We start from the raw sequence: 57,671 nt of genomic DNA on the forward strand, positions 1-57,671 counted from the left end.
GGCAAATCAATTTTATTTAATACAGGCAATACTTCTAAACCTTGCTCAATCGCGGTATAACAGTTGGCTACCGACTGTGCTTCTACGCCTTGCGCAGCATCAACGACCAACAAAGCCCCTTCACACGCGGCCAAAGAGCGGCTGACCTCGTAAGAAAAGTCAACATGACCTGGTGTGTCAATAAAGTTCAGTTGGTAACGATGGCCATCTTTAGCGGTGTGATACAAGGTCACAGAATGCGCTTTAATAGTGATACCACGCTCGCGTTCTAAATCCATCGAATCCAACACTTGTGCTTGCATTTCACGGTCTTCTAAACCACCACATAATTGAATAAAGCGGTCTGCTAAGGTGGATTTACCGTGGTCAATATGGGCGATAATAGAAAAATTGCGAATATGCTTAATGTCTGTCACAGGGAGTTACCAATAGGGCGAAAAAAAGTTGCGGCATTGTAGCAAAAAAGTACAGGCTTTTTTATCCATAAAACACGAAATCGTATGACTGATGAGGAGACGTCGCTTTTTATCGGTCAAATACGGGAGGGGTTTGGCAGTATCTAGGTGCTTGCTAGGTCAGCAAGCACCCCATTCCTTATTGTGCTTTAGACTTTTCCTTTTTATCGGTCTTTTCAGAGGCTTCTAAACGAATGGCCATGATGCGCGGTTGTCCATTGCGATTGATAACAATCGGCACAGGTTTGTTGGCAACTATTTTTTTTGCAATCTTTAAGAACTCTTGCGTATCTTTAACCACTTGACCGTTCAAACGCACAATCACGTCATTGGGTAAAATGCCTGCATCTGCGGCAGCACCATCATCGGCCAAACGTAATACTAAAACGCCTGACTCCAACTTTAACTGTACTTTTTCTTGTTCTGTTAAGTTACGAATACCAATCCCCAAACTATTCAGGTCGGGTTCAGCGGCTTTTTCAGGGGTATCAGCTTCGTCATCAGGTAAGGTAGCCACGGCAAACGGTACATCGAGCTTTTTACCTTCACGCAGTACGGTTAAGGGGTAAGTTTTGCCGACTTTGGCTCGGCCAATCATTTGTGGCAACTCCGAAGACAATCCAATATCTTGGCCATTAAAAGCAATAATAACATCCCCTTCTTTTAAGCCTGCTTTATCGGCGGGAGTGTCTGGTAAAACTTTAGCCACCAATGCGCCCGCAGGTTTAGCAAGGCCATAGGCCTCTGCTAAGTCACGGTCAATATCTTGAATAACAACGCCTAAATAGCCGCGAGATACTTTGCCTTTTTCTTTGAGCTGGTCAACCACATCCATCGCAACATCAATAGGAATAGCAAACGCCAAGCCCATATACCCGCCCGAACGGCTATAAATCTGTGAATTAATACCCACCACATCGCCGTCGGCATTAAAGAGTGGCCCGCCCGAATTACCTGGATTAATCGCGACATCCGTTTGAATAAAAGGGACATACGATTCGTTAGGTAGCGCGCGTGACTTTGCACTTACAATCCCTGCGGTGGCGGAATAATCAAAACCAAAAGGCGAACCAATGGCAAGTACAGGCTGCCCTACCTTTAACTTATCGGGATTACCAATTTGTACCACAGGTAAATTGTCGGCTTTAATTTTGAGCAAGGCAACATCGGTACGTTCGTCAGTTCCAATCACTTCGGCTTCTAATTCCCGACGGTCATTTAACTTAACGACCACCTTATCGGCATGGTCAACCACATGATTATTGGTTAATACATAACCGTCTTTGGAAATAATAAAGCCCGAACCAAAAGACTGACGGTCACGCGGTTGTGGCGCATAGCCAAAATCGTCACCAAAAAAACGTCTAAAAATTTCAGGGACTTGTTGCTGTTGTTGTAGGCTTCTTTTTTTAGCTTTGGTTGATGCACTGATATTAACCACTGCTTTAGCATTTTTATCGACTAACTCAGAAAAATCGACAACGGCTGTTGCTGCCCATGTTGCTTGTATGCCTGTTACACACACTAACGCTAAAACCCAACGTCGCGTTGTCAAAGATGGTGATGACATAATGTTATTTGCTCCAGCATTAAATCGTTAATTGACTGAACCAAAGCAATATAAAGCACTGTTTTATATTACTTTTATAATTTGAAATGCACACTCTTGAACGCCGAATATGCTTACTATAACCCGAGATGGTGTCTGGCCTAAAAATTAAAAGGATTGTTGGCTGGGTGCTATGAGGCTTTTGTAACTAAGTGCAGTATTTTGTCAAACTGCGTACCCAATAGAATGGGCTTTGTAACAATTATGGACTCAGTTTTTCTTTTTTATAGGTGACGATAGGTAATTGTGGATGGCCTTGTAGATAATGACTCATCATACAACCCGTTGCAAAGCCCAGTACTGCCCCCAAAATAGCGGCGCCTTCACCAGCCCAATATTGCCCAATCAGTGCCAATAATACACAGATGCTTAATGGCAACACATACAACCATCCGACGGCTTGCCATAATTGATGTTCAGGAATAGCGACAATTACGTCGTCACCAGAAGCCAAACTCAGCGTCGTGCTGGCTTCTAAGTAATGCACCGACGCGTTGTTCATGAATGCCAGTTTATTTGCACCACAACCCTGCTGACACGACTGACAACTCGTTTGCCTAAACACTTCAAGTTGAACTGTGGTGGCTGATAATACAGACACCACACGCGCATTTTGCTCAATCACAGTTGGCTCACTTATTATCCAGACTCCGCTAAGATTAGGGCTAACGCCTAAGCATCCGACACGCAGCGGCTATAAGCTGCATTAGTAGACAAGATAATATTACGCTCAGTGCGTCATCTGACTCAAGATATTCATAATGACAGATAAAGTTTAGGATTTTGATATGAATAAATAGAAACACCAACTTACTGTACGATTGTACAACATATAGCGTATACTGATAAAAATAAGGCCAGCATCGTATTCTTGTATAAGACAAGATAGCTAAATGTACTGTTGTACCTAAATCCTATATTCTATACTTTCAAATGCTTAGAGTTTGTCGAGATGTTTGCGTCGCTTGGACAGAAGCAAACAAAGGCTAAAACAGGTAAAAACACCTGTTACTCGCTGAAATGAGTTCTATTTTTAAGAGCTGTTCCGCCCTGTTTTTGATACAGAGAGATGCGCAGCTTATTTTTGCCCATAATGATGATGGTTTAATGACACCATGAAAGATTTTGACTATGACGTGCTGATTATTGGCAGTGGCGCTGCGGGTTTAACCTTAGCACTCAATTTGCCCACCTCCTTAAAAATAGCCGTTCTCTCAAAAGCCGAACTGACCGAAGCCAGCACCTATTATGCGCAAGGTGGTGTTGCCGCCGTCATTGATGAGACAGATACCATTGATAGCCATATTCAAGATACCTTAGTGGCGGGAGCAGGCTTGTGCCATGCTGATGCGGTCAGTTTTACCGTAGAACACGGAGCAAAAGCGATTCAGTGGTTGGTTGACCAAGGCGTACGTTTTACACTCGATGAAACCGACCATTTACATTTGACGCGTGAAGGCGGCCACTCACACCGTCGTATTATTCATGCGGCAGATACCACAGGTATGGCTATTTCTACGACCTTAGTGAATCGTGTCAAAAGTTGTGCGCATATCGACTTGTTAGTGAATCGTGTCGCGGTTGATTTAATTACCAGTAAAAAACTCGGCTTAGACGAAGACAATCGGGTCTTGGGTGCCTATGTACTCAATCAACATTCGGGACAAGTGGAATTATTTAAGTCACGTTTTGTTGCTTTAGCCACAGGCGGTGCCAGTAAAGCCTATTTTTATACCTGTAATCCTGATATTGCCACAGGTGATGGTATTGCGATGGCGTGGCGTGCAGGCTGTCGGGTGGCCAATATGGAGTTTAATCAATTTCATCCGACGAGTTTGTATCATCCACAATCTAAAGCCTTTTTGGTTACAGAGGCTATGCGTGGCGAAGGGGCAATTTTACGCCTGCCTGATGGCGAACGTTTTATGCCCCGTTTTGATTCGCGTGCCGAACTAGCTCCCCGCGATATTGTTGCGCGCGCCATTGACTTTGAAATGAAACGCTTGGGTATTCGTTGTGTCTATTTAGACATTACCCACAAAGACCCCGAATTTATTATTAGTCACTTTCCAAATATCCATAAAACTTGTCTAAGCTACGGTATTGATATCACCAAAGATTGGATTCCCGTTGTCCCTACCGCCCACTTTACCTGCGGCGGCGTGATGGTCAATTTACAAAGTGAAACGGATATCAAAAATCTCTATGCGATTGGCGAAACCTCATTTACAGGTTTACACGGGGCTAACCGTATGGCGAGCAACTCCTTATTAGAATGTTTTGTCTTTGCGATGGCAGCCGCGCGGGATATTGAACAGCGTTTAAGTCACACTGCCCCGCCTCCTGCTTGCCCGTTATGGGATGAGTCGCAAGTGCGCAACTCCGATGAAGATGTCGTCATTTTGCATAATTGGGACGAGTTGCGTCGTTTTATGTGGGACTATGTAGGTATTGTGCGTACCGATAAACGTCTACAACGGGCATTACGCCGCATAGAATTACTGAAAAGTGAAATTAGCGAGTATTACAGCAATTACAAAGTGTCGTCCAATTTACTGGAGCTGCGTAATTTAGTGTTGGTGAGTGAGTTAATTGTGCGTTCTGCCCTCGCACGTAAAGAGTCGCGTGGCCTACATTACACGTTAGATTATCCGCAAATGAATAGCGGTCTAGTGGATACTGTGTTAGTACCACCTGAGTTTTTAGTGGAGACATAGAATATTATGGCGCTATTTGCTAATGCGTTACTTACTGTGCTTATTATTGGTTTAATCATAGCATTCTTTATTATACGGTATTCCATCACAACCGAGCTTGAGAGCCGATTACAAAAAGCTAGTCTGATTGCGCCATTTATTCATGGGAGCGTTGTTAAGAGCTATTTTAAGTATCCAGCAGGGAGTCCTTTAGTTGAGACTGTTGTTATTCAAGGTAAATGGCGACAATATGACACCAATATTATCTTATATCCCTCTTATTTTAAAATCAGTATTCTTTTTTCAAAATTAAGTAATCGTGGCTTTTGGTTTGTTAGCTTCCCAAAAACGGTTGATAACAACATTATCTGGGCTCATAAATGCTTATTACGTTTTTGTAAGTATGACGACTTCTTAAATACTGACGATATCTTTACACCTAGCAAACTTTTTCCTGTATTCACCAAACTAGAGCAAGAAGCAAATAAATTAATAATCACCCACTCACCTAAACCTAGTCTCTAAACGCCGATAGTTATTCTTATCCCTGTTGTCAAGCAAGATAGCCATCATATAAGGGAAACTATTTTTTGAGTGTTGATAGCTTAACACCGACTTACCAGTCAAATAGCCTTAAAGGGTGCAGCGCACTCAAACGTAATCGTGCTTGTAAACGCCTGTAGTGATTAGCAGAAACACTGTCAGGAAAAATAACGACGCTATAATGCGTGCCTAAATTGGGCTCTTGATAATGCAATACGATTAAATAACGCCATACCGTCTGCGCGTGTAAGTTGACTTTGATACGTTGTCCCTGCCTTAAAATAATCCACCAGTCTTTGTCATCTGCTTGCACAGCGTGAATCTGGTAGGGCGAGACTCTAAAGCCTAAGCCAGTGATACAAACCAACAATACCCATGCCCCACCCGCAATAACCTGACACCACGTTGGCAAGTGCGCACAATAAATAGCAATGGCCGCTAGAATAAACGCTCCAACGACTATCGCTCGATGCCAATATGACGGTTTAAGCGTCGTGTCCAGTGCCCAAACGCTCATGAAACACCTGAATAATATGCACTAGGTCGGGGTCTTCGGGGTGTTCATAGCCCATAAACCACGCTAATAAATCGGGGTCTTCACATTTAATTAACTTGGCTACCATCGCTTGTTCATTAGCTGGTAATGATAAATAATGGTCACGCATAAATGGCTCAAAAAATACATCTAACTCTTTTAAGCCGCGTCGTGCGCGCCAAAACATGGCACGTTCAGCATCGGTCAATTCACGCATTTTTTATCTCGCTGATTTTATTTATCTATTATATCATGACTCTATATCCACTTTGTCAAAAACCATCGCCACACTGACGCTGTCCTCTGTGTTGCATGATGCTGTGTCTTACCGAGATAAATCCTATGTCCGCATTACAAATTATTCGGCTCGATAATGAGCATATTTTTACGATTCATGGCGTTGATGCGCATAAATTTTTGCAAGGGCAAACCACAACCGATATCCAGACATTAACCCCGCAACATGCGTGCTTAGGGGGCTATGCTAACTTAAAGGGGCGTTTGGTGTTCAGTTTTAACGCTGTCGAATGGCCAGCACAACATATTCAGTTGTTGGTTGACCGCGAACTATCGACCACAGCGCAAAACACCTTAAAAAAATATATGGTTTTTTCTAAAGCCCAACTGACTGAAGCCCCCTTAGTCGCTTTTGGCGTAATGGGAACAGCGGCCTATGAGCATTTACATGCTATCTGTGGTGATTGCCCGACCGACACTCGACACACCTATAGCACAGCCGAATGGAGTATTACCCGACTACACGGTGAACATCGTTGGCTGATTTTAGTCACCGCTGATGCAGCAGAAAGTTTATGGTCTCAACTGAACGTAGCCGCGACGGTTGCAACACTCAATGACTGGCGGCTGGCACAAATTCGGGCAGGAGAAACCCCTGTCTTGGCACAAACGAGTGAGCTTTATCAGCCGCAAGAACTGAACTATCTGAATTTAGACGCGATTAGCTACAACAAAGGCTGTTATACAGGCCAAGAAATTATTGCTCGTTTATATTTTAGGGGCAAACTCAAACAATGGGCACACCGCTTTAGCGTACAAACAGCGCACTTACCTGCGCTCAATACCCCCTTGTATGATAGAGAAGGTCAGAGTCAGGGACATGTTGTGCTTGCGGCACAAGCGAGTCCAGATACGGTAGAGCTTTTAGCGATTGCTCGTCACGACAAAGTCAGCCATCTGTTTTTGGGTGAAGAGAAAAAATCCTTGGATGTGCTTGATTTGCCTTATGTGGTCGCCATGAAAGATTGAACTGAGCACCATCAGGATTTCATTTTTTGTGCTAACCAACGCCACATTAAGCCATCAGGGCGGTCAATATTATCAATCACATAGGATAAGACTTGTTCGTCCCGCAGGCTAATTTCAAAACGGTATTGCATGCTGGGCGCCCCCGCTAACAGTAAGCGGTCATTAGGCAGAATCATGATGTCCTCTTCGACAGGTGCGGGTATAAAGCGTCCACCACGCATGATGGCCACGATATAAACAGGTAAGCGTTGGTCACGGTCGCGGTTATCACGCACCAAATCTAAAAAGCGAATTTGACGCTTTTGGCACAACCAAGAAAAAATGGCAGGGGCTTCGTCAAAATTGATACAAACTTCCCAAATACGGGTATTGTCGTCGGGCAAGGCGTGTAACAAACGTTGAATATCTAGAGCGGGAATTTGCGGGATATGGTCATAAAAAACAGGCAATAGGTTGGACGTCATCGCCGCCAAACATTGGCGCGCCACCATCACACTGGGCACCATGAGCATGTCTGGCTTTAGGGCTTGAAACAGCAAGGCACTATGGTCATCGTTTTGCCGAAGAATCACATAAATATCAGGGTTTACCTGCCGAGCTAAAGCGACTAGTGCCAAATTACGGGTATCATCGCCAGTCGCCACCACGATACCTGCGGCATAAGGCAAATGGGCATCGCGTAACTCATCTAATTCATCTTGCCAAATACCCTCGATATCCTTAGGCGACAGATTGAGCAATGTCGGGTCAATGGGCGTGCAAGGGCGGCCTGTTTCGCTCAACGCATCGACCACTAATTTGCCAAAACGACCATAACCACAAATAATCCATTGCCCTTCTGGACAATCGCGCGTGGTCAACCGACTCGTGCTATGTGTCGGTGTGAGATGGGTAAATAATTGGTGAGCTTGTGGATTTAATAATAATAAACGCAGCTCGTCGGTAAAAACCTTAAAAGGGTTAATTAACATATCTGTGCCAAAGGCAAGCGCACTTTCGGCAATACTGGGTGTTTCTGAACGACAATACACAGGGACATACGGATTTAACACCCGTGTGGCCGCCGCAATCCCTAAATTTGTCGCGTCATCAGAGGTTAAGGCCAATACTCCTGCTAATTCAGGATGGGATAAGCCTGCTGCCATGAGGACTTCAGCATCTCTGGCATCCGCTAATAAAGCAGGAATACTCAATCCGTGGTCATGTAACTCCAACTCAAACATTTCTTGTTCGCGTTTTTCTAAGACCACCACACGCTGGCCAGCGTGCCCCAAACGGTCACACAACATTGCGCCCGTTTGCCCATAACCACACATCAACCAAAATGGCTCACGAATCCGTTTGACACTGCGGCTAAAACTCCCTCGCTTCATGGCTTCCAAAAACGTTCTATCTTGCGCCAAAGACATAATAGCTGCCAATAACCAAGCCCAATTTACTACCGACAAATAAATACAAAACGTTACCCACATCCGTTGTAAATTATTGAAGGCATAAGGAATTTCACCAAAACCGATGGTTGTCGCGGTATAACTCATAAAATAAAAAGCATGAAACCAACTCATTGGCACAGGATTCCCCTGCCCATCTGTTCCTTCAATCAATACTAAGCCCGTGACACTGATGGTATAGGTCATAATCAGCGCAATAATCGGGAAACGCAGGCGGCGTAGCGCAATAAAAAATGCCGTGTTCATTAGCGACGAAACATCACAGTTTCAGCAATCAACAAAATCAGCGATACAAAGTTAGCCAACATCGCGCCCCCTGCCAATGATACGATACTGGCCATCGCGCTGGGCGTCATTTGCCCCACCACTTGTGTCTGATATCCCCAAAAAATGGCAGCAGCGACTAGTTGTAATACGGCCACTAAACTGGTCGCTAATTGGGTAGCCCCCATGTGCGAACGGTCGCCAAACTTGAGCGATGTTGCAATCAAATTGACCACTAATGCAGCGACAAACTCCCCAATATGATGTAAATCGGGATTACTGATATCGCCAATAAAAAAACCGAAGTTGAGCGTGGCAGCAAGCACAATAAAAAAGGCAAATACGACTTTTTCTAGATTCATTTTATTTCTCGTAATAGTATATTGTCATTTCAAGATAGGCTTCGACTCCGCTTAGCCACCACGATTTGACTCAACCAGCGTTTAGAAGCTCCCTGAGCGTAGTCGAAGGGATAATTTAGGTACACTTCAAGACTTAATCGCCACACCTTGAATAATACAGCCACCCACCGAGACTAATTTAGGATGCTGAAAACGCTCAATTTTCTCAAAGCTAAAACCTGCTTGTTTAATGGTGGCTTCTGTATCCCGATTTAACTGACAACCACACGCTACATGTTTCCATGCAGGATTAATGGCATCTTGGCAACGTGCTAACCAAGGTTTTGGTGCACGCACGTGTTCCAAAAACAATAACTGGCCATTGGGTTTTAAGACTCGATAGGCTTCTTGCAAAGCTAATAAAGGATTAGGAATGGTGCATAACACCAAACACATAATCACCGTATCAAAACTGTTATCAGCGAAATCTAACTGATGAGCATCACCCACTGCCAACTTAACCACTGCTTGTGAAGGTGCTTTTTTGACCATCAGCTCGGCTTTTTTTAGCATGGGCAACTCAGGTTCAATGCCAATAATTTCGCTCGCATCACTGCCATAAAACGGTAAATTTGCACCTGTACCAATGCCAATTTCTAAAACTCGCCCCTTAGCTAAGGCAATGGTTTGCTGACGTTGTGGTTTTAAGGGTTTGGTTGCCACATCTAAGACCACAGGAAAAATATAATCTGCATAAAAAGACATTTTTATTCTCTATCAATCATGTAACAACAGACCAACAAGCGGAGTTGACGTATCAATTGCTAGTTTCGACTCCGCTCAACTAACACTGCTCCCTGAGCTTGGCCAGCCCTGACAGTCGAAGGGTCGAAGGGCATTCTACAAATCTGCCAAAGGATGTTCAGGCCACAAACTTTGATAATGGCCATCTAACCATGCTTCGGTCACTTGCTCAATGGTTGCAGGTTGCCATTGTGGATGTTGGTCTTTATCCACCAATAAGGCACGTACACCTTCAATAAAATCTGGATGACGCGCACATTGCACCGATAAAGTTAACTCTTGTCGAAAACAATCGGCTAAACTTTGTGTGCTGCCCTGCTGCCACTGACGATAAATTAACGCAGCACTGGTTGGTGAACCACGCTTTAAGGTGTTTGCTGCTTTATCAAGCCAAGCATTGTTACTCGGCTGAATAAGCTGTTGATACAGCTCCAGCAAATTATTAGTTTGGGTGCGTTGCTCAATATCCGCTTGCGCTAAAGCTAATTGACCTTGAGGCAGTTCTTTAAGAGCCAATTGGTCTAAGAGTTGACTGATTTGTTGTGGATGTTGTTGTCTATCTTTCGCCCACTCAATCAAGGCTAATTGTTCAAGCACTTGTTGACGTGCCGAGCTTGGCAAGGCATGGCTAGCAAACCCAGTTTGTAGGGCATCCGACGCGTTAATTTGCGCGCCTGTCATACCCAAAAACAAACCCACTTGGCCTAAACGTGCCAAAAACCACGAGCCACCGACATCAGGATACAAACCAATGGTTATTTCGGGCATCGCCAAACGGGATGTTTCAGTAACAATACGGTGTGATGCCCCTGCCAACAAGCCGATGCCACCACCCATAACAAAACCTGTCGCCCAAACAATAAACGGTTTTGGGAATTGATGAATCAAGTAATCTAAACGATATTCGGCACTAAAAAAATCAACTGCCGTTTTATCATCAATGCCATGTTCACGCACTGCGACACAAATCTTTTTAACATCACCACCTGCACAAAAGGCTTTTTCACCTGCCCCCTGTAAAACGACCGCCACCACATTGTCATCTTTTGCCCATTGTTGCAGTTGTGGATACAACAACTCAATCATAGGTAAATTTAATGAGTTTAAGGTTTTTTCACTATTTAGTTGCGCAATGGCAATTTTTTTACCCTTGGTGGAGGTTAATTCACTAAATAAAACAGGTGCTAAAGAACTCATACAGGTAATGCCCAATTAATTGGCTCTAAACCATGTTCTGCTAAATACGCATTGGTCTGAGAAAAATGTTTGCAACCAAAAAAACCACCACGATTGGCAGCCATTGGCGATGGATGGGTCGCTTTTAGCACTAAATGCTTATGGGTATCAATGTGCTGCCCCTTCTTTTGGGCATAACTTCCCCAAAGCAAGAAGACTAAATTTTCACATTGCTCATTTAATACTTTAATAATTTCATCCGTAAATAACTCCCAACCACGACCTTGATGTGAGGCAGGTTGGCCAGCTTCTACAGTCAGTACACTGTTAAGTAATAACACCCCTTGTGTCGCCCATGAGCTTAAGTCGCCATGACGAACAGGCTGCGCGCCCACATCATTAAACAACTCACGATAAATATTTTGCAAAGACGGTGGTACTGCCACCCCACGACGCACAGAAAAACACAAACCATGGGCTTGACCCACGCCATGATAAGGGTCTTGCCCTAAAATCACGACTTTGACTTGTGACAAGGGCGTGGTATTTAAGGCATTAAAATATTCGCCTGCGGGGGGATAAATGGTTTTACCTAATTTTTTTTGCTCGGCTAAAAATTGACGCAAATTACTCATATACGGCTGTAAAAAAGCAGGTGCAAGTACCGTTTTCCATGAATCATGGAGTTGTATCCGCGCGAGTGCTTCTTGCTGCTCTGCCGTTAATTCCATCGGCAAGGAAAGAGGAGTCATTCGTTCTAATATCCTAAAAATAGAGTGACACTATGATGATGTTTTTAGTAGACCCACAGCACCTTCATCGTCTGTTTATTCATACAATCGGCAAATTGCTCGCACTTGATGCATTAGCAATTGCTTCATGGCTTGACGGTCATAATTACCTACTGGACGCAAAAAGCCATCTATTTCTAAATGGCGAATCGTCATTAAAATCAAACGCCCAGATTCGGCTGGTTTATCAACCCCAATCAGTTCTAACATTTTGGTGACATCTCGCAAAACGCTATTACTATAATCTAAGGCTAAACCGTGCAAACGCTCATCTTGTAACACGGCATACCAAAAGGCTTGTTCAATCATCAGCTTATCACGATGATTTTTAAGCCTATCTATTAAATCATCTATCGCCACATCCACAATATAGTCAATCACTTGCGGCAACACTTGCTGTAAATTTGTACCCGAATATAATGGAAAATTGACGAGCAACCACTCGTGTACTTTTAGCCAAAACGGATTGACGAAGTTTTCCATGACATCTTTTGCATAAAGCGTTAAAGCATCTGCCAATAAGTCATGAATATCCTTAAAATAGTAAGTAGTTGCTGATAACGGGACATCCGCTTCTAATGCGACAGCACGGTGACGTACCCCACGTACACCATCACGCACCATGACCCGTAATGCGGCTTGTAATATCGCCAATCGCCGTTGCTCACTACTTTGACGAGCAGGCTTACGACCATGATAAGAAGACTTAGAAACTTTCGTGACAGGAGTTGCAGACATGAATGTAAAACGCTAAAAAACAACTTAAAAAAATGGCTTTTGTCTTGGCCGTTGAATTGAGTTATGCAGTCCTTGAATAAACGCCGCTAACTCTCTAATATGGCTGAAAATATAACATATTCGCCGAGGCGCGACATGAAAAACTGGCTTTTAATCCCTGTAACTTTAATTTCGTTTAATATTGCCCAAGCTGCTGACATGCCACCCCAAGGCATGAGCATGGCTAAAGTAGAAAAACAGTTTGGCACACCGAGCAAAAAACTGAGCGCAGTGGGCAAACCACCCATCACACGTTGGGTATATCCCAGCTATACTGTTGTCTTTGAGTATAAGCATGTCGTACAAAGCGTAAAAATGGTACAAGACACTCCTATTAGCGTACCAAGTTCACCTACACCCGCCCCCAGTACCGCCCCTAACGAAGCCACGATTAGCGTAGAAGTACAAACGAAATAACATGGATATTATTGGTCATCGCGGTGCACGTGGCGAAGCCCCCGAAAATACACTGAGCGGCTTTTATTACTTACGCGATTTAGGTATCTCGCGGGTTGAATTTGATATTCAAGTCGCAGGTGATGGCCAATTGATTGTGATTCACGACGACATACTTGAGCGCACGACAAATCATCATGGCAGCATTAAAGACGTTGACAGTGATGCTCTCTTCAATGTAGACGCGACTCGCCATTTATTTCCTGATTGGCCAATCCGTGAGGGGGTGCCAACCCTGCGTCAAGTATTGGCAGTTTTAGCCGATTTTGAACATTTACAACTGGAAGTCAAAGCCAAAACCCTAGCGGATTGCCAAGCTGTTGTTCAGCAACTTCCTGAACTGTGGCAACCTTTTGGCAAACGAGCAGTCACTACTTCTTTTAATGTAGACTATTTACGCATGATGCAAGCGCATCACCCACATATTCCACGGGGTTTACTGGTCGAGCGCCATTTTGTCGGTGATATGATAGGCTTAGCTAAACAGTTAGAATGTTCTCTAATTGCCCCACATCATAGTTTATTAACCAACATATTGATTGACAGTGCCCATCAACAAGGCTTAGTGGTTTCGACATGGACAGTTAATGATACCCAACGGATGCAAGATTTAGCAGCAATGGGATTGGATAGTTTAATTACCGATTATCCGAGTATGGCCTTAAAACATTTATACCCTACCCCCTGAGTCAATAAGTTGCTGCTGAAGCAGACATAAGGGTTCACTCTCTTTTACAAAAAGTTTCTCATCTTGATTAACTCAAAAGTGGACAGTCACAGAGGGATACATGGAGTTTAGTCATGCAAAAAACCTTCATTCTTATTATGTTAAGCAGTCTGTTCACAGGATGTCATACCACTATTCGCCCTTATAATAGGGTCATTGGTTATCAAATATTATCAAGCAGTCCAGATAAAATATAAATTGCCTATACGATAGAACAATTAACCTCGTGGGAAAGGCTTGTTAAAAGCATCACGTCTGTTTGCGCCAAGGCATATTCAGTACCCAGTAGCCGCGTCTCTATTACAGAGATAGAGCGAAAGTTATTTAGCCAAGATGTTTATACACGTATCGCTATCCCAACCGTCACATCTATTGCAGGTGCTATAGATAAAAGTATGCCAGCCTACCAATCAAACACCGTGTATGAAGAAGTGATGGAGCCAACACCTCTCAGAAAGATGACGGTACTATGTACACTCCGTCCTTAAATCAACGTGTACAAAACGATACCTACACGCTTAACTTTCAGATATATTGAGAGTATCCCTACGATAGATGCCCAATCTCTCGGCAGGAAATCTATATCACATGATGCAGTAGAGCGTGTTTGATGATTAAACAAGAACGTCTAAGTACAACGCTAGAAGGGGATTTTGTTGTTTTTCTGATTGGCATGCGGATTAATAACCCCCTGTTAATTCATAAATGGTTACCTGTTGCGCGCGCGATGCCACGTATGTTAGAGGAACTACGTCGCCAACCCGAACTTGGTTTGCTCCATGCAGACATGTGGTTTGCACGAAATATTCTGGTCGTACAATACTGGCGCTCCATCGAACAATTATTGGCCTATGCCAAAAATAAAGAAGCAGAACATTTACCTGCGTGGCGTCTGTTTAACAAAACAATTGGTACCGACGGTACGGTGGGCATTTGGCACGAAACTTATAAAGTATCTGCTGGCAACTACGAAAATGTGTATGTCAATATGCCGCCTTTTGGTTTGGGTAAAGTAGGCATATTGCAACCCGCTACGCATGGCCGAGAATCTGCGGCGGGACGTTTGAAGCGTAGCGAAGCTCAATCCTAAGTCCAACACATAATATGTAGTGCTGCGAAATTTAGGTCACGGTTAATGCCCACTGGTAAACTTTAGGCCTAAAATCCCTGCCACAATCACTAAAATACACAAAATACGGGCAATATCGCGTGGTTCATTAAACAAAATCATACCGCAAATGGCGGCACCTACTGCACCAATACCTGTCCAAATAGCATAACTTGTACCTAAGGGTAAGGTTTTTTGGGCTAAGGCTAAAAAATAAACCGATGCTGCCATACCCAAGACACAAAAAACGGATGGCCATAATTTGGTAAAGCCTTCGGTGTACTTCATCGTCACTGCCCATTGCACTTCTAATACCCCTGCAATGAGCAAATAAATCCACGCCATGATGTTAGTCCTTATGCTGCATTGCATCTTTAATTACGGGGTTTGCTGCTGTCTGGTTGGTAGATTTATTGGTTTCACATTTTTGCGTATCACCACCGCACACAGGACAGTCTCTGTCGCCCATCACTCTATTTAAGCCGCCACATGTGCCTTTTAATGGCTCTTTCCCCATCAAGACACCGACGGCCATCAATAACATCATGGCAACAATGGCAATTAAACAGACAAAAAATAAGCTCATTTAGGCGCTACTCCGATATAAGGCTTAAAGGCGGTGCTATAGACTTCCTTAAAGCCCGTTTCAGTTTTTACTAAAAAATAGACTGCGATGTGCAGTTGCTCAGCCAGAGGCAGGCCTTCTTCTGCACCTAAGGCATTTAATGCCGTTGCCCATGCATCTGCATAAGCAGCCTTTTGATGATTAAATACAACCGTCGTTGATACAGTTTTGTGCTGAATGGGTTTAGCCGTACGGGGGTCAATGGTATGCGAATAACGCACACCGTCTATTTCATGATAATTACGATACGACCCTGAGGTCGAAACTACCGTCTGTTGTTGTCCTAAAGCCAATATACGCTCGGGTAAACCACTGCCATCCGGCTTTTCGACAGCAATTTGCCATGTTTGACCATTAGGTTTTAAGCCCTGTGTTTTTAATGTCCCCGCTACCGAGAGCATATAGCTGTTAACCTGATACTTAGCCAAGACCTTTTCTAACTCATCAACACCCACCCCTTCACCCAAGGAGGATAAATTCAAAAACACCTCTTTTTGGCGTTGCGCTTGATGAGTTTGTAGATTTAATAATACCGATTGCCAACCTACTTTTTGTCGAGCCTGATTGATTTCTGCTTGGCTTGGGGTATGTGTGGGTACCGCTTGTTTACCGAATCCCCATAAATCAACCAATGCGCCAACAGTCACGTCATAAACCCCTTGGGTTGCGGCACTGACGGTTAAAGAAGTTTGAATACTATTCAATAACATCGGGCTCAGTTGTTGCCATTGCCCAATAGGGCTACGGTTGAACTTCATCAATTCAGTATCGTTTTGATACGTAGACAAGACCTTATTAGCCTTATCTAAACTCACTTGCAGCTCTTGTTGTAATTGTTGTGCATTGACTTGTGAGGGCAAAGTATCAATTTTGGCTGCCCACGGCATACTATAATAAGCCACCCCTGAAAAGCTGACAGGTTCTTTGGGAGCGGTCGAACAGCTCACTACACTCAAACTTAATAAAGCAATCAACAAACTACGCATAAGCCATCTAATACCCTATAACTTGGGCAGCAGTATCAAAGGATGTTTTGCGAAACTCAAGACTAAATTTGTTGTCAAAAATAAAGGCGCATTTCTGCGCCTTTATTTTGAGAAACTCAGTTTAACCACCAAAATCGTCTAACATGATATTTTCGCGGTCAACACCCAAGTCTAATAACATTTTAATCACCGCTGCGTTCATCATTGGTGGGCCACACATATAAAACTCACAATCTTCGGGAGCTTGGTGATTTTTGAGGTAATTTTCAAACAATACGTTATGAATAAAACCTGTATAACCTGTCCAATTATCTTCGGGTTGTGGTTCGGATAAGGCTAAATGCCATTCAAAATTCGGGTTATCTTTGGCTAATTGGTCGTATTCATCAGCATAAAACGTTTCGCGTAATGAACGTGCACCATACCAAAAACTGATTTTACGGTCAGTTTTGATGCGTTTTAATTGGTCAAAAATATGTGAACGCATCGGTGCCATCCCTGCACCACCACCAATAAAGACCATCTCAGCTTTGGTTTCACGGGCAAAAAACTCACCAAATGGCCCAAATACAGTCACTTTGTCGCCTTTCTTTAAGTTAAATACCCAAGACGACATTTTACCTGCAGGCACATCATGTAACTGACGTAAAGGCGGTGTAGCAATACGAATATTGAACTTTAACAAGCCTTTTTCTTCTGGATAATTAGCCATCGAATAGGCACGAATGGTTTGTTCAGTTGTTTTTGACTTGACATCAAACAACTTAAACTTTTCCCAATCTTCACGGTATTCAGGTTGAATATCAAAGTCCCTATAGGTATTTTCGTAGGCAGGGGCTTCGAGCTGCATATAACCGCCTGCACGGAAATGTACATCTTCACCCTCAGGTAATTTTAATACCAATTCTTTAATAAACGTGGCGACATTATCGTTAGAAATAACTTCACATTCCCAGCGCTTAACGCCAAAAAACTCTTCATCTAATTCAATTTTAAGGTCTTGCTTGACGGCCAACTGACAGCCTAAACGCCAACCTTCGCGAATTTCACGTTTGGTAAAGTGCGGCTCTTCGGTGGGAAGAATATCTCCCCCCCCTGCTTTTACTTTGACTTTACATTGGCCACACGTACCGCCACCACCACAGGCTGAGGACAGAAATAGCTTTTCTTCGGCCAGTGTTTGTAATAATTTGCCACCAGATGCTACTTCGATGCGTTTTTCGGGGTCATCATTGATATCAATACTGACTGTCCCTGCAGACACTAATTTTGAGCGCGCTGCTAAGATGAAGGCCACCAGAACTAATACCGTTCCTGTAAACATCACCATACTTAAAATAATAATGAGCTGTTCAGACACAAGACTGCTCCTTATAACTTAATGCCAGAAAAGGACATGAAGCCTAACGCCATCAAGCCAGCCGAAATAAAGGTGATGCCTAAACCTTGTAACCCTGCGGGGACATCACTGTATTTTAATTTTTCGCGCACAGCGGCAATTAATACAATCGCTAACGCCCAACCGCCACCAGAACCTAAGCCATACACCACACTTTCGCTAAAGTTATAGTCACGTTGCTGCATAAATAATGCACCACCTAACACTGCACAGTTCACGGTAATCAGCGGCAAATAAATGCCCAACGCATTGTAGAGCGATGGCAAATATTTATCACAGGCCATTTCAATCACTTGTACAAGCGCGGCAACCGTACAGATGTAACTCATTAAACTTAAAAAAGATAAGTCTATGGCCGATGCGCCAGACATACCTGTCCACTCTAATGCGCCTTCTTTTAGCAGATATTGCCACAACAAATTATTGGCAGGTACGGTCAAGGTTTGAACAAAAACGACAGCAATGCCCAAAGAAATCGCCGTTTGGATTTTTTTGGAAATCGCTAAAAAAGTACACATCCCCAAAAAGAACGATAAAGCCATGTTTTCAATAAACACCGCTTTAGTAAATAAACTTAAATAATGTTCCATCTACTGGCTCCTCAATGATGCGCTTGCGCTTTACTTTGTGGGGCTATTTTGAACTCGGTACTTTCTTGCTGGTCGGTTTTCCATGAGCGTAACGCCCAAATGACTAAACCAATTAAGAAGAAAGCCGAAGGTGGCAACAGCAACAAACCATTAGGAACATACCATCCGCCATTATTCACAGTTTGTAGGATAGTTACCCCAAAAATAGTGCCCGACCCAAACAACTCACGGAAAAAGGCCAGTAACATTAATAACGCTGAATATCCCAAGCCATTACCAAAACCATCGACAAAACTAATGACAGGTGGATTTTTCATGGCAAAGGCTTCTAAACGTCCCATCACAATACAGTTGGTGATAATCAGCCCCACAAATACCGACATTTGTTTGGCAATTTCAGGTACAAAGGCTTGCAATAACTGGTCAACAATAATCACAAGGGTTGCCACAATCACCATTTGCACAATAATACGAATGGAGTTGGGAATAATGTTACGGATAATACTGATAAAAAAATTAGAAAAAGCCGTGACTAGGGTCAAGCCTATCGACATGGCTAACGCATTTTTCATGCTACTGGTCACCGCCAATGCGGAGCAAATACCAAGTACCTGAAAAATCACAGGATTGGTATTCAAAATTGGCCCTAAGAGTATCTCTTTGGTACTATGTTGTTCGGCCATGTTAAATACCCCCTTCGCGTACTTTGCTCAAGAATTTTTTATAGCCCATGTCACCCATCCAAAATTGGACGAGATTGGTCACGCCATTACTGGTTAACGTTGCGCCCGATAAACCGTCTACCTGATGAATAGCATCAGGTTTAGCTGGGTCAACATTTCCTTTAATAACTCTGAAATGGGCTTGACCATCGGCAGTGTAAACTTGCTTGTTTACCCATAAGGCTTTCCACTTAGGATTATCGACTTCGCCACCCAAACCCGGCGTTTCGGCATGTTCAACAAAGGTCACACCAATGATGGTATTGCCATCACTTTTTAGGACTAAATAACCATATAAGGTTGACCATAATCCATAACCCGAAATGGGCAGTACCATTTTTTCGACTTTACCTGCGGCGTCGCGCACCACATAAATGTCCGCTTCATTAGCACGGCGACGCAGAGCTGCAATGTCTTGCTCTGGTGTCAATGCAATAGAGCTAGTTGTACTTTTGAGCGCTTTCCGTTGGTCATAAGGGTCGGTCAAATCCACCTGCCGAAATGCACCTGTCTCTAAATTGACGAGATAACGTTGGAACTTACTGAACTCTTGGGCGACACGCGCCTTATCACCCTCACCTTCTGGCAAAACTTGGGCAGCAGCTAAAATGCGACGCTGCTTTTCGAGGGCTTTATTTTCGTCTTGAATTGGTTTTAACAGAGTCACTGCGGCTGCTAAGGCAATAGAGCAAACCACAGAGAGTACGCCCGCAACAACTAGGGTTTTTCCTGTAGATTCTTTAGACATTGCGTAATGCCCTCCGTTTGATATTGGCTTGCATAACAAAGTAGTCAATCAATGGCGCACATAAATTCGCAAAGAGAATGGCTAACATCATGCCTTCGGGATAGGCAGGATTGACGACACGAATCAACACCACCATCACACCAATGACCATACCAAACACCAAACGCCCTGTATTGGTCATCGCTGCCGAAACAGGGTCAGTCGCCATAAACACCATACCAAAGGCAAAGCCACCCAACACTAAATGCCAATGCCACGGCACAGCAAACATGGGATTAGTATCTGAGCCGACTTGATTAAAGATAAATGACATACTTGCCATGCCAATCATCACCCCTGCCATAATGCGCCAAGATGCTACGCGTGTGACTAATAAAACAATCGCGCCTAATAAGATGGCAGCCGTTGAGGTTTCACCAATACAACCCGCTTCAAAACCTAAAAATGCGTCCCACCATGACAGCGGCTGTAAGCCTGTTGCCGTCATATGTTGCACGCCTGTATAAGCAGCTAATTTGGCTTGACCTAAGGCCGTTGCACCCGAAAAGCCGTCTACGCCCAATTTCCACACTTCAGGATTAATCGCCGTCCAAACGGTGTCACCCGACATATAAGCAGGATAGGCAAAAAACAAAAAGGCGCGCCCAGCTAGTGCAGGATTAATGAAGTTTTTACCTGTACCACCAAACACTTCTTTGCCAATGACGACACCAAAACTAATCCCTAATGCGACTTGCCATAATGGCACACTGGGAGGACAAACAAGGGCAAACAGTACCGAGGTGACAAAAAAGCCTTCGTTAACTTCGTGTCCTCGTTTAATGGCAAATAAGACTTCCCAAAAACCACCGACAATAAAGGTGACGGCATAAATGGGGACAAACCACGTTGCGCCATAAATGAGGCAGTCCCACCACGAGTTGGCATCAAAGCCAGCCAATAAACTAATGACAAAATAACGCCAGCCATCAATCGCTAATTCAGGGGTGACAGCCGCATTTTGTTGCATGGCATAGGCTAATGTTCCCAAGGCTTGATTACCGACATTCCACATACCAAAAAACATAGCGGGAAAGGTCGCCATCCATACCAAAATCATAATGCGCTTTAAGTCTACGGAATCACGCACATGTGAGCTGGTATGTGTCACCGAAGGAGGACTATATAAAAAGGTGTCTATCGCTTCATAAAGCGGATACCATTTTTGATAACGCCCCCCCTTTTCAAAATGGGGAGCCATTGCATCTAATTTGTTTCGCATCCATTTCATAATCGTTTAGCCCTCTTTCTCAATGCGGTCTAAGACATCACGGAGGATGGGACCATATTCATATTTTCCCGGACAAACAAAGGTACATAGTGCCAAATCTTCTTCGTCCAACTCTAAACAGCCTAAGGCTTGCGCCATGTCTGTATCACTGACCAGCAAATAACGTAATAACTGCGTGGGTAAAATATCTAAGGGCATAATTTGCTCATATGCGCCTACAGGTACCATCGCCCGTGGACTCCCATTGGTGCTGGTGGTCATATTGAATTTTTTACCCAACCAATGCCCCAAATACACACCCAAGGCAGAAAAGCGGTGTGACCCCAGTTTGATGTAGTGCAGCATCTCACGTTCTGTACCTTCTTCAAGCACGGAGACCTGTAAATGATAACGTCCCAAGTAAATATCGGTATCTTGGGCACGCCGTCCCGATAACACAGACCCCGAAATAATTCGGCTATTATTGCCAAATAATTCACCTGTGGTGAGGTCTAATAACGATGCTCCTAATAATGTACGGACTAATCGAGGTTGACGTACAGAAGGGCCTGCTAAAGCAATCACACGACTACTGTCTAATTGACCTGTCGCAAATAACTTACCTATTGCAATCACGTCTTGATAATTCAAATGCCATACGGTGCGACTGGCAGAGGCAGGATGCAAAAAGTGAATATGTGTGCCTACTAAACCTGCTGGATGTACACCACTAAACTCATGGGCATTAAATTTGCCTGTAGAGAAAGTCGCATTCGCTGCTTTACTGACATAGAGTTTATCCGCCAGTTTAGATACTAATGCCAAACCATCTTCAAAGGCGTGCTGCTCTTGTTGAATCACTACGGCGGGGTCGGCTGCCAAGGGGTTAGTATCCATGGCATTCACAAAAATGGCACTGGCTTGGCTATCGGGGTTAGGGACTTTGCTAAAAGGTCGGGTACGTAAAGCAGTCCATAAACCAGAGGCGACTAATTGCTCAATGACGCCCTCTCGATTCAAATGCTGGAGTTGCTCACGGTTGTAAGCCTTAAAGGAAACAGCATCGGGACTGTTAGCCTCAATGTCAATCACTAAGGATTGAAACACACGTTTAGCGCCACGATTAATAGCACGCACACGGCCTGTCACTGGCGCAGTATAAATAACCAAGGGATTTTTTTTGTCGGCAAATAGCGGCTGTCCTTTGATGACTCGCTCACCTTCCACGACTTTCATCGTGGGCATCATACCGTGATAGTCTGAGCCCAATATTGCTACTGACCGTATTGATGACACATGACTGATTTGTTGTGTGGGTGCACCTGTAATGGGCACCTCCAAACCTCGTTTTATTTTAACCATCATTCCACTCTCGAAACTTAAGAAAATGCTGGTGCAAGCAACGATAAGGGACAAATAACCCCGTTCACAATCGTACAAATAAAGACAGTTTTACACTGAGCAAGGTTAAATAAGTTGTCCTAATATTATCGTTTTATCTCGACACACCGACGCTGGACGCAGGTGTAGGGTCTGTTGACATTTTGATTGTGGTTGCGAAAGAAGCTATTTTTTAGAGAATACGCGGCGTGAATCGCGTAGTTTGGTTACTCCAAATAAGCGATGAGCAACAACGTAGCCTCAAAAAATAGTTCTTTCCCTGTGGGTTGCGTTAAAAATTAACTCACTCTACCTTACAAAACTGGCCAACAGCCCCTAGTACATCACCATGAATTGCTTAGTCGTACAATTTTTTTGCTGGTATCACAGGATGTTGTAGAGCTTAGCACGTTAATCGCCTGATTATAGAGTAATTCTACGCAAAAAAATGGTGATTATCACAGAGGGGGTTGAACAATTGCCTAGGCTCTCTGTTATTGGCTTTGATTTGCCTCAACCAAGAACCGCAATACCGCCACTCATCATGTAATGCGTATGTTTCAGATGCGATAGTAAAACCCTTTTAGCACTAATCCACAGATACAAAAAAAGCCAGACATCATGCTGGCTTTTTTCTTGGTCTACAGCAATCTAGCTTAAGCCGTTAATTGCTCTGCTGGCACAGTCACATATTTAATGCCTGCCATTTGTTCGGCAATACGTTGTACCTGACAGCTATAACCCATTTCGTTATCGTACCAGACATAAACACACGCATGGTTGCCGTTAACAATGGTCGCTTGAGCATCAAAAATACCTGCTGAACGCGAACCAATAAAGTCAGATGAGACAACCTCTGTTGAGCTGGTGTATTCAATTTGACCTTGTAAATTAGAATGTAAGGCAATTTGACGCACGTATTCGTTTAGTTCGTCACGGGTAATCGCGTTTTCTAAGGTTAGGTTCAAAATCGCTAAAGATACGTTGGGTGTCGGCACACGCACAGAATTACCTGTTAATTTACCTTGTAACTCTGGTAAGGCTTTAGCCACCGCTTTTGCTGCACCTGTTTCGGTGATAACCATATTTAATACGGCAGAACGACCACGACGGTCAGCTTTATGGTAGTTATCAATTAAGTTTTGGTCATTCGTGAAAGAGTGAACCGTTTCTACGTGACCTGAAACAACATGAAACTTATCATTCAATACTTTGAGCATCGGTGTAATAGCGTTTGTGGTACACGACGCCGCAGAGATAATTTTGTCACTGTCTAAAATATCTTTACTGTTAACGCCATACACCACATTTTTGATGCTGCCTTTGGCAGGTGCAGTTAAAATCACACGTGCCACGCCAGCGCAAGTTAAATGACGGCCTAAGCCTTCTTCGTCCTTTAATTTACCTGTGTTATCAATCAAAATAGCATTGTTAATGCCATATTGAGTGTAATCAACCTCTTCTGGCTTACTGGCATAAATGACTTTAATGAAGTTACCATTGGCAATAATGGCTTCGTTTTCTTCATCAACCGCAATCGTTCCCTCAAAAGAACCGTGAATAGAGTCACGACGTAACAAAGACGCACGTTTGGCTAAATCACCTTCTTGAGTTTTACGCACCACAATCGCACGTAAACGTAACCCTTGGCCATTTCCTGCTTGTTCAATAATTAAACGTGCCAACATACGACCAATACGACCAAAACCGTATAAGACCACGTCTGTAGGCTGTGTATTGGCAGGACTAAAGCCGATAACACTGTGTAATTGCGCACGCAAAAAGTCAGCAACACTGAGGCTCTTATCGCTATTTTTGTAGTCAATCGCAATTTTGCCTAAATCAATTTTGCAAGACTGAATATCACTCATTTGTGCTAAGGCTTGGATAAACGGTTCGGTATCGACAACAGATAACTCACCTGCAATCATACGTACACGACGATGTACTTTGAGCATTTGAATGACTGAGCGATTCACTAAGCTACGGCTAAACACCTGAACAATCACGTTTTGTTCACGGTATAATTTACCAATGATAGGAATCAAATTTTCAGCAATCGCTTCGCGATTTTTCCAACGAGCAAAATGGTCTTCTTGCAAGGCTTGAATGCTAACTACAGTCACAAGCGTGTCCTCATATCAACGGGGGTAAGTATGACTATTGATTGTATCTTGGTCTGTTGATAAACCATACACAAGACAAAATCAGTGTGACCCGTCTAGGTTATCTATACAGGTCGTAAAAAGTGGCGCGTATTCTACTGTGTTTTGTAGAAAATGTCAGTTTTTCTCCTCAGTTTTGTCGTAACTGGCGGCGAATATCAAGACAAGTATCCGTGTTTATTTTTGATATTTGATTTTCCACTCATCGTAAGGCATACCATAAATATAATGCCGTGCTTGGTCATAATCTGTGCTCAAGCCACGTTCCTCTGCGGCTGCCTTGAGCCATTTGGCTAAACAATTACGGCAAAACCCTGCTAAATTCATTAAGTCGATATTTTGTACATCGGTATGTGTTTGTAAGTGCGCCACTAATTGACGAAAGGCCGCCGCTTCTAGTTCGGTCTTGGTTTGGCTATCTAATGTTTCAATCATCGTTATTCCTCATCGAGCGCAGACAGATGGTCTCCATCAGCGCCTATCGTTTGGTTAATTTTCTACGCCATAATGGCCAAGTCGCATAATCTTGTTCACGACGCTTAAACAAATCGGCCATCATGCCATAAATAGCGTCTTCGACTTGGGTGCGCACTTGCCATTGTGCCGCCTTGTTGTCTGCTTGTACCTGCCAATGCTGTGTATTAATGCGCTCGCCAAAAGCAAAGTAAAATTTTTCTGGGCGCGGCAACAGCCCTACGCCTGTGGTAATCGGCATGAAATTATCTCCATGACGGAAATACTTAGCGCTCAAGCCCGTTTTTGTTAACCAACGCCCCAACGCTGACTGCTGAAAATCTTGCGCATCATAGTGGATATCAAAGGCATCATCTGCCCCGACAGCCGCAAAAGGAATAATATCATAGCCTTGCTCCATCGCCATTCTGGCAAAGCCGGTTCGCTCCTTCCACACCAATTGATATTGTTCGCCTTTATTTTTCATGACCTCTCGGCCACCACCTGGATACACTAAAATATGCTCTTTTGCTTCCATCAACAATCGACAATTCTCTGGAGTGCCTGCAACACAACCATTTTGCCATAACACATCACGCCAAAGCGGAATTCTAAAATGAATATAATCGCCTAAAGAACGTAAAAAAATACCTTTATGCTGCAATAGTCCAAGCACCATCAAAGGGCCATCTAAGGTGCCATACAAGGTATGATTACCGACGTAGAGTGCAGGTTTTGTGCTATCTAGATTGTCTAAACCCACAAAGACGGGGTCAAACCATGCTTTTTGCAACCAAAGTTGGGCTTGTAAATATTTAAGTTGCGGGGGAATAAAGGTCAATGGATGAAAATTGGACATCTTTTCTTCTCTATTATGGCAATTATGTGGATGATTATAGTTAATAATCTGAACGCAATAAGGCCAAACTACCTGTCATTTGTCACTGTTCACTCACAAACATAACTGCTAGTTTGCGTCAATCGTCAAGACTTTTACGACAATAGCCGTTATCCTGTCGGACAATCGGTGCGCAAACTTGCAAAACTGCGTTACAATATGCCGACTGGCGCACACTCCTCACGGTTGAGTGTCTGATGAGTTCTCTCTCAGCAATACGCGCCTGCATTCAGGGCTGAGGCACATAATTTTTACCCTTTAGTTGAGTTAGTTAGAGGCTGTGTATTATTGTGCGACCGATGTTCAAACGTCATTATCACGTCTCCATTCTACCGCTTACTACAAACATTATGTGCGTCAGTCTTATTTTTAGTGGAACTTAGCTCATGAGTGAAAAGTTACAGCACCTAAAAACAGGTGGATTTGAACGTCGATGGTCTTTGGCCAAAGCCAGTATTGTTGCGGGAACACGTTTTGCAACTGCAAGTGCCAGCACCTTATTTAGTGATGAAGCCACGCGGGAGCAAAAACGCAAAAAAAGCCTAGCCGAACAAGCCGAGTACCTTGTGAGTGAAATGGGTAAGCTGAAAGGCAGTATCGTTAAGATTGGTCAAATGATGGCGCTATATGGCGAGCATTTTTTACCCGAAGAAGTCACTCGTGCCTTTCATCAACTCAATGACAAAACTATCGCATTAGAATGGACAACGATTGAAACCCACATCAAACAAGAGTTAGGGGAAAAACGCTTTAACGAGCTGGTGATTGACCACGAACCCTTAGGAGCAGCCTCATTAGCCCAAGTGCACCGTGCACGACGTAAAAGTGACGGCTTGGAAATTGTCTTAAAAATTCAATACCCTGGTGTTGCCGATGCGATTGATTCCGACCTTAGCCTTGTCGCACAAATGATGCGTATTGCGCGTGTTGTGCCACAAACACGCGAATTTGAGGAATGGCTCGAAGAAGTGCGGATGATGATGCACCGTGAAGTCAACTACCCTCAAGAGATGGAAACTACTCGCTTATTTAGAGAACATCTGCGCGGCGATGAACGTTATATTGTCCCCAAAGTCTATCCCGAATACTCAACACCTCGCATCTTAGCGATGTCTTACGAACACGGTGTACCCATTAATAGCAATGCTATTATGACGTTAACACAAGAGCGTCGTAATCGGTTGGCTGCTGCCTCTTTAGAAATTTGTTGTCGTGAGGTATTTGAATGGGGAGAAATGCAAACCGACCCCAATTTTGGTAATTATCTGGTTCGTTTAGGTGATGGTACGACCACACCAGACAAAATTATTTTATTGGACTTTGGCGCTGTCCGTGATTTTCCAGATGACCTCTTGAGCTTAGCACGAACACTGACTAAAGCCTCTGTTTTACGGCAGCGTGATGTCATGCTGAGTGCCATGAAGGGGTTTGGCTTTTTTGATAACATGCCTGTTGAAGTCAAAAATAGCATTACCGATGTTTGCTTCTTGGCGGTTGAGCCTTTTACAGACTTAAGTGATGCCCCCAAAGACACTATCAATGCCGAAGGCAAATATATTTGGGCAAAAAGCAACTTGCATGGTCGTGTATTAGGCAAAGCCACAAAATCTGCGGCAACACGCCATTTTAGTGTACCACCTAAAGAGTTGATGTTTATTAGCCGTAAGTTTATTGGGGCTTACACCTTTATGACGGTGATTGATGCGCAAATTTATGCCTATGATATTATTAAACCGTTCTTGAAATAAAATTCACACTATAGCCCCTTCGACTATGCTCTGGGGGCTTTTAGCTCACTGAGCATAGTCGAATGGTAGCTGAGCGTAGTCGAAGCTACGCCACTAATAAAGTCTTTAGCTCTGCAACCTTCTCATTTAACAAAGTCACATCGCTTTTGGTTTCTACATTTAATCGCACAACAGGCTCGGTATTAGAGCTACGCAAATTAAAACGCCAATTGCCGAAATCCAAGGAAATACCATCTAAGGTACTTAATTGGTGTGGTTGCACTGCATAATGCTGCTGAACACGAGCAATCGCTTCCTTGGCATTATTAATGGTAAAGTTAATTTCGCCACTACAAGGGAAATCCAACATACACTGGTCAACCACTTGCGATAATGAGCGACCATCTTGTGATAACAACTCTACTAATAACAGCCAAGGAATCATGCCACTGTCGCAATAGAAGAAATCACGGAAATAGTGATGTGCTGACATTTCTCCGCCATATACCGCATCGACTTCACGCATTTTATCTTTAATAAAGGAGTGGCCACACTTACTAACCACTGCACGGCCACCATGCTGCTGAACTTTTTCAATGGTGTTCCATTCAAGGCGTGGGTCATGAATAATGGCCGCATTGGGTGACTTCTTCAATAATTGCTCTGCCAACAACCCAACCAAATAGTAACCTTCAATAAAACGACCATTTTCGTCAAAGAAGAAACAACGGTCAAAATCGCCATCCCATGCGATACCAAAATCTGCCTTTGCCTGAACCACGGCATTTGCCGTCACTAATTGTTGCTCGGCTAACATCGGATTGGGTACGCCATGAGGGAAGTGACCATCAGGTTGATGATGTAAACGCGTCACCTGTAAGGGTAAATGTGCTGCTAAGGCATCAAAAAATGGGCCTGCACAACCATTACCCGCATTGACTAAGACATGCAACGGTTTAACCTTGCTAACATCAATTAAAGATAATAATTTGGCGACATAACCTGCTAATACATCTTGCTCACGGTGTAAATGCATAACAGGAACATATTGGCTAGGCTCAGAAACGTCTGCCATTAAACGAATGGTTTCTTGTTCAATTGCGCCTAAACCACTGTCACTACTAATGGGTTTGGCTTCGGCTTTCACCATTTTTAAGCCGTTATAATCCGCAGGATTGTGGCTTGCCGTCACCATAATGCCACCGCCCATCCCGACTTGGCCAGCCGCATAATAAATCATTTCGGTGCCACAAAAGCCAATATCGACGGTTTGTACGCCCTCAGCATTTAAGCCCGCAATCAGTGCTTGACTCATCGGTTTACTGGACAATCGAGCATCTTGGCCAATCGCTATGGGTGCAATTGGCTGCAATACGCGCGCATACGCGCGGCCAATACAGTAGACCATAAACTCATTTAATTGGTCTGGCATACGACCACGAATGTCATAGGCTTTAAATGCAGGCAGTTTCTGTTGACTCATGTCTATAATCCTAATTTATTGCTTAAATGGCTTCGCCACGTCCAATGGCAAAATATCTAAATCCTTGCTCTAACATAAAATCGGGTTCGTAAATATTACGTCCATCAAAGACCACGGCTTGTTTTAGATTCTGTTTTAACAATTCAAAATCAGGGTTCCAAAACTCATCCCAAGCCGTCACAATGACTAAAGCATCTGCATGTTTTACGGCACTAGCCGCACTCTCTGCAATGGTTAATAACGGTTGTTGGCCATACATTTCATGTAAGGACACTCCCGCCATAGGGTCATAAACCGTTGTTTTACAGTCTTGCGCCCATAACGCTTCAAGCAAGGGGTGAACCACTGAGTTTTCTAAACTGGCGGTGCCTGCCTTAAATGCCGCTCCCCAAATAGCAATATTTAAGCCTTGTAGGCGACCATGAAAGAACCGCCAAATTTTACGGAATAAGATTTCCCGTTGTGACTCATTGATGGCTAATACCGCATCAATTAAACCTGATGTGTCTAACTCTTCTTTCATGGTTTTAGCATAACTGAGTAAGTCATCTGAAAAGCTGGGGCCTCCAAAACCACAACCAGGTTGCAGATAATCGCCACCAATACGGGGATCTGCCGCTAGCCCTTCACGCACCAATTCTATATCGACACCGAGTTTTTCTGCTAAGGCAGCCATTTCATTGATAAAACTAATCCGTGTGGCCAACATCGCGTTAATTCCGAGTTTGATTAACTCGGCGGTGGTGTGTGGAACAACCATCACATGTGTTGCTTGACGGACAAACGGCCGCATTAACTCTAAGGTCTGACGTACGGCCATACCACTGTCATCACCACTCACAAGTAACATTGATGGTTTAGCAAAATCAGTCAATGCAGTCCCTTCGCGACCAAATACGGGCAATCCAACCACATGTACGCGCTGGCGTAAGTCCAAATGCGTTGCTTTTTGATTCGCTATATCTTGTAAATAGTCCAAACTGCCAACGGGCAAAGTAGATAAGACCAAAAACAAAATATCTGTCTTAGCATCGGAGTTACTGAGAATAGCTGCCGTGAGTCGTTCAATTTCTTCTAAAACGACATCTAAAGCAATTAAATGGATATTGATATGGCGAGGCAAGTCCTCAGTCAACGCTGTAATTTGTAAGCGCCCTGCTTGCTGCTGTTGCTCTAACAGTGGTAATAATCCAGGTTCGCGGGCGGGTTCAAAGGTATAATTTGCCTTATCCACGCGCATAACGACATTGTTGCCAGTCTCGGCGAGTTTAGCTGCCGAAACCCATGCTAATAAAGTATCGCCATGTACACAAATTTTCATTAGGCCACTCCTTGTGTCACATCAGCAATAATTTTTAAGAGATTGAGTGTTGAGGCGTCAAAACTGGGATTATGCTGACCTGCTAAGGCTTGTGACATTTTATCAGCAATTTTTTTACCTAACTCCACGCCCCACTGGTCAAAGGGATTGATATCCCAAAGCACAGACATGACAAAGACTTTATGCTCATATAAAGCAACTAAAGCACCTAAGGTATAAGGGGTTAATTCATCAAGTAAAATAGTTGTCGAGGGCTGATTACCACGATAACGCTTAAAATTTGGCGTATTAGCGTCACTATCTGTACTCGCATCGCCCAACATTAAGACCCGTGATTGCGCCAAACAATTGGCTAAAGCGAGTTGATGTTGGGTTTGTAAAGACTTATAGGCTTCACTATTATGGCTAAGCCCCGTATAACGCTTAATAGGTGCAATAAAGTCACAAGATACAGGTTGCGTACCTTGATGCAACAACTGATAAAACGCATGTTGCGCATTAGGCCCTACTTCCCCCCATAACACAGGGCAAGTGGAGTGCTCTACAGGTAACCCTTGTTTATCCACAGATTTGCCATTACTTTCCATTTCCAATTGTGACAAATAAGAAGGGAAATATTTCAATCGACCATCATACGGTAAGACGGAGTGTGCGCGAATATCTAAAAATGTGGCATTCCATACGCCCACCAACCCCAATAAGGCAGGCAAGTTTTGGGCAATCGGTTTGTCACTAAACTCTTTATCCATAAAGTGTGCGCCTGCTAACATCTGCTCAAAGTTAGCCATGCCTACTTTGAGGGCAACAGGCAAACCAATACCTGACCACAATGAAAAACGCCCACCAACCCACTCCCAAAATAAAATTTGGTTCGCTTCTGGAATGCCCCATGCAGACATTTTTTCGGGCTTGGTTGAGACACCAATAAAGTGATGAGCAACGACCAACTCTTTATCACCCATCGCTTTTAACATCCATTGTAGCGCCGTATGGGCGTTAGATAAGGTGTCAATCGTGGTGAAAGATTTAGATGAGATGATGAATAAAGTCGTTTCTGGCCGTAAAGTACCTAACAAATCAGCAACCTGCGTGCCATCGATAGAGCTGACGAAATGAATATGCAAACGTGTGGCTTCTTCAGGAACAAACTCATTAAGCGCCTGACACGCCATAAACGGACCTAAGTCTGAGCCACCCACGCCAATATTGACCACATCCGTAATAGCACGGCCAGAAAATCCTCGCCATTGTCGAGAGTGAATACGGCTAACAATACTGCGCATTTTTTCTAGACTATCGTGTACATCAGGGACAACATCAATACCATCAACCATTAAAGTTTGGTCTTTAGGTAAGCGTAATGCGGAGTGTAATGCGGGTCTTCCCTCGGTATTATTGACAGCCTCGCCTTTCACTAGCGCGTTAATTGCCGAAGGTAAACCAACCGTTTCAGCCAGCTTTACTAAGCCTTTTAGAATCGGTACATCTAATTTTTGCTTAGAAATATCCAGCAACATAGGCCCCGAACGAAAAGTTAAAGCCTGATTGCGCTCGTGGTCATGTGCCAAATCACGTAAATGCGTATGTTGCATGGCTTTTGCTTTACCTTGCAAATAGCACCATTCAGTCAACTCCGAACGTGGAATTTTATCTATCATCTTCAGTAACCTATTGCGTTTTTAACCATGCTGCAAAACTTTGTCCCACTTCTGTATCTCGCAATCCTAAAGCAACATTGGCCTGCAAATAGCCCAATTTGCTACCACAGTCATAACGCACACCTTTAAAGCGATGTGGTCTAAAATGCTCGCTAGCTAATAAACTCGCAATGCCGTCCGTTAATTGAATTTCACCACCTGCACCGGGTTTAACTTCTGTCAGTGCTTCAAAAATGGCACCCGGTAATACATAACGCCCAACGACAGCTAAAGTACTAGGAGCAACCTCTGGTTTTGGTTTTTCGACCATGGCCACAATCCGCCCTTCCTCATTCAAAGATACCACTCCGTATTTATCGGTTTTATCACGAGGAACTTCTTCTACTGCTAAAGAATAGGCTTGTTCTTGGTTGTATAATGCAACCATATCAGCCAAACACCCCCCTTGCGTATCATCGATAAAGTCATCGGGTAACATCACGGCAAAGGGTTGATTACCAACAATTGGCTGTGCACATAATACTGCATGTCCCAAACCTAAGGCTTTAGGCTGACGGACAACAGCCAAGGTCATACCATTTGGCAAGGTAGTTTTAACCGCGTCTAACATGGCTAATTTGCCACGTTGCTCGAGCGTTGCCTCCAACTCGAAATTCACATCAAAATGATCTTCAATGGCACGTTTACTGGCGCTTGTCACCAATACGACTTGTTTAATACCTGCTTTATGCGCTTCTTCCACTGCCAATTGAATCAAAGGCTTATCTAACACGGGTAACATTTCTTTAGGAATAGCCTTGGTTGCTGGTAAAAACCGGGTACCTAAGCCTGCCACAGGTAAAACGACAGATTGAATAGAAGCTCGCACAAAAACTCTCCTTTTCAGCTTCAATAGAGGGGATATTGATAACCATGAACAAGATACATAAGACGGACTATCTTGGTCATTAAAATTCGGCTAAGACTACCATACACCGATAAACTTGTGGTACAGAAAAGGTAGGAGAATGTTTTAGTAACTCAAAACAGTCTGTTATTTAATAGCATGTCTAAAGATGGACTTAGAGTAGAATTAGTCATCTGAGGCAATATATTGTGATAGACTTCACTTTCTGTTCTACATACCTACAAAATGTAACAAATAGCATTTAATAAACTCATAAAGTCGACCAACTGCAATTGCTCGACTCCCATACCTTAGTTAAAATCAGTGACGCATCTTGAACAAAATGCAGCTTTTTGTATTAAATTTACATCGGTTGTCGCGGTTTTTCTGCATTTTCATGGAGTAGGTATAATGCAAGCAACGCCCAGCATTCTCAGTCCTCATCACAAGTTATTGGACTTTATGAATCGCCTCGCGGATATCTTTTTTCTTGGGCTTGCCCTTTCACTCACGCTGACCCAACTTGATAAAAGCTGGGGACAATCAGCAACTTTATTATTACTGTTTTCTATTGTTTATTATCAATTAGCAGCTGCCCTAATTGGTATCTATGGGTCTCAACGTAGCATTAAGGTTCGTGAGCAAATGCTGCAAACGTTGTTAGCATTAGCAGGCACCTTTGCTCTAGTCGCCATGACTTCGAACCTTAGTAATCGTCTTCATTTTTTAGCTGATAGAGAGTTTTTACTATTTTGGGTCATCCTAAGTGCCCTATTATTAACAGCTTGGCGTCTGACAACACGTGTTGTTCTAACCGCCATTCGACAACACGGTATTAACACGCGCAAAGCAGCTATTGTTGGCTGTAATGCCTTAGGACGTAGTTTAGTACAACGCTTTCATAATAACCGTTGGATGGGTATTGACCCAGTTGCCTTTTATGATGACCATGCCGACAGCACCACAATTGATGGTATCACTGTGCATGGTCGGATTGCTGATGTTTTAGAAGATGCTCGGTATAATAAATTTGACCGTATTTACATTACCTTGCCGATGTCTGAACAAGCCAGTATCAAGCAACTCATCGATGGTTTAGCCGATAGTACAACCAATGTTTTTTTAGTTCCTGATGTTTTTGTCTTTGATTTAATGAACTCTCGTCAAACCAGTATTGATGGCTTACCTGCAATCAGTATTTATGATACACCCTTCAGCTTTGCAGACAGCGTCGTTAAACGAGGCTTTGATATCTTTGCAGGTTTAGGCATTTTATCGATTATTGCTTTACCCATGCTAGTCATTGCTGTTGCAGTCAAAATGACATCCAAAGGCCCTATTGTTTTTAAACAAATTCGTTATGGTTTAGATGGCAAACCGATTGAAGTTTGGAAATTCAGGTCCATGACCACGATGGACAACGGCAATGTCGTGAAACAAGCAACCAAAGGCGATAGTCGAATTACACCACTTGGTGCATTTCTGCGTCGTACTTCACTAGACGAACTACCTCAATTTATCAATGTCTTGCAAGGACAAATGTCTATTGTTGGCCCTCGCCCGCATGCCGTTGCTCACAATGAAGAATACCGTAAACTCATTAAAGGCTACATGTTACGCCATAAAGTTAAACCAGGAATTACAGGCTGGGCACAAATTAATGGCTGGCGCGGCGAAACCGATACCTTAGATAAAATGGAAAAGCGTGTAGAATATGACTTAGCTTATATTCGTAATTGGACTGTGTGGTTAGATATTAAGATTGTGTTTTTAACGGTATTTAAGGGCTTTATCAATAAGAATGCCTACTAAAATCACTGATAAGAAAGTGCGGCCATAATCCGCACTTTCTTATGATAGTTAATCGCTACCAAACAAATCTCGTGTATACACTTTATCTTTTACGTCAACTATCTCATCCGCCAACCGATTAGCTACAATCACATCCGCCATTTGTTTGAATAACGCTAAATCACGCACAATGTCAGAATTAAAGAAAGTGTCCTGTTCTAAGACGGGTTCATAAACAATCACTTTTATCCCTTTCGCTTTTATGCGCTTCATCACGCCTTGAATTGCCGAAGCCCGAAAATTGTCTGAGCCCGATTTCATCACTAGCCGATAGATTCCTACTACTTTAGGCTGTTTTTTAATGATTGCATCCGCAACAAAATCTTTACGGGTGCTATTCGCATCTACAATAGCACGAATAATATTGCTCGGTACTTGGCTAAAATTAGCCAATAGCTGTTTAGTATCTTTAGGCAAGCAATAGCCGCCATAACCAAACGATGGATTATTATAGTGTGCCCCAATCCGTGGGTCTAAACCTACTCCTTCAATAATTTGGCGTGTGTTTAATCCGTGTGTCTCCGCATAAGAATCTAGTTCATTAAAATAAGCTACTCTCATCGCCAAGTAAGTATTCGAAAATAATTTAACAGCCTCTGCCTCTGTAGAATTCGTGAATAAGATGGGGATATCTTTTTTAAGTGCCCCTTCTGCTAATAAATTAGCGAATTCTTTTGCTCGCTCAGATTGCTCGCCAACGATAATCCGTGATGGGTATAAGTTATCGTATAAAGCCTTACCTTCTCTTAAAAACTCAGGGGAAAAAATGACATTCTGACACGATAAGGTTTGCTTAATGCGTGCGGTGTATCCTACGGGAACTGTAGATTTAATAACCATCACGGCATCTGGGTTGATACTCATGACGTCCTGAATCACACTTTCTACAGAATGCGTATTAAAGTAATTGGTCTCAGGGTCATAATCGGTCGGCGTAGCAATAATCACAAAACGGGCATCTTTATATGCCTCCATTTTGTCCAAGGTAGCGCGAAAATTAATTTCTTTTTGACTTAAAAAATGCTGTATTTCTGTATCTACAATGGGAGACTGCTGACTATTCAACATTTCTACTTTTTTAGGCATAATGTCAATAGCTACTACTTCATTTTTTTGCGCTAGCAACATCGCATTAGATAACCCTACATAACCTGTCCCAGCAATCGCAATTTTCATAAACACTTACTCTTTATTGGTTTACACATAGGCTTGTGTATTAGGGTGTACATAAGCATGCTGAGTCAACTCTGTGGCTGACATCCATGTATAGTCAGAGTGCTGCTCTTTAGGCAAAGACAGCGCGGCTGTTGACAACTCGACAGCGTACGCCATGACCACATAATGCGTACCTATACCTTCGACGTTAGCAAAGTTGTCCGTATAGATATGGTCATACAAACCAAGGAGTATCGCTGTTTCTCGTTTTAAGGCAATACCTAACTCTGTCAGAGTGATACGTGCAAAGGCTTGGTCTAAGGTTTCATTTTTACAAATACGTCCACCAGGAACAAACCAATATCCTTTTGCAGGGGAATTTTTACGATAGCCTAATAGAATTTTACCTTCGGCATCTTTGACGACCAAGTCTATAGACACCAAAGGAGTATCACGCACCACAGTCAAAAAAGCATCCTTCGCTAATAATTGACTCATAAACGTGCTTCTCCTTGAGACACATGTTCAATAAACCAACGATAGGCATCTCGTAAGCCTTGCTCTAAAGCTATCGTCGCTGTCCATCCCATATTAGCTAGCCGTGAGACATCCATCAACTTACGGGGAGTACCATCAGGTTTAGTACTATCAAAGATAATATTACCTTGGTATTCAGTCACTTTAGCAATGGTTAATGCCAAGTCTCGAATCGTAATGTCCGTACCCGTGCCAACATTAATATGTGACAACATAGGTTGTGTATTAGCTTGGTAGGTTGCAACATCTAGATTGAGCACAAATAATGACGCACTTGCCATATCATCGACATGCAAAAACTCACGCATGGGAGTTCCTGTCCCCCAAATGACGACTTCAGGAGCTTGTGCTAACTTCGCTTCATGGAAGCGTCTAATTAAAGCAGGTACAACATGGCTATTATCTGGATGAAAATTATCATTAGGGCCATAGAGATTAGTGGGCATGACCGAGCGATAATCTACGCCATATTGTCGATTATATGACTCACACAACTTAATACCCGCAATTTTAGCGACGGCATAGGGTTCGTTAGTTGCTTCCAATACCCCCGTCAGTAAGGCAGCTTCTGTCATTGGCTGGGGGGCAAACTTAGGATAGATACAAGAGCTTCCTAAAAATAGTAGCCGTTTGACACCTGCAGCAAAAGCCTGATGGATGACATTACATTCCATCATTAAATTTTCGTAGATAAACTCCGCAGGATAGGTATTATTAGCATGAATGCCACCTACTTTTGCTGCTGCCAGAATCACAACATCAGGCTTTTCGGTTGCCATAAACTCCGCAACGGCTTGTTGCTGCGTCAAATCTAATTCTTTATGTGTGCGTGTCAGGATTTGTATATTTTTTTGTTGGCTTAACTGACGAACAATTGCAGAGCCAACCATTCCTCGATGCCCAGCAACGTAGACTTTCATACGATAACTCCGAAGTCACATGGGTAGAGCGAGTCACTCCATCCATGTGCGTAAAGATGAGAACTTATTCGTGACTGACCGAGACAGAAAAACCTGCATTTTTTAGTAAGGCATGTTGTTTAGCCTTATCTAAGTCATAAGCAACCATTTCTTCAATCATTTCATCTAAGGTAATTTCAGGTGTCCACCCGAGTTTTTCCTTGGCTTTTGTTGGGTCGCCCAACAAAGTTTCGACCTCGGCAGGACGGAAATAGCGCGGATCGACTTTTACAATCACGTCACCGACCTTGAGTGCAGGGGCTTTATTTCCCTCAATCGCCGTGATAATCGCTTGTTCATTGACGCCTTCACCTTCAAAACTTAAGGTTACACCTAATTGTAAAGCACTACGGCGAATAAACTCACGCACAGAGACTTGAATACCTGTTGCAATAACAAAATCTTCAGGCTGCTCTTGCTGCAACATCATCCATTGCATACGGACATAATCTTTTGCATGCCCCCAATCGCGCAAGGAATCCATATTACCCATATACAAACACGATTCTAAGCCCTGAGCAATGTTAGACAAGCCCCGAGTAATTTTACGCGTGACGAAGGTTTCGCCACGACGTGGCGACTCATGATTAAATAAAATACCGTTGCATGCGTAAATACCATAGGCCTCACGATAGTTTACCGTAATCCAATAGGCATATAACTTAGCCACCGCATAGGGACTTCTTGGATAAAACGGCGTCGTCTCTTTTTGTGGAATTTCTTGAACCAGACCATACAGCTCAGAAGTTGATGCTTGATAGAATTTCGTTTTTTTCTCTAAGCCTAAAAAACGAATTGCCTCTAACAAACGTAATGTACCAATGGCATCAACATCGGCTGTATATTCAGGCGCTTCAAAGGAAACCGCGACATGCGATTGTGCTCCTAAGTTATACACTTCATCTGGCTGAACTTCACTCAGAATACGAACTAAATTCGAGGTATCGGATAAATCGCCATAGTGTAATTTTAACTTGGGATTAGGCTCATGCGGATCTTCATAAATGTGGTCAATACGTGCCGTATTAAATAAAGAAGCACGGCGCTTGATACCATGTACTTCGTAGCCTTTTTCCAACAAAAACTCAGCTAAATAAGAACCATCTTGACCTGTGATTCCTGTAATTAACGCTTTTTTCAAACCTTTTCTCCTGAAAATTTAGCCAAAGTACTAACAAATGACGACAATATTTAGCGATATACTTACGCAAAGGCTTCAGCCTGCACTCTATCATAAGGCCTATAAAACCTTCAAACGCTTAATTGTAGGTATTCATATCATACAACAAAGCCACTATATTATTTGTCATCATTTCGCTTTCACAAGCCACAGATTATGCTTTAGACTCTGCTGCGCTGAGTGATTGTGTTATTTTGTGCTTTAGCTCCTAAGAGCGAGCCGTCTGATGTGTAAATTTTTAGGGATTTTATCAATGCAGCCTAACCGTATTGGCTTATTTACCTATCATTTTAGTGATAATTTTGGTGCTGTACTCCAAGCATACGCACTGCGTAAATGGTTTATTGACCGTGGCCTCGATGCGCACTTTGTCAACTATCATCCGAGATATGTAGAAGAAGGTGGCGATTTTATTCAGCCGTTTAATCCCAAATACTGGCGCATGAATCTAAAAATTCTATATCTCAAACTTTCCCACACTAAAAGCATCCTTTTAGGCAACAAAGAACAAGCCAAACGTTTTCAGAGCTTTCGGACAGAGATGCTTGGAGTTGAAGGTAAAAGACTAGAGCATTTACATGAGTTAAATGATTTAGGTGATAAATATAGACTGGTTGTTTGTGGCAGTGACCAAATTTGGAACCCCTCTGAACAGAAAGGTCTAGATCCAGCTTATTTTCTCAACTTTCCGGGCAAACAAGTTGCACATCGAATTTCATATGCCCCCAGTTTTGGTCGTGATATTTTACCCGCTGCTTTTCATCAGCAAGCAACGACCTTATTTCACGGCTTATCGAGTATCTCGGTACGTGAGAAAAGCGGTATTGATATTGTAAAACAACTTTCCAATCGTTCGGCTACTTTAGTGCCTGACCCAACTTTTTTACATGATAGTTATCAAGAATTGTTGACTATTTCCAATGAGCAACGGGAAGGTCATATTTTTTGTTATGCCCTAAGAACTGGTCAAGGTATTCGTGAGGCCTGTGAGCAAACAGCACAACATTATAATATAAACATATTATCACCCTATAACGTACATCGTCGCTGGCAAGAAATCGGAGAGACAGTTTATCCTGGCCCAGCAGATTGGCTGAAACTGATTGCAAATGCCAAATGCGTGATGACAAACTCATTTCATGGCACTGTATTTGCTATCCTCTTCAAACGTCCTTTTTTGGTGATTGGTTTACCAGGCGCAAAAAAAGGTCTAAATGAGCGCGCCAAAAACTTACTTGCGCAGCTTGGTTTAAGCGACCGTTTTGTAGAAGGTGATGCGCTTGATAATATAGTAGCTCGTCTAGAAGCTCCGATTAACTGGGCTTATGTGGATGAGTGTCGTCAAAAAATGAAAGCGGCTGGCGATACATTTTTAGCCGAAGAACTTGCAAAGGCGCTGGCAAAATGAGTGACTTTGACCAATATAAGTACGTAGATACTATTCCTAAAAGTGTAAAAATCAAACGTGCCATTTGGAACATTGTTTGGCTCATTGCATTCAGACCAACACCTCGCTGGGCGTTTCATGCTTGGCGCAGAACACTATTACGTCTGTTTGGGGCTAAGATTGGCAAAGGGTCTAAAATTTCGCCCTCTTGTTTTGTTTGGGCACCATGGAATTTAGAAATGGGCGACTACTCAGCTTTGGGCGATAATGTCGACTGTTATACAATGAATAAAATTATTATTGGCTCTAAGGTTGCGGTGAGTCAACGTAGTTTTTTGTGTACAGGCTCACATGCTATTGACACGCTACTACGCCCTCTCATTACCTCTCCTATCGTCATTCATAACCATGCTTGGATTGCCGCAGAATGTTTTATACATCCTGGTGTGACTATCGGTGAAGGGACGGTTGTCGGTGCACGCTCAGTTGTCGTTAAAGATTTACCTTCATGGATGATTTGTACGGGACATCCCTGTAAACCACTAAAGACACGCGAGCTCAAAAAGCCATAACATCACATAAAAAAGGAGCAAACATTAGGGTCTGTTGACGTTTTGCGTGTGAGCCGCGTTGCTGATAAAAATTGACTCAGGCAAGGCAAAAAACGCAGCGAATAGTTATTCTATTGGTAAGTTTTGTCACGCAGAATGAGTCAATTTTTAACGCAACCCAAAGGGAAAGGGCTATTTTTTGAGGCTACTTCGTTGCTCATCGCTTATTTGGAATAACCAAACTACGCGCTTCACGCCTCGTATCCTCTAAAAAATAGTCTCTTTCGCAACCACAATCAAAACGTCAACAGCCCCTATGATATTTATGAAAAACTTATCATTTATCGTTTGTTCCTACCTATTATATATGAGTCATGCAATAGGTGCGCCACTCATATGGTGGGTCAGTGACTATACCCTAGCCAATGAAAGCGCACTGATTGTTGGGGATGATTTTGGCTCTATTGCAAAAGTAAAATTAGAAAGTGAGACAGGCCTAAAAGATATTGAAATTATCCAACAAAATAATCAGCAATTAAGCGTGCGTTTGCCCGCAACCATATCCTATCATAGCCATGCATTAAGACTTTACCAACCCGACTTAAAGACCTTCGAGCGTGTTTGGCTAAATGCGCCAAAAATAGACTGGCTACAAGGCGATATGGGAGTCAAAACCAGTACAGGACAAGGTTGGTTACAACTATCAGGAAAAAATGTCGATACACTCAACCTACAAGATGCATTTCTTATCAATAAAACAGGGAAATCCTACTCTTTATCATTAAAAGAGTCTGATCCTTGGCATGCCGTTTTTAACCTCCCCAAGCAAATACCTGTGGGTTCATATCAACTCAAATTTGGTCAAAAAGTCACTCAGCCCACCATACCGCCGCTTGAAGTTTTTATTGTTAATCAACCAACTGATTTTCAGCAGCGCGTCTTAAATATTAAGGACTTTCATCAAAGTGAAGACAGTATAGATCATACAATTGCATTTAAAACTGCATTGGCAGATTTAGCGACACATGGCGGTGGAACGTTATATTTGCCAGCAGGTCATTATAGACTCAGTAATAGTTTATTTATTCCTAAAAACACTCAAATACTAGGTGATGGCAATTTAGCAACGCATTTAATCTGGTCAAAAATCGACAAACAAGAATCTATTGCACTCATTAATTTAGAAGATAATACCCGACTTCAAGGTTTTTCTATGTATCATGATGATGCGGCTTTTGGCATTAATAGCCCATCTGACCGTGTTATAAACAATGTACACATTGAAGATATCGTGATACGTATGTCAGCTTATAGAGGGCATCCCACCAGTGAAATGTTAACTAAAATATATGATCAAATCCTCAAACGCTTTAGTAATAAATTAGATACCATTAGATTACAAGCAAACAATATTACACTTAAAAATAATGATATTTATGGAACAGGTCGCTCATTCGCTTTTATAGACTCACATGGCATTAATATACAAAACAATAAGTTTTATAATGGACGAAGAGGATGGTATTCTTTTTCGGGATGTAGTGAAATCATTTTTCGTAATAATACCATTACTGGTGCAGACTTAATGGCATCAGGAGGTGGAATAAATACACTAGGAAATAAGGTAAGCTCTCGTAATTTATATTTTGCAAATAATACCTTGGGCATGTTTAATGGCTGGGACCGTGAAGCCTTCACCTCAGATGGCGGAGGCGCGAGCTATTTTGGTCATGTTCAATCACACAAAGAGAATCAACTATTACTTGCCACTAATTTACGCAGCAAAGGACTACGCCTCACCCCATATGAAGGGGCTGTACTTTTTGTTGTCGACGGAAAAGGCGTTGGTCAATATGCAAAAGTGATTAGTATGAGTGAGAATTTAGTTCATTTAGATAGAAAACTGGACGTCGCTTTAGATAATAGCTCTAAAATTATTATTTGCCCTCTACAAGAAAACTATATCATCGTAAACAATACAATTAGTGATGCAGCAATTGGTATTCAACTTTATGGCACAGGATTGAACCACGTTGTTTATGGAAATACGTCCATTCGTACAGGCGGTATCAATCTTCTTGGTTTATGGTATGGCGGCTATCAATCCGCATGGTACACCCTAGTCGCGCACAACGCTCTATATGGCTCTGCTAATACACGTAAATTCAACCCAACTCGAACAGATTTACATACATCTAACATTACGGTTGAAGCGCGGCCTCGTTCTACTGATGAGCTTAATCTGGTTTATGGTATAGTGATTCGTAATAATCAACTATACCAAAATAATGGGGTCAGCATTATTGGTAGTCAAAATGCAAGAAAAAATATGGACGCTATTTTTGTTGACCCCTTAGACAACTAAGATACTATCTCTAAAGCGCATGAGTACTGCCTTTTTATTTAGATATTGTTCGGCATAATCGCGAGCAATATGATTAGTCTGATGTGTATCCTTTTCTAGTACCCTCATCAATCCTTCAATAAACGCAGACAAGTCTTCAGGCTCTACACGCTGAGCAATACCAGAGTGTTTTTCTATAATTAATCCTAATTCTGTATGAGGCTCCGCAGTAATTAAACTATATCCTCCTACTGAAAGAATCCCCGTCATTTTAGAGGGTAAGACCACATCGGCTGCCCCCTTCTTTTGTACAATTAAATGCACATCAGGCATTGCTAATAATTTAGGCAAATCCTCATAAGGTTGTAACGGTGCAAAGCTCACATTGGATAAGTTTTTCTGTTGAACTAAGGCCTCTAATTCTGCTTTTGCTGCCCCCTGTCCAACGAGTAAAAAAGTGATATCTGTACGATGTCGTAACTGTTCTGCCGCATCAATAACAATTTCTAAGCCTTGTTTTTTGCCCATATTACCCGAATATAGCACCACTTTTTGGTGTGCGGCTATACCCCATAAATGTCGAAAATGATATTTATCCGCTTTGGGTGAAATAAACTCTGTATCTACCCAGTTAGGAAAATATAATGTTTTTTGCGGGTTAACACCTTTGGCTTCTGCAATTTTAATCATACTATTGGAAATAGTAGAGACAATATCACAGCGACGCATTAACCAGCTTTCTATCGCCTTTGCAATTCTACCGATACGCCCTGTCGTCATCATGCCTAAACCAAACATGGCATCAATTTCATAATCTTGAATATGCAGAATCAGTTTAGCACCGACTAAGCGTGCATATAGCCATGCAAGCGGCAAGCAAAATAAGGTTGGTTCCACAACAAATACAACATGAGGACGCCATAATAATAGACGTAATAAAACCAAAAATGAGCTCAAGGCAAAACTAATTAAGTGTAATAAACGCGTTATCGTTGTAGGTTCCGAGGGAACATATAAAGGACAACGATGTACTGTGACGCCATTATCTTGGCTTGTCTGATACCAATTACGATAGTTTTTTTCAATACGCCATGCTGGATAATACGGCGGCGCGGTGACAACACGCACATCATCTCCCTGCGCTGCTAACCACTCGGCCATTTCACCTGAATATTTGCCAATACCTGTTAATTCGGGTTTATAGTTGATACCGTATAGTAAAAACTTCATCGTCTAGTTCCTACTTGCCTTAGTTTCACGAGTTTTTAAGACAATAAAATATTCATAAATTGCCTGTAAACAGGCATACGTAAAACCAGCACGTCCGTCTAAGAAGCCACGCTTTGCAATATACAACAGAAGGAATTTAATTAACGGCCGCATAGGTAAGCGGTAAAACAACTCTTTTTGATGAAAACGTCGTTCATGAAAGTCGGATGCCGTAAATGCCTTTGCGACACTAAACGGTGCTTTGTTAGCTGCATTATCACAAATTTGTTTAGCTTCAAAGGTACTATAGGAATTATGGCGGTCAATCCAGTGTGTAACCCCTTTACTAAAGGGGAAATGGTCTAAATAAGACGTTAATTGGCCAACATTACCATCGGCGATCGAAATAGGATTAACTAAGCGCTCATAACGCATTTTTTCTGGACGGAATAAACGCATATAAAAGGGGGATGTTTGTACATGCTTGAGCCATGTATTCATAAAAAAATCACGGCGTTGTATACGAAAGGCAATATTATCAGCTGGATTTTTAACAATAGCTTGTACCTCAGCAACCAACTCTGGTGTCATACGCTCATCAGCATCAATATAAAACACCCAGTCATACTTAAAGGCAATGTTTGCTAAACCCCAGTTTTGATGCGCAGCCCAATTATCAAATGGTCGTTTTGTCACTGTTGCGCCATAACTCAACGCTATTTCCTCTGTTTTGTCTGTACTCAATGAATCATAAACGTGAATATCATCAGACCATTTAACAGACTCTAGACATCCTGGCAGGTCTTTTTCTTCATTTTTGGTTAATACCAATATAGAAATAGACATAAACTAACCTCTTTAGTTCCACGCAAAATATAACCTTATTTGTTAGTATTGCTTGAGCTTTAATTTATACAATGATGAATAAGTATAAATTGCTAATAACAAACAAATAAAATAACCTTCTACAGCACCCAACGGCCCCCGTATAAGAATAGGTACAGAGCCAATTACCATAAGTGAAATCAAATTAGCCTTATTGTAGATAATAGAGGATGATAATTGTGACTTTTTATATATTTTACCAATAATCCAAAAGCCAAAAATCACACCGATAAGGCCAAAATCCATATATAAATCGCCGCCAAAAAAATACGACAAGTTTGCTGTTCCAGCCTCATAATAATACTTCAGTTCATCGCCAACAAGTAATCCACCTAAAATTGGCTTATCACTCCAAATAGATCTAGGTACAAAGAAGAATATGACTGCTAAAGTATTATCTCCCCATAAATAATCTTTATTTGACATATACTTAACACCATGTACCAAGGTATTAAATACATCCATATCCTTAAGTATAAATAAATCACGTGATTTATCATCTATATTTTGTAAGCCTGCCAAACCAAAACGGGTTGTAATACTAATAAAAGGCATAATAATAAATATACCCATCATAATAAATAAATATATATATATAAAAGACAAACCAGAACTAAAAAAACCAAAGATAACTGGAGCCCACGTTGCAACATTAAAAAATCTTGACATATTAGTCGGATTTACAGCCACAAATAACAACATAGTTAATAGTAGAAATGCGGCCATGACAAATATGCTACTTTTTTTATTGACTGTTATGGCAAAGATAGTAGTTGCTACAGTGAGCATTGCCAAGAAAGGTACACTGAGGAAATTAGAATCTGACAAATCTTTATCAAAACGTGAGGCAAATAAATTTGATGGGCCATAAATGATGACATATATTATAAAACAAAATAGTGCAATTCCAAACAATTGAAATAACTGTACACTTTTAATATGGAGAGTATCTTCAAAAGAGCTTACTTCATTTTGATTTTTTTTAGAGGATGCTAATATAAAGCTCAAACAGGATAAAAAAACGATAAGTTCAGCAACTAAAAAGTCAGACACCTCATAATAAACACCGACATTTGTTGATTTTGGAAACTGGTAATTCACAATCTGTTGACAGGGTGCAACGACAAAGAATAATAAACAGCATAACCATATCATATCATCAGCATTAAATTTATTCCCATTAATGGTTGTTAGTTTGTATAAAACCAATAAAAAAGTTGGCAAAGTTAGAAATATAGGAACTATATCTTGTGATGTTAATATACCATAACACCATAAAGCTATCGCCATAAAGAATCGGCCAAAACTATATTTTTTACTTACCAACTTCAAGTCCTCATTTAGTAAATCATTATCATGATACTATGCCAACATCTCATGAATCACATGTGATAATGTCGCTGTACTCTGCTCATGAAGCCTGACAAAATGCTGAATACAAGCACGCTCAACTTCAGCACGTTTAAAAATAGTATTCTCAGTATGTTCACCCAAATACTGTATAACGGTTTGCGAATAATCCTCAATTTGTTGAGCAACGCAGCCCGTATTATTCATAATTATTGATGCAATACATCCTCTGACGACAGAAACCGTTGGGACGCCTTCAGACATTGCCTCATGAATAATCACAGGCTCTGCCTCATTAACGTATTTGGTTGGAAACAGCAGAATATCAATTTTCTGATAAAATGCTTGTTTATCTATGCCATATACTGAACCTACATAATGAATATCTTTAGCTTGTGCTAACTCTGTTTGAAAGCGTGACTGTATTGACGGATGTAACGGGCCAGCAATGATTCCATCGCAATCAAAGCCTGCCATTTGCGCGGCTTTAACAGCAGCAAAATACTCAAAAATCCCTTTATCTTCCGTAATATTTGAAATATATCCTAATGTAACTTTCTTTTTATTATTATTTCTTTTACTAACTGGTGAAGGTACATCTAAGAAAACGGCATTGGATATCACATGTATTTTAGCTGAGTCAATATTATACCCTGCAATCATTTTATCCTTCATAGCCTCACATAAAACAATATGTTCTGCATTTGCCATATAAAACAAAAAATTCGTTAATTTGGAGGGTTTATCTAAATAAGCAAAACTATGATGATGAATAAAAACAGGTATCTTAAATAACTTACAGAGAACGATGAAACATAAATCAACCAATTGACCATTACCGCCTGATAATGCTAAATATAAAGCAGATGGTTTAGTCTTAAAGTAACCTAAAAAAAACTCAGCTAAAGCTCTGAGTAGGTTAATAAAAGATATCAGCGCATAAATAAAACGATTACGGCTTTTTATAGTCCGAGAACGATTAAAGAGTCTCACATCTGTTTTTTGAGTAATAATGTGATACATTTTCTCAGTAATTACTGAAAAACCACCTACAGGCGGTGGTAATGGACCTACAAAAAAAATCATTATGTCTGTTCTCTAGCTAAAGCTGAATGCTGTTGTTTAAGAATATTTGAAAATCGCATGCCTAATGGCGGCTCTGTTAAACGGATATAACTATTAAACGCAGCCTCGCTCAATCGGCGTACTTCAGAACGATTACTTAAGAGATATTTCAATGCGATAGATAAAGTTTCTTTGGCATTATTACGCTGAAAACATATACCATTCTGTTTATTGATAACATAAGAAGGCTCTGGCCCCATATGAAAATGCAAAGAGTCATGAACAATGGGCACTAAACTCATAGACATATAATGTACTACACTTAGCCCAGCATCTCCTGGATAACAACCAACAAAACAGTGTTTAGATATTTCTGCTATTTTTTGTTGGTCATAAACACTACCATATAATTTAATCCAATCATTATGTTGCTGCTTATCTTCTAATTTTTTATATTCCGTACCATTTCCTAAAACATGTAATGATAGATTTGGGTACTCACCTCTTAACTCATCCAAAACTTCAATCAGCAGTTGAATATTTGAACCATGCCTTAATCGCCCAATAAACATGACCCCCATTTCTTCATGGTTTTTATTAGTTGGTAGAATAGGATAAAAGTTCCGTAATGAATTTTCAGCAACTTTAATTTTATAAGAAAAAGCAACTCTATGCTTAATCATGGATTGCCTAGATAACTCACTATAGCAAATGTAGGCGGTAGACAAACCAACAATCAATGAATACATAGCCCTCAAAAAAAAATTTAGAGAAGTTTTTCTATATAATCCTTGTCCATGAGAATATAAAGGAATTCTATATAAAAAAGCAGCTATCAATATTAACCAGTAGGATATTGAACGGATGTTAGCTGTAATAAAAATTGCATCGGGCTTTTTGTGTAATAGTCCCTTTAATAAGCCACTTTGATAGTTCAACTTACCGTTTAGCAGAGAGTATGTAGGTGTCGCCGTGATACTTCTAAACTTTTCTTTGTCTAACGCTAAAGACCCAAACCCCTGTTTTGCATCAGGGATATCTGCATAAACATCAATTAACCAATCTTTAGCCATTTCCTCAAATTCAGGTACGCGATAAGCAGCAATAATAGGCTGGACTAGCATCAAAACAGGCTTGTGATTCAGAGGATTTACTTCCAAGTTATCAGACATTACAGGCTACCACACGCGATGATTGAGTCCTATGTGACTCAGCTCAAGCTGATTAGGATTTAATAATCAATACTAAATCCAACATCATTATATGAAAGGGAGGAAACTACGTGTTAGGTTCTACCATACACATCTTCAAATCGAACAATATCGTCTTCGCCCAAATAACTACCAGACTGAACCTCGATCATCTCTAGCATTATTTTACCTACATTACGTAGACGGTGTTTATGTCCTAAAGGAATATAGGTCGATTGATTTTCAGTCACTAAATAGACTTTATCTTCACAAGTCACTTCGGCTGTGCCATTGACGACAATCCAGTGCTCTGCCCGATGATGATGCATCTGCAATGATAAGCTGGCTTCTGGGTTCACACCGATGCGCTTGACTTGATAGCGTTGGCCTTGGTCTATGCCTTCATAATAACCCCACGGCCGATAAACACGGCGATGCGCGGTTGCTTCCGCTCGTTTCGTTTGTTTTAACCGTGAGACTATTTTTTTAACATCTTGCACGGCATGTCTTGGCGCAACAAGCACGGCATCTGCGGTTTCAACAACGATTAAATCTTCTGCACCAACTACCGTGACCAAACGCTGTGTCGCATGAACATAACAGTTTTTACTATCTTCTAGCAGTACATCTCCTTTGACTGCATTGCCTTGTGTATCTTGTGCTGCATCTTGCCAAAGAGCAGCAAATGAGCCGATGTCATTCCATGCTGCATCTAAAGACACAACTGCCGCTTTCGTTGTACGTTCCATCACTGCATAGTCAATAGAGTTATCGGGACTCGCGGCAAATGCTTCTTTATTCAAACGAATAAAATCTAAATCTTGACTAGCTTCCGCCACTGCTTGTTGACATGCGGTCAACATATGCGGCTCAAAAGTTGCTAATTCTGCTAAAAACTGACTAGCCCTAAAGACAAACATGCCAGAGTTCCAGAGATATTCGCCAGACTCAAGGTATTGTTTGGCTAGCTCTAAATTCGGTTTCTCGACAAATGCAGATACCTTAAAGCCTGCACTCATTGCTTGGCCTTGACGGATATAACCATAACCTGTTTCAGGATGTTTAGGTACAATACCAAAGGTCACTAACGCACCTTCGGACGCCAAATTAACCGCTTTTAGAATAGCTTCTTCAAATTGAGGGATATGTTCAATCGTATGGTCAGCAGGTAACACAATCAATATAGGGTCTTGACCATGACGAATAGCATGCAACGCAGCAACAGCTATTGCTGGCGCGGTATTACGGCCTACAGGCTCTAATAAAATACCATCATGTTTAACATTGATGGCTCTTAGTTGCTCCGCGACAATAAAACGGTGTTGTTCGTTGGATACTAAAATTGGTTCGGCAGACTTGATGCCACGGATACGTAAAATCGTATTTTGCAGAAGAGAGTGTTGGTTGGTGAGACTTAATAATTGTTTAGGAAACATTTCTCTAGACAGTGGCCATAACCGTGAGCCTGCTCCACCACACAAAATCACAGGCTGCACAATTTGTAATAAATCCATATCAAGTACCATCTTTAAACGCAGAATTCATCGCATTGATACGCAATTATCGTACCGATACAATCAATATAATATCTCTGATAAGATGGTAACACGTGTAAATAGCGAAAATAAAGCAAGTATAGCGAGGATTAACAATTCCCCCGCCCTAAGGCCATCAACAAGACCCGCTCTGCTAAAGTCTCTAAGGTCATCGAGCCGTCTTTTCTAAACCATGTGACTGTCCACGCAATAGAGCCGACTAATAACTTACGCCATACCTGTGGCGACTCGACATAACCTGACTCTATTTTGAGCTGTTGTAGCACCGTAACCCATGTGTTTTCATACGCATTTCGTAAGGCTAATAAATCGTGCTGGTGCTGCCTAGATAGGCTACTCCATTCAAAAACCAATACTGTCATTGCATCACAAGTCACACCATTAATGGCATATAACTCGCTAATAATGAGTGCTTTTAATTTATCTCTGTAAGTCTCAACCTGAGCAATGGCATCATTTTGTTTGGTAGATGTATATTCAATGACCTCTTTCATCACGGTAAACAAAATTTCTTCTTTACTTTTAAAGTGATGAAATAAACTGCCCGACTGAATACCTACCATCGCAGCAATTTCGCGCACCGTTGTACCTTCATAACCTTTAACACGAAATAAATGTGCGGCTGCACGTAATACGCGCCCCCGTGGTGAATCATCTAAACAACCAAAACTAGGAACTTTATCAAGCGACTTTAATTGCTGGGGTACTTTGACCAACATGGTAGTTTTACCTTAGGCGTCAAAAGGGTAAGCAAGCCTACCCAAAAATTTAGTGGGGTTTGATTTTAACTTAAATTGAGTATGCCGTGAATTTGCCTCTTGCACAAGCAAGCACTTGCTTGGTATGTTACGCACATTGAAAAAAACATGCAACGCATACGGGAAATGTTATGGCAAGTAAAAATTCGATTCGGATTGGTTGTGCTTCTGGCTTTTGGGGCGATACCAATACCGCTGCTTTTCAATTAGTGCGTCAAACTCAAATTGATTATTTGGTATTTGATTATTTGGCTGAAATTACCATGTCGATTATGGCGGGTGCCAAATTAAAAAAACCTGATGCAGGTTATGCCACCGATTTTGTCGCTCATGTGATGTCACGTTTGCTACCCGAAATTGCCGAAAAAAATATTAAAGTAATTAGTAATGCAGGCGGTGTTAATCCTCTCGCCTGTCGTGATGCTTTAGAAAAGTTAATTAAAGACGCAGGCTTAAATCTCAAAGTAGCCGTGGTCTTGGGTGATGATTTAGTTAATCAACAACAAGCCTATCGTGATTTAAATACCAAAGAAATGTTTAGTGGCGAAGAGATGCCACCGATGTTGTTAAGCATGAATGCCTATTTGGGCGCGATTCCGATTCGTGATGCCTTAGCACAGGGTGCAGACATTGTCATTACTGGCCGAGTGGTTGATTCAGCCGTGGTATTAGGCCCATTGTTGCATGAGTTTAATTGGTCGGTTGATGATTACGACAAACTCGCACAAGGCTCTTTGGCAGGTCATATTATTGAGTGTGGCGCACAATGTACAGGTGGTAATTTTACCGATTGGCAAGATGTCCCTCACTACGACAATATGGGCTTTCCTGTGGCGGAGTGTTATGCCGATGGTGCATTTGTTATTAGCAAACCCGAAAAAACAGGCGGCTTAATTAACACCGCCACCATTCGTGAACAGTTAATTTATGAAATTGGCGATCCACAAGCCTATTTTTTACCTGATGTGGTGTGTGACTTCACTCAAGTTCAGGTTGAGCAAGTAGGCGACAACTTAGTCAAAGTCAGTGGCGCAAAAGGCCGCGCTCCGAGTGATAGCTATAAAGTTTCAGCCACTTATATGGATGGCTACCGTTTAATTGTCAGCTTTGCCATGATTGGTATTGATGCAGTGGCCAAAGGTCAACGGGTTGCTGAATCCATTTTTAGCAAAGTGAATAAAGTCTTAGCTAAACGTGGCGCACCACCGCTTAGCTCTACACATATTGAAATTGTTGGCAGTGAACAGGCATATGGTGCAAATGCTCGGCCAGAAGCCAAACAATGCCGTGAAATTACTGTGCGTATGGTCGCTCGTTATCCTGTTCAAGAAGGTTTATTGTTTTTGGCCAGTGAAATTGCCCAAGCCTCAACAGGTATGGCACCTGGTTTAGCTGGTATTATGGGTGGTCGTCCCAAACCCTCTCCAGTGATTAGATTATTTTCTTGCCTAGTTCCAAAAACTTCTGTGCCTGTTAGTTTAGATATTGCTAATGAGCGTATTGCGGTTGCTGTACCCACCGAAGGCGGTTTTGTGCCTGCGGAACGCTTGGCCAGTGGCGAAGTGGCTGATAACAGCCAAGTCACGCATAGTGTGCCTTTAGTACAATTGGCGTGGGCACGTAGTGGTGACAAAGGTGACTCGTCAAATATTGGTGTAATTGCCCGTAAGCCAGAATATTTACCGTGGATTCGTGCCAGCTTAACCGAAGAAGCAGTTGCCGCTTATTGTCAACATTGGTTAGAAACCCGCAGTGAAGTAATTCGTTATGAGTTACCTAGCTTAAATGCCCTGAATTTTATGCTGACCTATGCCTTGGGCGGCGGCGGCATTGCCAGTCCACGTTTAGACCCACAAGGCAAAGCTCATGCCCAACAACTGTTGGCTATGCCTGTCAAAATTCCTGTGGAAATTCTTTAACTAGACATGATTTTCCCTTCGACTCCGCTCAGGGAACGCTCTTCGTTGGCTGAGCGAAGTCGAAGCCTAAAAATTGTAGCCTGTATGTAGCATAGCGAAATACAGGTTATCCAATATGCAATTACTCCCGTGTTAGCACACGGGCTACACAATGTAAGGTTTTTTATGCCCTATCAATCAATTTTTCGTGAAGATGCGTTTGCCGATAAAGTCATTATTGTCACGGGTGGTGGTTCGGGAATTGGTCGTTGTACTGCCCATGAATTAGCCGCTTTAGGTGCACAAGTTGTTATTACTGGTCGTAAAGCCGAAAAACTCGCCCAAGTTGAAGATGAAATTATTCAAGATGGCGGTTTAGTGCGGTCAATGGTGTGTGATATTCGCCAAGAAGAACAAGTTAAAGAAGTCGTTGCGACGGTACTCAAAGAGTTTGGTCGTATTGATGGCTTAGTCAATAACGCAGGCGGTCAATTTCCATCGGCCTTAGCCAGTATTTCCACCAATGGTTTTGATGCAGTCGTTAAAAACAATTTACATGGTACGTTTTTAATGATGCGTGAAGTGTATAACCAATGGATGGCACAACACGGTGGCAGCATTGTTAATATGTGTGCCGATATGTGGGGTGGTATGCCCGGTATGGGTCATTCGGGCGCAGCGCGTGCAGGGGTTGATAATTTGACTAAAACTGCTGCGATTGAATGGGCCGTCAGTGGTGTGCGTGTTAATGCTATTGCACCCGGTTGGATTATGTCTTCTGGTATGGACTCTTATAAAGGTGATTTTGCCAAGTTTGTGATTCCTACATTGGCCAGCAAAGTGCCGTTAAAACGTATGGGTACAGAGTCAGAAGTGTCTAGTGTCACCTGCTTTTTATTGTCCGAAGCAGCCGCTTTTGTCTCTGGAATTACCGTGCGTATTGATGGTGCAGCGTCCTTAGGTACACCCATTTATCCTTTGGCTGACCACGAAAACTCTGAGCCTTATAACGGTTTCCATCGGGCATTTATTCCTGATGTATTAAAGAAGCAATAAATCTTCACCTCACCCCTACCCTCTCCTCAAGGAGAGGGAGAATCATCTCTAAGTTCTCTCTCCGTGTGAGGGTTAGGGTGAGGGCAACTAAAGGAGCATAACCGATTATGCCTATTATCGAATTAGACATTGACCGCAACAGTGCTGATTATCAAGCCAATTGCCAAGCCATGCTCAAACAAATTGACGAAGTGGCAGCGATTAAACAAAAAGTGTTAGAACGCTCTTTACAAGAAAAGCCCAAATTTACTAAGCGTGGCAAAATGTTGCCTCATGAACGTGTACAACACCTATTAGATGCAGGTTCGCCATTTGTTGAGTTGTGTGGTTTAGCAGGCTATATGCTCGATGATGATAAAGATGGTACCGAAGCTGGCGGTAATATGATTGCGGGCATTGGTGTGATTAATGGTGTGCGTTGTTTGGTGGGTGCAAGTAATTCTGCCATCAAAGGCGGCACGATTTCGCCCAGTGGTTTGCGTAAAAGCCTACGTTTGCAACAAATTGCCCGTCAAAATAAATTGCCAATGGTCACGTTGGCCGAAAGTGGCGGTGCAAACCTCAATCATGCTGCCGATATTTTTGTTGAAGGTGCGCGTTCTTTTGCTAACCAAGCCCGTTTATCAGCAATGGGTATTCCGCAAATTACCGTTGTCCATGGTAATGCCACCGCAGGCGGTGCTTATCAACCCGGTTTATCCGATTATATGGTGGTGGTGCGTGGCAAAACCGAAATGTTTTTGGCAGGCCCTCCGCTATTAAAAGCAGCAACAGGTGAAGTGGCGACAGAAGAAGATTTGGGCGGTGCTGCAATGCACGCTCAAGTTGCAGGAACGGCGGAATATTTAGCCGAAAACGATGCTGATGGCATTCGGCAAGCGCGTGATATTGTCTCGATGTTAGGTTGGGACAAAGCACAACTGAATCATGATGCACCAGAGCCACGTTATCCGATTGATGACATTTTAGGCATTATTCCTTGTGATTTACGCAAGCCTTATGATGTACGTCAGGTTATTGCCTGTTTAGTCGATGACTCTAACTTTTTAGACTTTAAAACCGAATTTGATAATCAAACGATTTGTGGTTGGGCCAATATCGGTAACGTCACTATTGGCATCATTGGCAATAACGGCCCAATCACTCCCCAAGGCGCTGCCAAAGCCAGCCAATTTATTCAGCTTTGTGACCAAACCAATCGCCCATTATTGTTTTTACACAATACAACAGGCTTTATGGTGGGTACAGAGTCCGAACAAAATGGCGTGATTAAGCATGGCTCAAAAATGATTCAAGCCGTGGCCAATACCCGTGTACCAAAGCTATCGATTGTGATTGGAGGCTCCTATGGTGCAGGTAACTATGCCATGTGTGGCCGTGGTTTAGACCCTCATTTTATTTTTGCATGGCCAAACTCGAAAACAGCCGTGATGGGTGGCGCACAAGCAGGCAAAGTATTAAGAATTGTCACTGAAGCCAAACAACAAAAAATGGGCATTACCCCTGACGAAAATGTGCTTAATTTCTTAGAAATGAGTACTGCTGCCAAATTAGAGTCGCAATCAACCGCTTTGTTTAATACCGCAAAACTGTTTGATGACGGGGTGATTGACCCACGAGACACCCGCAAACTTCTCGTTTTCTTATTACAAACCATTAAAGAAGCAGAACAACGCCAGTTAAGCACCAATACTTATGGCGTGGCAAGATTCTAACCACCACATGAACTCTCCTCCTGAAAAGAAGAAGAGTGTAGCCTGTATGCAGCGTAGCGTAATACAGGAAAACAAAGAGATACTCCCGTGTTACGTTGTACTTCACACGGGCTACTAATGAGGATAGCAAGATGAAATTTACCCCAGAACATGATGCTTTACGCCGCACCACCAAACAATTTGTTGACAGTCAAATCAATCCTTTTGTCGATGAATGGGAAGAAGCAGGCATTTTCCCTGCCCATGAATTATTTAGAAAAATGGGCGAATTAGGTTTATTGGGTGTGTGTAAGCCCGAAGAAAACGGCGGTATGGGTTTAGACTACTCTTACAACATGGTCGTTACCGAAGAATTAGGCAAAATTAACTGTGGTGGTGTACCGATGGCAATTGGGGTACAAACGGATATGGCCACACCTGCCCTTGCCCGTTTTGGTTCTAAAGAATTACGTGATGAGTTTTTAACTCCTGCTATTGCAGGCGAATATGTTGCCTCGATTGCTGTGTCTGAACCTCATGCTGGCTCTGATGTGGCAGCCATTAAAACCACCGCACTCAAAGATGGTGATGATTACATCATCAATGGTACAAAAATGTGGATTACCAACTCCACACAAGCAGACTTTTTGTGTTTGTTAGCCAATACCAGTGATGATAAACCTCACGTTAACAAGTCCTTAATTGTCGTACCCACTAAAGCTGCTGGCGTGTCGTTCTCCAAAAAGCTCAATAAATTAGGCATGCGTTCTTCCGATACCGCTCAAATTTTCTTAGACAACGTGCGTGTGCCACAACGTTATGTGATTGGTGCGGAAGGAATGGGCTTTATGATGCAAATGATGCAGTTCCAAGAAGAACGTTTATATGGTGCGGCCAATGCGGTGGGTGGTTTGGAAAGCTGTATCGACAAAACCATTGCCTACTGCCGTGAGCGCACCACGTTCGGTCAACCTTTAATTGATAATCAATCCATTCACTTCCGTTTAGCTGAATTACGCACCGAAGTGGAATGTTTACGTGCACTCACCTATCAGGCTTGTGAACAACACATTAGTGGTCAAGATGTGACCCTCTTAGCATCTATGGCTAAATTAAAAGCAGGCCGTTTAATGCGCGAAGTCACTGATAGCTGCTTACAGTATTGGGGCGGTCAAGGCTTCATGTGGGAAAACCCCATTGCTCGTGCTTACCGTGACGGTCGTTTGGTGTCTATTGGTGGTGGAGCTGACGAAATTATGCTTGGCATCATTTGTAAATTAACCAATACCTTACCTAGCAAAAAGAAGAAGTAACTATCTTTCCTCCCCTTATTAAGAGGAGGGTTAGGGTGGGGTCTACCCCCTCCCAGCCTCCCCCTAAATTAAGGGGAGTAGTCCAAATTTGGTAGCCTGTATGAAGCATTGCGTAATACAGGAGTTAACAACAATATGCTCCCGTGTTAATACACGGGCTACAGGAATAAATGATGTCTCTACCCACAAGCCAAACTTTATTAGTCACTGAAGATAAAGGGATTTTACATATCACCCTGAATCGCCCAGAAAGCCGTAACTCCATGAGTTTGCAAATGGTGCAAGAGTTACAAGCCCTGTTTACATGGGGTGCAGAAAATCATATTCGTGCTGTGGTTTTACGCGGTGCAGGTGGCCATTTTTGTGCGGGTGGTGATATTCGTGACATGATGACCATTCGTCAACAAGCTGTTGAAAATCCTCATGCTTATCAAAACTTTAATC

Annotated in this window: 54 protein-coding genes (2 of these 54 cut by a window edge); 16 read left to right on the forward strand and 38 right to left on the reverse strand. The window is 42.3% G+C overall.

The genetic code is table 11. From position 1 onward, the window contains the following. The 3 genes from lepA to C8N29_RS06545 form a co-directional block, all read right to left on the reverse strand. Positions 1 to 416: the beginning of a translation elongation factor 4 gene (gene lepA, locus C8N29_RS06535; protein ID WP_107865248.1), read on the reverse strand. Its footprint begins 1,384 nt before the window's first position; the window shows 416 of its 1,800 coding nt (coding positions 1-416); its start codon is at positions 414 to 416; its stop codon lies beyond the left edge, outside the window. Positions 417 to 594: 178 nt separating this feature from the next. Beyond that, a complete protein-coding gene (locus C8N29_RS06540) occupies positions 595 to 2,025 on the reverse strand; it encodes a DegQ family serine endoprotease (RefSeq protein ID WP_107865249.1) in 1,431 nt (476 codons plus the stop codon). A gap of 241 nt (positions 2,026 to 2,266) precedes the next feature. After that, positions 2,267 to 2,689: a SoxR reducing system RseC family protein gene (locus tag C8N29_RS06545; RefSeq protein WP_170106915.1), complete on the reverse strand. Its 423-nt coding sequence runs from the start codon at positions 2,687 to 2,689 to the stop codon at positions 2,267 to 2,269. A gap of 490 nt (positions 2,690 to 3,179) precedes the next feature. Here C8N29_RS06545 and nadB point away from each other — a divergent pair, with 490 nt between their 5' ends. Together nadB and C8N29_RS06555 are read left to right on the forward strand one after the other, a co-directional pair. Beyond that, a complete protein-coding gene (nadB, locus tag C8N29_RS06550; RefSeq protein WP_107865251.1) occupies positions 3,180 to 4,781 on the forward strand; it encodes an L-aspartate oxidase in 1,602 nt (533 codons plus the stop codon). 6 nt (positions 4,782 to 4,787) lie between these two features. Further along, positions 4,788 to 5,285, forward strand: a complete 498-nt coding sequence (locus C8N29_RS06555; protein ID WP_107865252.1) for a hypothetical protein — start codon at positions 4,788 to 4,790, stop codon at positions 5,283 to 5,285. Positions 5,286 to 5,376: 91 nt separating this feature from the next. On the opposite strand, the gene C8N29_RS06560 is transcribed toward C8N29_RS06555, so the two are convergent. Further along, a complete protein-coding gene (locus C8N29_RS06560) occupies positions 5,377 to 5,820 on the reverse strand; it encodes a protein YgfX (RefSeq protein ID WP_107865253.1) in 444 nt (147 codons plus the stop codon). Further along, positions 5,789 to 6,055, reverse strand: coding sequence for an FAD assembly factor SdhE (locus C8N29_RS06565; RefSeq protein ID WP_107865254.1), 267 nt, complete (start codon positions 6,053 to 6,055; stop codon positions 5,789 to 5,791). Before C8N29_RS06565 ends, C8N29_RS06560 begins: the two co-directional genes overlap by 32 nt. 125 nt (positions 6,056 to 6,180) lie before the next feature. On the opposite strand from C8N29_RS06565, the gene ygfZ reads away from it, so the two are divergent. Next, the gene (gene ygfZ / locus C8N29_RS06570; RefSeq protein ID WP_170106916.1) at positions 6,181 to 7,104 is read left to right on the forward strand and encodes a CAF17-like 4Fe-4S cluster assembly/insertion protein YgfZ; all 924 of its coding nucleotides are present in this window, start codon (positions 6,181 to 6,183) and stop codon (positions 7,102 to 7,104) included. An 11-nt stretch (positions 7,105 to 7,115) separates the two neighbouring features. Here ygfZ and C8N29_RS06575 read toward each other — a convergent pair whose 3' ends face one another. The 6 genes from C8N29_RS06575 to C8N29_RS06600 all read right to left on the reverse strand — a co-directional run bounded on the left by C8N29_RS06575 (position 7,116) and on the right by C8N29_RS06600 (position 12,669). Then, positions 7,116 to 8,801 carry an NAD-binding protein gene (locus C8N29_RS06575; protein ID WP_107865256.1) on the reverse strand — a complete coding sequence of 562 codons (1,686 nt, stop codon included), beginning with the start codon at positions 8,799 to 8,801 and terminating at the stop codon, positions 7,116 to 7,118. Continuing rightward, positions 8,801 to 9,181, reverse strand: a complete 381-nt coding sequence (locus tag C8N29_RS06580; protein WP_107865257.1) for a DUF6394 family protein — start codon at positions 9,179 to 9,181, stop codon at positions 8,801 to 8,803. The genes C8N29_RS06575 and C8N29_RS06580 overlap by 1 nt, the downstream gene beginning before the upstream one ends. Before the next feature lie 126 nt (positions 9,182 to 9,307). After that, the gene (locus C8N29_RS06585) at positions 9,308 to 9,925 is read right to left on the reverse strand and encodes a class I SAM-dependent methyltransferase (RefSeq protein WP_107865258.1); all 618 of its coding nucleotides are present in this window, start codon (positions 9,923 to 9,925) and stop codon (positions 9,308 to 9,310) included. A gap of 135 nt (positions 9,926 to 10,060) precedes the next feature. Then, the gene (locus C8N29_RS06590) at positions 10,061 to 11,161 is read right to left on the reverse strand and encodes an enoyl-CoA hydratase/isomerase family protein (RefSeq protein ID WP_107865259.1); all 1,101 of its coding nucleotides are present in this window, start codon (positions 11,159 to 11,161) and stop codon (positions 10,061 to 10,063) included. Continuing rightward, positions 11,158 to 11,871 carry a uracil-DNA glycosylase gene (ung, locus tag C8N29_RS06595; protein WP_107865260.1) on the reverse strand — a complete coding sequence of 238 codons (714 nt, stop codon included), beginning with the start codon at positions 11,869 to 11,871 and terminating at the stop codon, positions 11,158 to 11,160. The genes C8N29_RS06590 and ung overlap by 4 nt, the downstream gene beginning before the upstream one ends. Before the next feature lie 96 nt (positions 11,872 to 11,967). Continuing rightward, the gene (locus tag C8N29_RS06600) at positions 11,968 to 12,669 is read right to left on the reverse strand and encodes a TetR/AcrR family transcriptional regulator (RefSeq protein WP_107865261.1); all 702 of its coding nucleotides are present in this window, start codon (positions 12,667 to 12,669) and stop codon (positions 11,968 to 11,970) included. A 135-nt stretch (positions 12,670 to 12,804) separates the two neighbouring features. Here C8N29_RS06600 and C8N29_RS06605 point away from each other — a divergent pair, with 135 nt between their 5' ends. From C8N29_RS06605 to C8N29_RS06615, 3 genes are all read left to right on the forward strand, one after another. Next, entirely contained in the window at positions 12,805 to 13,125 is a 321-nt protein-coding gene (locus tag C8N29_RS06605; protein WP_107865262.1) for a hypothetical protein, read from the forward strand. Between the two features lies 1 nt (position 13,126). Beyond that, positions 13,127 to 13,852 carry a glycerophosphodiester phosphodiesterase gene (locus C8N29_RS06610; RefSeq protein WP_107865263.1) on the forward strand — a complete coding sequence of 242 codons (726 nt, stop codon included), beginning with the start codon at positions 13,127 to 13,129 and terminating at the stop codon, positions 13,850 to 13,852. Between the two features lie 649 nt (positions 13,853 to 14,501). Further along, on the forward strand, positions 14,502 to 14,981 hold the full coding sequence (locus C8N29_RS06615) for a DUF4188 domain-containing protein (RefSeq protein WP_107865264.1): 480 nt from the start codon (positions 14,502 to 14,504) through the stop codon (positions 14,979 to 14,981). 42 nt (positions 14,982 to 15,023) lie between these two features. Here C8N29_RS06615 and sugE read toward each other — a convergent pair whose 3' ends face one another. The 12 genes from sugE to C8N29_RS06675 form a co-directional block, all read right to left on the reverse strand. Further along, positions 15,024 to 15,344, reverse strand: coding sequence for a quaternary ammonium compound efflux SMR transporter SugE (sugE, locus tag C8N29_RS06620; protein ID WP_107865265.1), 321 nt, complete (start codon positions 15,342 to 15,344; stop codon positions 15,024 to 15,026). A 4-nt stretch (positions 15,345 to 15,348) separates the two neighbouring features. Beyond that, positions 15,349 to 15,585 carry a (Na+)-NQR maturation NqrM gene (gene nqrM / locus C8N29_RS06625; RefSeq protein WP_107865266.1) on the reverse strand — a complete coding sequence of 79 codons (237 nt, stop codon included), beginning with the start codon at positions 15,583 to 15,585 and terminating at the stop codon, positions 15,349 to 15,351. After that, positions 15,582 to 16,610 carry an FAD:protein FMN transferase gene (locus C8N29_RS06630; protein ID WP_107865267.1) on the reverse strand — a complete coding sequence of 343 codons (1,029 nt, stop codon included), beginning with the start codon at positions 16,608 to 16,610 and terminating at the stop codon, positions 15,582 to 15,584. The genes nqrM and C8N29_RS06630 overlap by 4 nt, the downstream gene beginning before the upstream one ends. A 121-nt stretch (positions 16,611 to 16,731) precedes the next feature. After that, entirely contained in the window at positions 16,732 to 17,940 is a 1,209-nt protein-coding gene (gene nqrF / locus C8N29_RS06635; RefSeq protein WP_338025956.1) for an NADH:ubiquinone reductase (Na(+)-transporting) subunit F, read from the reverse strand. 41 nt (positions 17,941 to 17,981) lie between these two features. Continuing rightward, positions 17,982 to 18,599 carry an NADH:ubiquinone reductase (Na(+)-transporting) subunit E gene (nqrE, locus tag C8N29_RS06640; protein ID WP_107865269.1) on the reverse strand — a complete coding sequence of 206 codons (618 nt, stop codon included), beginning with the start codon at positions 18,597 to 18,599 and terminating at the stop codon, positions 17,982 to 17,984. 11 nt (positions 18,600 to 18,610) lie between these two features. After that, positions 18,611 to 19,282 (reverse strand): NADH:ubiquinone reductase (Na(+)-transporting) subunit D, encoded by a 672-nt coding sequence (locus C8N29_RS06645; protein WP_107865270.1) that lies wholly within the window; start codon positions 19,280 to 19,282, stop codon positions 18,611 to 18,613. Position 19,283: 1 nt separating this feature from the next. Continuing rightward, positions 19,284 to 20,069, reverse strand: coding sequence for a Na(+)-translocating NADH-quinone reductase subunit C (locus C8N29_RS06650; RefSeq protein WP_107865271.1), 786 nt, complete (start codon positions 20,067 to 20,069; stop codon positions 19,284 to 19,286). Then, positions 20,062 to 21,339 carry an NADH:ubiquinone reductase (Na(+)-transporting) subunit B gene (locus C8N29_RS06655; protein WP_107865272.1) on the reverse strand — a complete coding sequence of 426 codons (1,278 nt, stop codon included), beginning with the start codon at positions 21,337 to 21,339 and terminating at the stop codon, positions 20,062 to 20,064. Before C8N29_RS06655 ends, C8N29_RS06650 begins: the two co-directional genes overlap by 8 nt. Positions 21,340 to 21,345: 6 nt before the next feature. Then, on the reverse strand, positions 21,346 to 22,680 hold the full coding sequence (locus C8N29_RS06660) for a Na(+)-translocating NADH-quinone reductase subunit A (protein WP_107865432.1): 1,335 nt from the start codon (positions 22,678 to 22,680) through the stop codon (positions 21,346 to 21,348). 674 nt (positions 22,681 to 23,354) lie between these two features. Beyond that, entirely contained in the window at positions 23,355 to 24,824 is a 1,470-nt protein-coding gene (locus tag C8N29_RS06665; RefSeq protein WP_107865273.1) for a glyceraldehyde-3-phosphate dehydrogenase, read from the reverse strand. A gap of 216 nt (positions 24,825 to 25,040) precedes the next feature. Beyond that, positions 25,041 to 25,298: a DUF1244 domain-containing protein gene (locus C8N29_RS06670; protein ID WP_107865274.1), complete on the reverse strand. Its 258-nt coding sequence runs from the start codon at positions 25,296 to 25,298 to the stop codon at positions 25,041 to 25,043. A gap of 43 nt (positions 25,299 to 25,341) precedes the next feature. Next, complete coding sequence (locus C8N29_RS06675) at positions 25,342 to 26,175, reverse strand: lysophospholipid acyltransferase family protein (protein WP_107865275.1); 834 nt, start codon at positions 26,173 to 26,175, stop codon at positions 25,342 to 25,344. Between the two features lie 425 nt (positions 26,176 to 26,600). On the opposite strand from C8N29_RS06675, the gene C8N29_RS06680 reads away from it, so the two are divergent. Further along, complete coding sequence (locus C8N29_RS06680; protein WP_107865276.1) at positions 26,601 to 27,962, forward strand: ABC1 kinase family protein; 1,362 nt, start codon at positions 26,601 to 26,603, stop codon at positions 27,960 to 27,962. A gap of 85 nt (positions 27,963 to 28,047) precedes the next feature. Here the strand turns inward: C8N29_RS06680 and C8N29_RS06685 are convergent, their stop codons facing one another. The 4 genes from C8N29_RS06685 to galU are packed head-to-tail and all read right to left on the reverse strand — an operon-like array spanning position 28,048 to position 33,271. Beyond that, complete coding sequence (locus C8N29_RS06685) at positions 28,048 to 29,424, reverse strand: phosphohexomutase domain-containing protein (RefSeq protein WP_107865277.1); 1,377 nt, start codon at positions 29,422 to 29,424, stop codon at positions 28,048 to 28,050. A 22-nt stretch (positions 29,425 to 29,446) separates the two neighbouring features. Then, positions 29,447 to 30,745 carry a nucleotide sugar dehydrogenase gene (locus C8N29_RS06690; RefSeq protein ID WP_107865278.1) on the reverse strand — a complete coding sequence of 433 codons (1,299 nt, stop codon included), beginning with the start codon at positions 30,743 to 30,745 and terminating at the stop codon, positions 29,447 to 29,449. Continuing rightward, positions 30,745 to 32,403, reverse strand: coding sequence for a glucose-6-phosphate isomerase (pgi, locus tag C8N29_RS06695; protein WP_107865279.1), 1,659 nt, complete (start codon positions 32,401 to 32,403; stop codon positions 30,745 to 30,747). The genes C8N29_RS06690 and pgi overlap by 1 nt, the downstream gene beginning before the upstream one ends. Before the next feature lie 10 nt (positions 32,404 to 32,413). Continuing rightward, complete coding sequence (galU, locus tag C8N29_RS06700; protein ID WP_107865280.1) at positions 32,414 to 33,271, reverse strand: UTP--glucose-1-phosphate uridylyltransferase GalU; 858 nt, start codon at positions 33,269 to 33,271, stop codon at positions 32,414 to 32,416. Between the two features lie 429 nt (positions 33,272 to 33,700). On the opposite strand from galU, the gene C8N29_RS06705 reads away from it, so the two are divergent. Beyond that, complete coding sequence (locus tag C8N29_RS06705) at positions 33,701 to 35,101, forward strand: undecaprenyl-phosphate glucose phosphotransferase (RefSeq protein WP_107865281.1); 1,401 nt, start codon at positions 33,701 to 33,703, stop codon at positions 35,099 to 35,101. A 48-nt stretch (positions 35,102 to 35,149) separates the two neighbouring features. Here the strand turns inward: C8N29_RS06705 and C8N29_RS06710 are convergent, their stop codons facing one another. From C8N29_RS06710 to gmd, 4 genes are all read right to left on the reverse strand, one after another. Beyond that, on the reverse strand, positions 35,150 to 36,316 hold the full coding sequence (locus C8N29_RS06710; RefSeq protein WP_107865282.1) for a nucleotide sugar dehydrogenase: 1,167 nt from the start codon (positions 36,314 to 36,316) through the stop codon (positions 35,150 to 35,152). A 21-nt stretch (positions 36,317 to 36,337) separates the two neighbouring features. Further along, a complete protein-coding gene (locus tag C8N29_RS06715; RefSeq protein WP_107865283.1) occupies positions 36,338 to 36,793 on the reverse strand; it encodes a GDP-mannose mannosyl hydrolase in 456 nt (151 codons plus the stop codon). Then, a complete protein-coding gene (gene fcl / locus C8N29_RS06720) occupies positions 36,790 to 37,752 on the reverse strand; it encodes a GDP-L-fucose synthase (protein WP_107865284.1) in 963 nt (320 codons plus the stop codon). The genes C8N29_RS06715 and fcl overlap by 4 nt, the downstream gene beginning before the upstream one ends. Before the next feature lie 64 nt (positions 37,753 to 37,816). Further along, complete coding sequence (gene gmd, locus C8N29_RS06725) at positions 37,817 to 38,932, reverse strand: GDP-mannose 4,6-dehydratase (protein ID WP_107865285.1); 1,116 nt, start codon at positions 38,930 to 38,932, stop codon at positions 37,817 to 37,819. Between the two features lie 292 nt (positions 38,933 to 39,224). Between gmd and C8N29_RS06730 the strand changes: the two genes are divergently transcribed. The 3 genes from C8N29_RS06730 to C8N29_RS06740 all read left to right on the forward strand — a co-directional run bounded on the left by C8N29_RS06730 (position 39,225) and on the right by C8N29_RS06740 (position 43,274). After that, complete coding sequence (locus tag C8N29_RS06730; RefSeq protein WP_170106917.1) at positions 39,225 to 40,379, forward strand: polysaccharide pyruvyl transferase family protein; 1,155 nt, start codon at positions 39,225 to 39,227, stop codon at positions 40,377 to 40,379. Beyond that, positions 40,376 to 40,930 carry an LbetaH domain-containing protein gene (locus C8N29_RS06735; RefSeq protein ID WP_107865287.1) on the forward strand — a complete coding sequence of 185 codons (555 nt, stop codon included), beginning with the start codon at positions 40,376 to 40,378 and terminating at the stop codon, positions 40,928 to 40,930. Before C8N29_RS06730 ends, C8N29_RS06735 begins: the two co-directional genes overlap by 4 nt. 304 nt (positions 40,931 to 41,234) lie before the next feature. Beyond that, entirely contained in the window at positions 41,235 to 43,274 is a 2,040-nt protein-coding gene (locus C8N29_RS06740) for a right-handed parallel beta-helix repeat-containing protein (RefSeq protein WP_170106918.1), read from the forward strand. Here the strand turns inward: C8N29_RS06740 and C8N29_RS06745 are convergent. The 7 genes from C8N29_RS06745 to C8N29_RS06775 form a co-directional block, all read right to left on the reverse strand. Continuing rightward, the gene (locus tag C8N29_RS06745; protein ID WP_107865289.1) at positions 43,263 to 44,483 is read right to left on the reverse strand and encodes a glycosyltransferase WbuB; all 1,221 of its coding nucleotides are present in this window, start codon (positions 44,481 to 44,483) and stop codon (positions 43,263 to 43,265) included. The two genes, C8N29_RS06740 and C8N29_RS06745, sit on opposite strands and share 12 nt — an antisense overlap. A 3-nt stretch (positions 44,484 to 44,486) precedes the next feature. Then, a complete protein-coding gene (locus C8N29_RS06750; RefSeq protein ID WP_107865290.1) occupies positions 44,487 to 45,308 on the reverse strand; it encodes a glycosyltransferase family 2 protein in 822 nt (273 codons plus the stop codon). A gap of 42 nt (positions 45,309 to 45,350) precedes the next feature. Then, positions 45,351 to 46,673: an O-antigen polymerase gene (locus C8N29_RS06755; RefSeq protein ID WP_146164426.1), complete on the reverse strand. Its 1,323-nt coding sequence runs from the start codon at positions 46,671 to 46,673 to the stop codon at positions 45,351 to 45,353. Between the two features lie 36 nt (positions 46,674 to 46,709). Next, positions 46,710 to 47,783, reverse strand: coding sequence for a glycosyltransferase family 4 protein (locus tag C8N29_RS06760; protein ID WP_107865292.1), 1,074 nt, complete (start codon positions 47,781 to 47,783; stop codon positions 46,710 to 46,712). Beyond that, positions 47,783 to 48,934: a glycosyltransferase gene (locus C8N29_RS06765; RefSeq protein WP_107865293.1), complete on the reverse strand. Its 1,152-nt coding sequence runs from the start codon at positions 48,932 to 48,934 to the stop codon at positions 47,783 to 47,785. The genes C8N29_RS06760 and C8N29_RS06765 overlap by 1 nt, the downstream gene beginning before the upstream one ends. Positions 48,935 to 49,047: 113 nt before the next feature. Beyond that, on the reverse strand, positions 49,048 to 50,466 hold the full coding sequence (locus C8N29_RS06770; protein WP_170106919.1) for a mannose-1-phosphate guanylyltransferase/mannose-6-phosphate isomerase: 1,419 nt from the start codon (positions 50,464 to 50,466) through the stop codon (positions 49,048 to 49,050). A 131-nt stretch (positions 50,467 to 50,597) separates the two neighbouring features. Continuing rightward, positions 50,598 to 51,227 (reverse strand): TetR/AcrR family transcriptional regulator, encoded by a 630-nt coding sequence (locus C8N29_RS06775; protein ID WP_107865294.1) that lies wholly within the window; start codon positions 51,225 to 51,227, stop codon positions 50,598 to 50,600. A 170-nt stretch (positions 51,228 to 51,397) separates the two neighbouring features. Between C8N29_RS06775 and C8N29_RS06780 the strand changes: the two genes are divergently transcribed. The 5 genes from C8N29_RS06780 to C8N29_RS06800 form a co-directional block, all read left to right on the forward strand. Then, positions 51,398 to 53,185: an acyclic terpene utilization AtuA family protein gene (locus tag C8N29_RS06780; RefSeq protein ID WP_107865295.1), complete on the forward strand. Its 1,788-nt coding sequence runs from the start codon at positions 51,398 to 51,400 to the stop codon at positions 53,183 to 53,185. Positions 53,186 to 53,350: 165 nt separating this feature from the next. Further along, complete coding sequence (locus C8N29_RS06785) at positions 53,351 to 54,220, forward strand: SDR family oxidoreductase (protein WP_107865296.1); 870 nt, start codon at positions 53,351 to 53,353, stop codon at positions 54,218 to 54,220. A gap of 107 nt (positions 54,221 to 54,327) precedes the next feature. Continuing rightward, the gene (locus C8N29_RS06790) at positions 54,328 to 55,935 is read left to right on the forward strand and encodes an acyl-CoA carboxylase subunit beta (RefSeq protein WP_107865297.1); all 1,608 of its coding nucleotides are present in this window, start codon (positions 54,328 to 54,330) and stop codon (positions 55,933 to 55,935) included. A gap of 131 nt (positions 55,936 to 56,066) precedes the next feature. Further along, on the forward strand, positions 56,067 to 57,227 hold the full coding sequence (locus tag C8N29_RS06795; RefSeq protein ID WP_107865298.1) for an acyl-CoA dehydrogenase family protein: 1,161 nt from the start codon (positions 56,067 to 56,069) through the stop codon (positions 57,225 to 57,227). 170 nt (positions 57,228 to 57,397) lie between these two features. Further along, positions 57,398 to 57,671: the 5' end (the start) of an enoyl-CoA hydratase/isomerase family protein gene (locus tag C8N29_RS06800; protein WP_420836651.1), read on the forward strand. Its footprint extends 530 nt past the window's final position; the window shows 274 of its 804 coding nt (coding positions 1-274); the start codon lies at positions 57,398 to 57,400; the stop codon falls past the right edge of the window.

Source organism: Agitococcus lubricus, from assembly GCF_003051055.1.
Classification (GTDB): domain Bacteria; phylum Pseudomonadota; class Gammaproteobacteria; order Pseudomonadales; family Moraxellaceae; genus Agitococcus; species Agitococcus lubricus.

Bases quoted from the DNA above. Each gene is read 5' to 3' on its own strand.
- C8N29_RS06540 (WP_107865249.1), bottom strand. From the start codon at position 2,025: ATGTCATCACCATCTTTGACAACGCGACGTTGGGTTTTAGCGTTAGTG.
- nadB (WP_107865251.1), top strand. From the start codon at position 3,180: ATGAAAGATTTTGACTATGACGTGCTGATTATTGGCAGTGGCGCTGCG.
- C8N29_RS06555 (WP_107865252.1), top strand. From the start codon at position 4,788: ATGGCGCTATTTGCTAATGCGTTACTTACTGTGCTTATTATTGGTTTA.
- C8N29_RS06560 (WP_107865253.1), bottom strand. From the start codon at position 5,820: ATGAGCGTTTGGGCACTGGACACGACGCTTAAACCGTCATATTGGCAT.
- C8N29_RS06565 (WP_107865254.1), bottom strand. From the start codon at position 6,055: ATGCGTGAATTGACCGATGCTGAACGTGCCATGTTTTGGCGCGCACGA.
- ygfZ (WP_170106916.1), top strand. From the start codon at position 6,181: ATGTCCGCATTACAAATTATTCGGCTCGATAATGAGCATATTTTTACG.
- C8N29_RS06575 (WP_107865256.1), bottom strand. From the start codon at position 8,801: ATGAACACGGCATTTTTTATTGCGCTACGCCGCCTGCGTTTCCCGATT.
- C8N29_RS06580 (WP_107865257.1), bottom strand. From the start codon at position 9,181: ATGAATCTAGAAAAAGTCGTATTTGCCTTTTTTATTGTGCTTGCTGCC.
- C8N29_RS06585 (WP_107865258.1), bottom strand. From the start codon at position 9,925: ATGTCTTTTTATGCAGATTATATTTTTCCTGTGGTCTTAGATGTGGCA.
- C8N29_RS06590 (WP_107865259.1), bottom strand. From the start codon at position 11,161: ATGAGTTCTTTAGCACCTGTTTTATTTAGTGAATTAACCTCCACCAAG.
- ung (WP_107865260.1), bottom strand. From the start codon at position 11,871: ATGGAATTAACGGCAGAGCAGCAAGAAGCACTCGCGCGGATACAACTC.
- C8N29_RS06600 (WP_107865261.1), bottom strand. From the start codon at position 12,669: ATGTCTGCAACTCCTGTCACGAAAGTTTCTAAGTCTTCTTATCATGGT.
- C8N29_RS06605 (WP_107865262.1), top strand. From the start codon at position 12,805: ATGAAAAACTGGCTTTTAATCCCTGTAACTTTAATTTCGTTTAATATT.
- C8N29_RS06610 (WP_107865263.1), top strand. From the start codon at position 13,127: ATGGATATTATTGGTCATCGCGGTGCACGTGGCGAAGCCCCCGAAAAT.
- C8N29_RS06615 (WP_107865264.1), top strand. From the start codon at position 14,502: ATGATTAAACAAGAACGTCTAAGTACAACGCTAGAAGGGGATTTTGTT.
- sugE (WP_107865265.1), bottom strand. From the start codon at position 15,344: ATGGCGTGGATTTATTTGCTCATTGCAGGGGTATTAGAAGTGCAATGG.
- nqrM (WP_107865266.1), bottom strand. From the start codon at position 15,585: ATGAGCTTATTTTTTGTCTGTTTAATTGCCATTGTTGCCATGATGTTA.
- C8N29_RS06630 (WP_107865267.1), bottom strand. From the start codon at position 16,610: ATGCGTAGTTTGTTGATTGCTTTATTAAGTTTGAGTGTAGTGAGCTGT.
- nqrF (WP_338025956.1), bottom strand. From the start codon at position 17,940: ATGGTGATGTTTACAGGAACGGTATTAGTTCTGGTGGCCTTCATCTTA.
- nqrE (WP_107865269.1), bottom strand. From the start codon at position 18,599: ATGGAACATTATTTAAGTTTATTTACTAAAGCGGTGTTTATTGAAAAC.
- C8N29_RS06645 (WP_107865270.1), bottom strand. From the start codon at position 19,282: ATGGCCGAACAACATAGTACCAAAGAGATACTCTTAGGGCCAATTTTG.
- C8N29_RS06650 (WP_107865271.1), bottom strand. From the start codon at position 20,069: ATGTCTAAAGAATCTACAGGAAAAACCCTAGTTGTTGCGGGCGTACTC.
- C8N29_RS06655 (WP_107865272.1), bottom strand. From the start codon at position 21,339: ATGAAATGGATGCGAAACAAATTAGATGCAATGGCTCCCCATTTTGAA.
- C8N29_RS06660 (WP_107865432.1), bottom strand. From the start codon at position 22,680: ATGGTTAAAATAAAACGAGGTTTGGAGGTGCCCATTACAGGTGCACCC.
- C8N29_RS06670 (WP_107865274.1), bottom strand. From the start codon at position 25,298: ATGATTGAAACATTAGATAGCCAAACCAAGACCGAACTAGAAGCGGCG.
- C8N29_RS06675 (WP_107865275.1), bottom strand. From the start codon at position 26,175: ATGTCCAATTTTCATCCATTGACCTTTATTCCCCCGCAACTTAAATAT.
- C8N29_RS06680 (WP_107865276.1), top strand. From the start codon at position 26,601: ATGAGTGAAAAGTTACAGCACCTAAAAACAGGTGGATTTGAACGTCGA.
- C8N29_RS06685 (WP_107865277.1), bottom strand. From the start codon at position 29,424: ATGAGTCAACAGAAACTGCCTGCATTTAAAGCCTATGACATTCGTGGT.
- C8N29_RS06690 (WP_107865278.1), bottom strand. From the start codon at position 30,745: ATGAAAATTTGTGTACATGGCGATACTTTATTAGCATGGGTTTCGGCA.
- pgi (WP_107865279.1), bottom strand. From the start codon at position 32,403: ATGATAGATAAAATTCCACGTTCGGAGTTGACTGAATGGTGCTATTTG.
- C8N29_RS06705 (WP_107865281.1), top strand. From the start codon at position 33,701: ATGCAAGCAACGCCCAGCATTCTCAGTCCTCATCACAAGTTATTGGAC.
- C8N29_RS06710 (WP_107865282.1), bottom strand. From the start codon at position 36,316: ATGAAAATTGCGATTGCTGGGACAGGTTATGTAGGGTTATCTAATGCG.
- C8N29_RS06715 (WP_107865283.1), bottom strand. From the start codon at position 36,793: ATGAGTCAATTATTAGCGAAGGATGCTTTTTTGACTGTGGTGCGTGAT.
- fcl (WP_107865284.1), bottom strand. From the start codon at position 37,752: ATGAAAGTCTACGTTGCTGGGCATCGAGGAATGGTTGGCTCTGCAATT.
- C8N29_RS06730 (WP_170106917.1), top strand. From the start codon at position 39,225: ATGCAGCCTAACCGTATTGGCTTATTTACCTATCATTTTAGTGATAAT.
- C8N29_RS06735 (WP_107865287.1), top strand. From the start codon at position 40,376: ATGAGTGACTTTGACCAATATAAGTACGTAGATACTATTCCTAAAAGT.
- C8N29_RS06740 (WP_170106918.1), top strand. From the start codon at position 41,235: ATGAAAAACTTATCATTTATCGTTTGTTCCTACCTATTATATATGAGT.
- C8N29_RS06745 (WP_107865289.1), bottom strand. From the start codon at position 44,483: ATGAAGTTTTTACTATACGGTATCAACTATAAACCCGAATTAACAGGT.
- C8N29_RS06750 (WP_107865290.1), bottom strand. From the start codon at position 45,308: ATGTCTATTTCTATATTGGTATTAACCAAAAATGAAGAAAAAGACCTG.
- C8N29_RS06760 (WP_107865292.1), bottom strand. From the start codon at position 47,783: ATGATTTTTTTTGTAGGTCCATTACCACCGCCTGTAGGTGGTTTTTCA.
- C8N29_RS06765 (WP_107865293.1), bottom strand. From the start codon at position 48,934: ATGTCTGATAACTTGGAAGTAAATCCTCTGAATCACAAGCCTGTTTTG.
- C8N29_RS06770 (WP_170106919.1), bottom strand. From the start codon at position 50,466: ATGGATTTATTACAAATTGTGCAGCCTGTGATTTTGTGTGGTGGAGCA.
- C8N29_RS06775 (WP_107865294.1), bottom strand. From the start codon at position 51,227: ATGTTGGTCAAAGTACCCCAGCAATTAAAGTCGCTTGATAAAGTTCCT.
- C8N29_RS06780 (WP_107865295.1), top strand. From the start codon at position 51,398: ATGGCAAGTAAAAATTCGATTCGGATTGGTTGTGCTTCTGGCTTTTGG.
- C8N29_RS06785 (WP_107865296.1), top strand. From the start codon at position 53,351: ATGCCCTATCAATCAATTTTTCGTGAAGATGCGTTTGCCGATAAAGTC.
- C8N29_RS06790 (WP_107865297.1), top strand. From the start codon at position 54,328: ATGCCTATTATCGAATTAGACATTGACCGCAACAGTGCTGATTATCAA.
- C8N29_RS06795 (WP_107865298.1), top strand. From the start codon at position 56,067: ATGAAATTTACCCCAGAACATGATGCTTTACGCCGCACCACCAAACAA.